The sequence below is a fragment of the Paenibacillus terreus genome, assembly GCF_042138595.1.
Taxonomy (GTDB): domain Bacteria; phylum Bacillota; class Bacilli; order Paenibacillales; family Paenibacillaceae; genus Paenibacillus; species Paenibacillus terreus.
Genome location: NZ_JBHIRX010000016.1, coordinates 1 through 55,684 on the forward strand (window position 1 = coordinate 1; position 55,684 = coordinate 55,684).

Consider the following 55,684-nt stretch of genomic DNA (forward strand, 5'->3'; position numbering starts at 1 on the left):
CACGACCGTTAAGCCCTCCAGCGCCGATGGTACTTGGACCGAAGGGTCCTGGGAGAGTAGGACGTTGCCAGGCAAACCAAAACCGTTAATTATAAGGATTACCTTATGATTAACGGTTTTTATGTTTTTAACATTTTGTCCCCTCATTATGGTTCCAGAAGGCCTTATAACCCATGGGCTTTTTGGAGCTATTTTTTTTGCCACAGTAGATTTATAAAAAACAAACATACAGGTAATATTTGGATGACAATCTAGACTTAATATCCTGTTGAGGCGAAAAATCCATTTGTGCTGCACCGGCACATTGTCGGTTCATGCCTAGAGGGACAAGGAGAGGATATGAAGATGAGGAGAGGTGCGGATCGGATGAAGGCAAAATGGATAATATGGAGTAAAAAAATTGCCGCTTGGATACCTCAAACAATTGGGAGAATCAGCCGGCTGATGTCAACCGTTTGAAGGGAATGGCCTATTACTCGATTGCCGAGACGCCAACACACTGGTTCATCATGTATGCATTCTATCATCCGAGAGATTGGACAGACTTTCCTTTCTTTGGCCTGGACGAGCATGAAAATGATTTGGAGGGCGAGCTATCGGTGGTTCGCAAGGATGGCAGCGAATACGGTAAGCTGGAAGCGATGGTGACGGTATTTCACAGTGATTTCTTTTCGTTCAAGCCGGGCGACAGCTCTTATGCGAACGGTCAGGAAACGATTGACGGTACGGTCCGTTTTCAGAACGATGATGGCGTTGAACGCCCGGTAACGTTCCAGGAAGCAAAATAGAAGGTTACACTTTCAGCACCAGAATGGACATTTGAAGAGGCGGTTTGACCCACACAAAAAGCGGCTCCTTTCCAGGAAGCCGCTCTATTTTTCTAGAATACTCTGTTGTGATAGCTTTCAGCATTTATCAGGCTTGTCCAGACATCATCAGAAGCTCCGCCAGTGTACCAATAGGCAAATCCGCTGATATGTGCGCTTAACCCCAGCTGCATCTTCATGCTCAATGATCGCCCTTCCTCAAGCCATATTTTGTGCATAACACCTTGATTGTCATAATATGCCCCTGTGTATTGCCCAAGCGTGTCGATCCAGCTAACCTGTTTGTTCAGCCGAGGGAGGAGATTCTGCTGAATCAAGTCAATATCTGTTTCAGCAGCAGTTCGGTTGTTGTCATCTACACTCCAGTCACGGGTATACAGAGGCAGTGCAAGAATGATGTGATTGGCACAGACCTCGTTAAGCAGGTTATCCAATCCTTGTTCGACCCACGGAAGCGAAGCAACGGAACCAGGATCTGCGCGGCCGGCCCAATGCTCATCGTAGCCCATCAAAATGATATAATCCGCAGCATTGCCAAGGGAGGCATAATCAAAGGCCGCTGTCCAATCCGAACCCTGATCCGGGGAAACACAGATCGAGAGCACCGCTCCGGCCTGATGCAGAGCTGCCGCCAATTCTTTGACATAGACCGTTAGCGCATTGCGGTCTGCGGGATAAACATTTTCCAGATCAAGCACAATGCCATCAAGAGAATACTTTTGGACTTCATTGGTAAGAAGCTGTATAATTTGATTTTTTCTTGCTGAATCCGTCAGCATCAGGTGTGTCGAATCAGCATCAGAGCGGTTCCCGAACATGGGCCATACCTGCTTGCCGTGCTGCTCTGCCCAGCTCAGAAGCGACGTATCAGCACTACTGTTAATTTGACTGCCCTCATCATCTAGAAAATACCAACGAGGGGACAATGTATTAATATTGGAATGGAGGACAGAGGATTCATACTGCTCAGTTGTCTGGTCATATTGCCACCCCAGTTGAATGGGTTCTGTCGCGTTCTTATTTACCTTCACCGCCTGTGTAAGACGCTGCAGCAGCACGGCAGCCTCTTCACGTGTCAGCGGTTGCCGAGGGTTAAACTGACCGTCTGAACCAATCATCAAGCCTTTCTGCCCTGCCTGACATACAGCAGCAGCCGCCCAAGAAGCGATATCACTGTCGTCAGTGTAGCGGGTACAGCCGGCGGCAGCAGGAGTGCTGGTCATCAGTCTGCTCAGCATGACAGCAGCCTCCTGGCGGGTGATGGGAGATTTGGGCATAAAGGAGGAACTGCTTGTGCCTTGAATCAGCCCTACATTTACCGCCGCTTCAACCGAACCGTAATACCAGTCGTTTGTCTTCACATCATGATAGGCTGCAACTGATGAGTACACCGGCTGAAGCCCGAATATGCGGTCTAGCACAGCAACCCACTCGCCCCTCGTCATATTTGCTTTGGGAGAGAATTGGCGGCCGTTCTTCCCGTTCAAGTATCCTTTTGCATGCATCTGTAGAATAGCCTGCTCGGCAAAGCTGCCCTTGATATCGTCAAAAGGCAGAGTGGACGCAGTTGCCGCAGAAGCAGGAACAAGACTGAAGGCCATCAATACGGCACCAGCCAAAAAAGAAGAGATGCGAACGCAGCTCATACGTAACCATTTCACGATATATACCTTCTTTACATAAAGTCTAAAAGTGTGAGTTCAAAAAGTCAGGTTTTCAGCACCGAAGCTAATGCTTTCGAAGTGCGTTTTTTCAAAACGCTGGAGTTGAATGAAGCTAGGGACTGAGGAGCGGAGCGTACTTGGGGTACGTGAGCCCCGGAAGTCCCGGCTGAATTCAAGATTCGATGTCGAGTCCGCTTCCTGACTTCCTTCGTGATCAAAAGATGACTTTTTGAACAACTGCTAAAAGGGACTCCAGCAAAAAGAGCCCATCAAAGAATGGTATCACTCCAGCTGCAGACTTGCATTGTAAAATTTATGGAAGCAAAAAAACCGCCTGTCTCAGGCGGTGCTTGATAGTCGGTCCCGGGGGAACATTAACTTTTTTTAGCATAGATAATACCAATCGTTTTTGGACCGCAGTGGCTGGAGATCACGCAGCCGGCCGTTGCCAGGGCCACTTCAGCTCCTGTTTGCTCCTGCAGCTTTTTCTGCAGCTCCAGTGCATCTTCTTCAGCCATGGCATGCACGACAATGACCAGCTCCAGGTCCATGTTATCTTTTTGATTGAGGGCGTTATTCAGCATTTGCTCCAGCGCTTTTTCCCGTTTCCCCCGTACTTTGTAGGCCGGTGTCATTTTCCCGTCGATCACCTTAATGACAGGCCGGATCTTGAGCAGGCTGCCGATCAGATTTTGCATGCCCGAACATCTGCCTCCTTTATAAAGATACTCCAAAGTATCAATGACAAACTCGGTATCGACCCGGGGTTTCATGTCTTCTAACTGCCGCACAATTTCCGGTATGGCCAAGCCGTTCCGTACCGCTTTGACGGCCTTCATGACAAGCAGCCCGATACCGCAGCTCAGGTTTCTGGAATCTACAACATGAACTCTGCCCTCCGGAAACTCTCCGCCTGCCAAAAGCGCGTTCTGATAGGTAGAGGAAAGCTCCGAGGATAAGCTGATATATAAAATGTCCATGCCCTGCTCAATATAAGGTGTGAAATGCTGAATAAAGTCGGCAGGGGAAGGGGCGGCCGTTTTCGGCAGGCTTCCTTCACGGGAGACCCGTTCGAATAAGCGATCAGTGGTGATATCTACTCCGTCTCGTAACGATTCGCTGCCAAAAACGGTGTAGAGCGGAACGATGCCAATGTCATATTGCTCAATCCATGGCCTGGGAAGATCGCTTGTACTGTCCGTAAAAATTTTAACAGGATTCATAAATGCTCCTCTCGGTAATACAGAAATCATGTTCATATTTTCCACAAAAAAATGTGAAAAATCAAGGCAGGCTGCCGAAGTTGGAAATGGAGCATCTTTCCTTGTACAATAAGTTAAACAGAATAGAAGGGGATGTACAAATGCAGCGCAGATGGGTAATGCTTGGTTCTTTCATGATGCTGCTGTCCGTAGCCATTGGGGCGTTTGGCGCACATGCGCTCGGACCGCGGATTGGTGAGGATCAGCTGGCGGTCTATGAGACAGGCGTCAGATATCATATGATACATGCGGCGGGTCTGCTGATTATAGGATTAGCGGCAGGCCAATGGGGGGCTTCATCCAAGCTCAAATGGGCTGCAAGGCTGCTGTTTGCCGGTATTATTTTATTTTCGGGAAGCCTCTATCTTCTGAGCATCACCAATATTCGCATTCTTGGAGCAATCACGCCGCTTGGCGGAGTATGCTTTATGGGCGGATGGCTGATGCTTATGCTGGCAGCTGCCGGATTGAAAAAAGATTCCTGAACAAAAACAAACCGTCTGCAGGCGCTTCCGCAAACGGTTTGTTTTTTGTATATGTACCCTCATCAGGTGGGGTAGATTTCATCAATTTCATTGATTTTGAAGGTATACACCTGCTTTTCATCCACATGATAGACGCTAAGTATTCCGCTTTCCTGATCATTGTTGATGATCCTGCACGGGATGCTGCGCTGGCCGCCGTAACGGTTTACAACCAGACGGACAAGTGAATTTTTCTTAATATAAGTATTAATCAAATCATGCATGCTGCTGGATTGACTCCCGGCTGATGGTGCAGGTGATGCGTTATTTTTGGAAGCGGCCTTACTTGCGCCAGGCTTCTGCTGTTTGTTTTTTTGACCATTTGGAAGACTTTCGAATGTATTTGCCTGTTCACTCAATGCCTTTTTCTTCATTTTCAGAGCAGTCTCAATAAGACTGCCTAGTTCAATACCCGAAACGACCCGGTAATCGGCGATTTGTTCAAAGCTGTTAAGAACTTCCATTAGGGACTGAAGCGCAGCGGCGTTGGAGCTGCCTTTTACTAAGACATCCACGTTAAATAAATAACTCGATTCCTCTCTTGGCGTTATCTTATCCATATTTCCTCCAGCCCTGATTTCAATCAAATTTTAAAGTTTTTTCAGACTCTCAATATATCATTAAAATGCAAATCAGAATAGTCCTAATGATCGATTTTATGAACTTTTTACATATAAGCTGCGACTTTATAACCACACGTGTCCACACCTGTCAAAAACTGCTGCATAAACTGGAACAAACGCCGCACAACGAGGAGGTGTTTTTAAGTTGATTCATGTGGAGCCTATTCAAGTGGGTGAGCATACCTTCATTGGAGTGGAAGTGAAGCTGCCTAAAACCACCCTGATTTCCATATCCAATGACCGCGGCTACATCATGTGTGGAGCACTGGATGTGGGTTTGCTGAATGATCGGCTTGCGGACCGCAAGATTATTGCTGCCAGAGCTGTGGGAGTACGCACGCTCAAAGAGCTGCTGGAAGCTCCAATGGAGTCCGTAACAGCCGAAGCGGAGGCACTTGGCATTCACCCGGGATTACCTGGATATGAAGCACTATTGAAAATGGTATAACCATCAGGTGCCGAATGCTGTATGAGTTACAAAAATACCGGAGCGATCGGCTCCGGTTTCATAAAATACTTTACCGCGTTAGCGGGTTGCTTTGAACAGAGCAGCGAGATTATCCGAGTAGGGTGGGCGAATCATGCCCTTTTCGGTAATAATCGCTGTTACATATTCATTTGGAGTAACGTCAAACGCCGGATTGAACACTTTCACACCTTGGGGAGCCGTTCTTTTGCCAAAGCCTTCGGTAACTTCTTCAGCAGATCTTTCTTCGATCGGAATATCAGCGCCTGTCGGTGTATTCAGGTCAATGGTTGACAAAGGGGAAGCCACATAAAAAGGGATACCGTGTGCCTTCGCCAGCACAGCGACACTATAGGTTCCGATTTTATTGGCGACGTCTCCGTTAGCCGCCACACGGTCAGTACCTACAATAACCGCCTGGACCCATCCTTTTGACATGACCATGCCTGCCATATTGTCGCAGATCAAGGTGACATCGATGCCAGCCTGCTGCAGCTCGAATGCCGTCAGGCGCGCTCCCTGCAGAACAGGGCGCGTTTCGTCCGCAAACACCTTCAAGCGAATTCCGTTCTCCTGTGCAAGATACATGGGTGCAAGAGCGGTACCATATTTGGCTGTGGCCAGTCCGCCTGCATTGCAGTGGGTCAGAACTCCCATGCCATCTTCGAACAGGGGGAGGGCATGCTCTCCAATGCTTTTGCATACTTGCTCATCCTCAGCCTGAATCGCGATGGCTTCCTGTTCAAGCCCTGCGTTCCAGTCTTCTATCGTTCCGGTTTGCACAAGCTCCTGAGCGCGTTTTTTCATGCGATCCAGGGCCCAGAACAGGTTCACGGCTGTCGGACGGGAGGTAGCCAGGTGGCCGCATACGGATTGCACATGCTCCAGCCAGCCCTCCGGTCCTGCAGCACCATAAGCCTTCGCCCCGAGGACGACACCGTAAGCTGCCGCCATGCCGATGGCAGGAGCTCCGCGTACCTTCAAGGCGTGAATCCCTTCCCACACCTCTTCCGGCGTGAGCAAATCCAGCATGACGACGGATTCGGGAAGCAGGCGCTGATCCAGCATGGCCAGCCGGTCTCCTTTCCAGATCAGAGACACGGGCGCGCCGGCTTGTTCAAATGTGTCGTTCATATCATTTCACCTCTGTTCCCGGCAGCAGTCCGGACGATATCGTCGATCTCGGCGATGGAATGGATTTTTCGGCAGTTCATGATCAGAGCTTTGCCAATGGTGAGCGCCAGGCGCTGGGCACGCTCCCTGTTAGTGTCGTCCGGGATGGTATCAATGTCCGCCACGTGGGAAAGGCCAACGATACGGCGGATCATTTTGGCCCCGGCAAAACCTGCGGTATCCTGCAGCACTTTATGAATGTACACATCCTGATATCTCGGGGTATGAGCCAGCGGATCAACAGCATGCTCGTCCCACAATTTGCGGAATTCCGCTTCAAATCTGGTCCATACATCAAGTGAGGTTTGCAGTAGCCAGCTCTGATGGCTGCGACGATCCGCTTCATCCTGCTTCCAGCCGATCTGGGCGGCAAGGTTCAGCAGCAGGTTCGCAATGACGGCACCGATATCAAAGCCCATGGGGCCGTAATAGGCGAACTCGGGATCAATGACCTTGGTGGATTCTTCTGTGATAAAAATACTGCCTGTATGCAGGTCTCCGTGCAGGAGCGCTTCCGTACGGGTCAGAAACTTCTCACGCAGCAGGGCAACTTCCAGATGGAGCGCCTTATCTGTGCGCAGGGCTTCCGCTTCATCCTCAATGGCAGCAGGGTAATTGTTATTGTCCGACAGCCTGTATGGATCGTCGAAGATCAGATCCTCCGTAATTTTGCACAGATCCGGGTTGATGAACCGTCCCATCTGCTCCTTTTTCGCACGCGGGTCCATCGCCAGATCGGAGGTGAAGAAGAGGGTTCTGGCGATAAAAGTGCCGATATGGTCCGCAAAGTGCGGAAATACCTTGCCTGCAATCAAGGCGTGCCGCATGATGGTATAGTCGCTGAGATCCTCCATGACCGTAAGTGCCATCTCATCGTCATAGCTATACACTTCGGGCACCAGGTCAGGACACAACCTGTGCTGCACCTGAAGGGCTTCGCGTTCGATACGTGCGCGGTCGAGGCTGAGCGGCCACGATTCGCCTACAACTTTCGCATAAGGCAGAGCCTGTTTGATTATAATACTCTTACCAGTTTCGGATTCTGTAATTTGGAACACCAGATTCAGATTACCGTCTCCGATTTCCCGGCAATCGAGCTCGGCGCCTTCCGGGAAAAAGCCGGGAATCGTTTTGGCGAGAATGATGGCTTCTTCATTGGATAATGGATGATAGGCTGACAAAGATGACACCTCCGTAATGTACTAAAACCTACTGGTTCACTTGGTATAGACAGTATAACGAAAATAGTCTAAGTTTAATATAGCTTTTTTTCGAAAAAGCATGAGCCCGGCCTGATGGCTTCCGAGGAACTTCTGCTTGTTTCGCCCTTTTCGCGGAAGGGTAAGAAAGAATTAGGCGTCAGGCAGGCGAAGCAAGGTGGCCAGCTGGCGTCGCCCTTTTATGGCTATTCTGTCTCTTGTTCAGACTTTAGAATATGATGACACCTCCCGACAGATAGTGCACAAGGGCCGCAGAATTACGGGCTCATGCCCGTTTTCTGAATGCCCTAAATTAATTTGAAGAAGGATGGGATGAACATGGCTAAATCAACCAAAAACACAGCAGGCACACAGGCACAATCCGTAGAAGAGCTGCTTAACCGCCAGGTAGCCAACCTGAACGTACTTTACGTGAAGCTACATAATTACCACTGGTATGTAAAAGGCTCGAACTTCTTCACGCTGCATGTCAAATTCGAAGAGTTTTATAATGAAGTCACGCTGAAAATGGACGAGGTTGCGGAGCGCCTGCTGACGCTGAAAGGTTCGCCTGCAGCAACGATGAAGGAATACCTGGATTTGAGCTCCATCAATGAAGCTTCCGGAGCGGAGGATGCCAATACGATGGTGCAGACGCTTATCGAGGATTTTGCCACCGTATGTGAGGAGTTCCAGGAAGGCATCGAGTTGGCGGAGAAGGCTGAGGATCAGCCTACGGCAGATATGCTGACAGGCTTCAAGACGGATTTTGAAAAACATATGTGGATGCTGCGCTCCTACCTCGGCTAATCATCTTTTGCGGAGATTTCAGAAAGTATAAACTTATCGATAGACGTTTTTCTTAAGAAGGCGGTTTTCCACTTCCGGTTGTGCATCATTTCCCGGCAGGCTATAATTCGGATACATTGAAATAGCAGGCCAAGGGGGAAGAAGAATGAATGAACGGGCAGTTGCCTTGAAGGAATGGGCTTCAGCGATTGGGGCTTTGGAAAACGGACGCCAGATTATCCTGATGCGCAAAGGCGGCATAGCGGAGGGGACCAGGCATTTTCAATTGCAAAGAAATGCTTTTTACTTATACCCCACATATGAACATCAGCGCAGAGAACTGGTAAAAGAACAGGACCGGCACAGAATTGATGATTCGCTTGAACATTGGCATCCTGACAACACCACCGTCCAGCTGCGGACTTACGCGGAAGCGGTTGAGGATATTGAGGTCCATGATCAGGGCACGCTGGACCTTCTGCGCGAATATCATATGTGGACAGACGATTTTGCGGCCGAGCGGCTTAAATGGAAGCGCAAGGACCCCTTGCACATCCTGCTGCTTCGAATATATAAATTGAAGCAGCCGGTGGAAATCGAGATCCGCCCCGAATATTTGGGCTGCAGATCATGGATTTCCATGGATGCACGTCCGGTGACGAGCGAAATGACGCCGGTGCTGGACGCCCGGGAGTTTGAAGCACAGGTGCGCGAAATCAAAAGTACGTTAAATGCTTGAACGCAACAGGCTTGACTGATAAATTCAGTCAAGCCTGTTTTGGTTATTGGGAAAAGGAGCAGTTGCTGCAAGCCAACTGCTCCTTTTTTGTCTGCAAACGGATTTGGGTAAAATTGTCCATTTGTAGACATAATCTGCTATCGGTTGTCAAACAGGATATCCATCATACACATCGGGGTTATACACGATTAAATAGTTTACATAAATCTGTAAAAAAACAAAGAATGAATTCGATAATCAGAAAATTAAACGATTTATATTTACAAAATCGATTATTATAATTATAATCGAATTGTATTCATAACAAGGAGGTCATTTACAGTGAACAACAATCCATTAGCCAAGTTGCCGGAAGTCAAAGTCTTTCAGGTGACGAGTAACGATATTCAGGAGGGCCATCCTCTACCGCCCCATCAATACTCGGGGATGTCAGGAGTGGAGGGCGGCAAAGATCTTTCGCCCCATTTGAAATGGTCGGGTGCGCCCGAAGGGACGAAGAGCTTCGCTGTAACCGCGTATGATCCGGACGCCCCGACCGGATCGGGCCTCTGGCATTGGGCCGTCATTAACATCCCTGCCAGCGTCACCGAACTGCCGACCGGCGCAGGCGACGAGCAAGGCAGCGGTTTGCCGCAAGGCGCCTTGCAACTGCCGAACGATTTGCGGCTCGAACGGTTTATCGGTGCGGCTCCTCCAGCGGGACACGGCCCGCATCGGTATTATTTTGTCGTTCATGCGCTGGATGTCGAGAATATCGGCGTCGACCCTAAGGCTACACCGGCTCTCTTAGGATTCACCATGCTGGGGCATACGCTGGGGAGAGCCGTTCTCGTGGCAACAGGAGAAATCAAGTAACCTAAGGCAGAAACAACTGAAAAACATCCCATTCTGCGGCAGAGTATAGTTATTGCACTAAATCTGCCATAGAGGGATGTTTTTCATGTCTAACCGATCAAGAACGGCGAACATTGAGCCAACTGTTTTATGGGTGCTGTGAGTTTCAATAGCTTTTTGAAGATTTCAGAATGGAATCGCAAGAAAAACTACTGCTAGACGGGATCTGGCTTCTTTGAGTGCACGTCGATAGAAGTTTTTCTTACAGGTTTACAGCAAGTTTGTCCAATTGGGATTTTCAGTTTGCGAAGGCTTGAGCTATTAAGAAGCTGGAAATACCGCAGATTGTTTGCAATTGCAAATACGAATGTTATAAAATGACTTGAGAATCATTGAGAATCAGTTTAGAATGATTATAAATAAGTAGAGAATGAGCTATTCATTCTGCTGAAACAAAGTAAATCGGAATCAGGCGCGAGCCTGTTCATTTTACTTGAAATTTCTTTACTGGCTTTTGCGGAATAGTGTCATTATTTTGCAGGCCGCTATTACGATAAACGGAGGGACACAACTGACATGGCTACAAATTTCGTGATTGAAGGTCTGAAAGCGACCATTGAAGGCAAGGAGATCCTCAAAGGCATCAACCTGGAAATGAAGGGCGGAGAAATTCACGCCATCATGGGACCGAACGGTACAGGTAAAAGTACGCTGGCTTCCGCATTGATGGGCCATCCGAAATACGAAGTAACCGAAGGCAAGGTTGTGCTTAACGGCGAAGACCTGCTTGAAATGGAAGTAGACGAGCGTGCTCGGGCCGGGTTGTTCCTGGCGATGCAGTATCCAAGCGAAATTGCGGGTGTAACCAACTCGGACTTCCTGCGCAGTGCTATCAATGCACGCATGGAGGAAGGCAAGGAAATTTCCCTGATCAAATTCATCCGCCAGATGGAAGGCAAGATGAAGGAACTGGAAATGAACCCTGAATTCGCGCACCGTTATCTGAACGAAGGCTTCTCCGGCGGTGAGAAGAAGCGGAACGAAATTTTGCAGATGATGATGCTGGACCCGAAAATTGTCGTTCTGGACGAAATCGACTCCGGTCTCGACATCGACGCTCTGAGAATCGTAGCGAACGGTGTAAATCAAATGCGTTCGGAAGACCGCGGCTTCCTCATCATTACCCACTATCAGCGCCTGCTGAACTACATCAAGCCTGACTTTGTCCATGTTATGATGCAAGGACGGATCGTGAAATCGGGCGGACCTGAGCTTGCAGAGCGTCTGGAAGCAGAAGGTTATGAATGGGTTAAAGAGGAACTGGGAATTGTCGATGAAACTGTAGGCCAAGAGGCGTAAGCCGGAGCGGAGGAGGATAACTGATGACAACACAAACAATGCTTCCGGTTGACTCTGAGCAGCTTCGCGCCTTGTCGGTTCAAAAAAATGAGCCTGCCTGGCTTACCGAGCAAAGACTTAAAGCGCTTGAGCTTGCGGGCAAGCTGGAGCTTCCGGTATATGAGAAAACGAAAATTGATCGCTGGAACCTCAGCGAGTATGGCAAGCATCAGGATGTGCAGAAGCTGGCTTCCCTGAAGGATGCCCCTGCTTCCATCGCCGAACTTGTCGAGACCCAGCAAAATAATGGCGGATTGGTCATTCAGCGGAATTCCGGCGTTGTCTTTACGCAGCTGAATGATGAGCTTGCTGCTAAAGGTGTTATTTTCACTGACCTGGAAACAGCGGCGCGCGAGCATGGCGATCTGGTTCAGTCTTATCTTCATACGGCTGTAAAGTCGGATGAGAACGCGGTTTCTGCTCTGCACTCGGCACTGTGGAACGGTGGCGTATTCCTGTATGTACCGAAAAATGTGGAAATTCAGGACATTCCGCTGCAGGCTGTATTTTTGACGGATGATGCTTCCGCGTCGTTTGTCCCTCACGTCTTGATCGTCGTCGAAAGCAACAGCTCTGTCACATATGTGGATAACTATGTTTCAGGAGAGTTGACTGCTCCTATTTTCCATAATGGTATTGTTGAGGTATTTGCCAAGGCAGGCGCCAAGGTGCGTTTTGCTTCCGTGCATCAGTTCGGCGAAGCTGCTACGGACATTTCCACCCGCCGTGCCGTGCTGGATAACGATGCTTCCATTGAGTGGATCGTCGGTGAAATGAACGACGGCAACACAGCCAGCAATACGATGTCCGTACTGAAAGGCAACGGATCAATCTCTGACGCGAAAGTGATTGCTGTCGGCTCCGGAAGCCAGAAGCTGAACTACACAACACAAGCGCAGCATTTCGGCAAAAGCTCTGAAAGCCAGATGATCACAAGAGCGGTTATGAGAGAAGAAGCTTCTGCGATCATTAACGGGATTACCAAAATTGAAAAGGGCGCTACAAAAGCGGACGGCCAGCAAACGGAACGGGTGCTGATGCTCAGCGGCAAAGCACGTGGGGACGCCAATCCGATTCTGCTGATTGATGAGGATGATGTAACCGCAGGCCATGCGGCTTCCGTAGGACAGGTGAATCAGGAGCAAATTTATTACCTGATGTCCCGCGGTGTGAGCCGTGCGGATGCGGAACGGCTGATCATTTACGGATTCCTTGCTCCCGTTGTTTCCGATATTCCGCTGGAAGCTTTGCAGCAGCAGCTGCAGCGTCTGGTGGAAAGGAAGCTGGGACAATGAATATCGCCGGAATACGCGAGCAATTTCCGATTCTGAATCAGGAGATTAACGGTCATCCGTTGATCTATCACGATAATGCGGCCACTTCCCAGAAGCCTGTCTCCGTAATTGAGGCGATCAAGCGTTATTACGAGTTTGATAACTCCAACGTTCATCGCGGGGTACACACGCTGGGAAGCCGGGCGACCGATGCCTATGAAGGGGCAAGGGAAAAGGTTGCGCGTTTTATTAATGCCAAGCGCAGCCAGGAAATTATTTTTACACGCGGCACGACGACGGCGCTGAACCTTGTGGCTTCCTCTTACGGAAGAGCGAACTGCAAGGAAGGCGATGAAATTGTCATCACGCCCGCAGAGCATCACAGCAATCTGATTCCTTGGCAGCAGGTGGCAAAGGCGACAGGGGCTACCCTGAAATATCTCCCGCTGCAGGAGGATGGCAGCATACGTCTGGCGGACGTTGAGCAAACTGTGACGGAACGCACCAAAATTGTGTCCATTGCTTACGTATCCAATGTGCTCGGTGTGGTACACCCGGTTAAAGAAATTGCCGAGATTGCCCATCGGAACGGCGCGGTAATGGTCGTGGACGGTGCGCAAAGCACGCCGCATATGAAGGTGGATGTGCAGGATCTTGATTGTGATTTCTATGCGCTCTCCGGCCATAAAATGTGCGGTCCGACAGGCATCGGCGCATTATACGGCAAAAAAGCGCTGCTGGACGCCATGGAACCGGTGGAATTCGGCGGCGAAATGATCGACGACGTTGGCCTTTATGACTCGACTTGGAAGGAGCTGCCGTGGAAGTTTGAGGGTGGTACGCCCATCATTGCGGGCGCCGTCGGGCTGGGAGCAGCCATCGACTTTCTTCAGGCTATTGGCATGGACGAAATCGCCGCTCATGAAAGCCGCCTCGCCGCCTATGCAGTGAACCGGTTGAGTGAAGTGGAAGGGCTCACGATTTACGGTCCGAAGGAGCGTCACGTCGGCGTGGTTACCTTCAACCTTGGCGATGTTCATCCGCATGATGTGGCGACAGTGCTTGACAGCAAAGGCATAGCGATCCGGGCAGGCCATCACTGCTGCCAGCCGCTGATGCGCTGGCTCAAGGTAAGTTCTACTGCACGTGCGAGCTTTTACCTGTATAATACAGAAGAAGAGATTGATTCATTGGTTAGCGCCCTAATTCAGACAAAGGAGTACTTTGGCGATGCAACTTGACGATCTGTACCGGCGCGTCATCATGGATCATTATAAAAATCCGCGCAACAAGGGACGGTTTGATGAGGATGCCGTTACGGTGGACCTGAACAACCCGACTTGCGGCGACAGAATTTCCTTGCAGCTGAAGCTGAGGGACGGACTTGTTGAAGATGCCAGATATACGGGCGAAGGCTGTTCCATCAGCATGTCGTCGGCTTCCATGATGACAGAGGCTGTTAAAGGCAAATCCTTGGATGAGGCGCTTCAATTGGCGGACCGCTTCTCTTCCCTTATGAAAGGGGAGCCTGCGGAGTTTGATGAATACGAAGATATCGAGGCACTGTCCGGTGTGAATAAATTCCCTGCCCGCATCAAATGCGCGACACTTGCCTGGAATGCGCTGCGCAAGGGCATCGATCTTGAGCATTAAGCTTCAAAAATTTTATGCAGCACAGCTGCAGTGGGAACAGCCGGGGATGCAAGAGGCTGCCGGTTCCCATCCAGAAGGGGTTGAACGAAATGGCGAAAAAGGCACCTGAGTTAGAGGAGTACAAGTATGGTTTTCGCGATGAACACAAAGCCATCTTCCAAACCGGCAAGGGTCTGACACCGGAAATTGTTAAAGAAATTTCCCGGATTAAAGACGAACCGGAATGGATGCTGGAATTTCGGCTTAAAGCGCTGAAGCAATTTGAAAAAATGGCCACTCCGCAGTGGGGCGGTGATTTGAACGATCTGGATTTTAACGATATTCAGTACTATGTGCGTCCTTCCGAGAAGCAGGGCAAAACCTGGGAGGAAGTTCCGGCTGAAATCAAGGAAACCTTCGACAAACTGGGTATCCCTGAAGCGGAGCAGAAGTTCCTGGCAGGCGTATCCGCACAGTACGAGTCCGAGGTTGTCTATCACAACATGCAGAAGGATCTCGAAGATCAGGGCGTTATTTTTATGGATACGGATACTGCGCTTAAAGAGCACCCTGAAATTTTCAAAGAATACTTTGCGACTGTGGTACCTCCGGCTGACAACAAATTCGCAGCACTGAACAGTGCCGTATGGTCCGGCGGAAGCTTTATCTACGTGCCTAAAGGCGTGAAATGTGAAATTCCGCTGCAGGCTTATTTCCGGATCAACTCGGAGAACATGGGACAGTTTGAGCGTACCCTGATCATTGCGGACGAAGACAGCTTCGTTCATTATGTGGAAGGCTGTACAGCTCCGATCTACAGCACCAACTCCCTGCATAGTGCTGTAGTTGAGATCATTGCGAAGAAAAATGCGCGCGTCCGTTATACAACGATTCAAAACTGGGCGCCTAACATTTATAATCTGGTGACCAAGCGGGCGGTTGCGGAAGAAAATGCAACGATGGAATGGGTTGACGGCAATATCGGCTCCAAGCTGACCATGAAATATCCGGCCGTTGTCCTGAAGGGCCGTGGCGCCAAAGGTATGGTTCTGTCCATTGCCGTAGCGGGTAAAGGCCAGCATCAGGACGCAGGCGCAAAAATGATTCACCTTGCCCCTGATACAACGTCAACGATCGTGTCCAAATCCATTAGTAAGCATGGCGGCAAGGTAACCTACCGCGGTCTGGCATCGTTCGGACGCCAAGCGGAAGGCGCGAAGTCCAATATCAAATGTGATACGCTCATTCTGGACAACGAGTCCACCTCAGATACGATTCCGTACAATGAAATCATGAATGACAACATTACGCTGGAGCATGAGGCTACAGTATCCAAAGTGTCTGAGGATCAGCTCTTCTACCTGATGAGCCGCGGTTTGTCCGAGGCGGAAGCGACACAAATGATCGTTATGGGCTTTATCGAACCGTTCACCAAAGAGCTGCCTATGGAATACGCCGTTGAAATGAACCGTTTGATCAAGTTCGAAATGGAAGGCTCCATCGGTTAAGCTGCTTTATTGCAATATAAAACTGCCTACAGCATAAAATTTGCTGTAGGCAGTTTTTTTCAGCCATATTAAATATATACTTCCTCAATAGCCAGATCCCGCTCTTTAGCCAAGTCGATAAAGCGTCCGTCATCCATTTTAATCAAGGGCCGGAAATAATCGACCGGATTATTCAAAATGATCGTGCCGGTCTGCCCGTTGGTGAGCAGTATCTTCTTCTTGATAAAGTTAGGCAGCATATGACGAATGAAGGTTTGGGTAGCAATCGGGTCCAAATGGCCGAAGCTCATGGCGTGCAGCTCCCTCAGAACGGCCAGCAGCTCCTGCTTGGATTGATAAACACGGTTGGAAGTCATAGCGCTATATACATCTGCAACAGCAGTAATTCGAGCAAAGGGATGAATCTCTTCTTTGAATAAGCCGTGAGGATAGCCCGTTCCGTTCTCGCGTTCATGGTGCTGAAGCGCGACTGCTGCCGCAATCTCATCTGATGTTGAATTCCGGATGAGATCATATCCGTATTGGGTGTGTTTCTTGACTTCACGGAACTCCTCTTCCGTCAATTTGGAAGGCTTGTTCAAAATATGAGCCGGTACCATGCATTTGCCGATGTCATGCAGATAGCCGGCTCTGCCGGCCGCATAGGCCTCTTCCGGGGAGTATCCGAGCCAAATGGCAAGATAATAAGATAAAACACCCACCTCAAGGGAATGATTGTAGGTATACTCGTCTCCTTGACCCAATAGCAACAGCATGGAAACAACGTCCTTCTGCTGGGCTAACTCGTCAACAATAGGAGCAAACAGCTCATCTACCCGATGAGAATTGAATTGGCCTGAAGCGGAAGCGGATAAGAACATGGCCTGCATACCATCGATGGCATCGTTGAACAGAGGAACAACATGCGCGAATGAATCAGGGGCAGCAGGTTCATCCGGACCAAAACCGTGCCCGTGATTAGAAGCGCTTGCTTCTATATCGATATATTCAATATTGTGCATTAACAGTTTACGAATGTCATCATGTCGAAGTGTAGTACCTTTGGTCAAGACTGGCACACCGTTGTCGTTGTATGTATCGCTCTGTAGACGGTCTCCTGGTTGGGCATCGGTGACATGGACTCTCAATCGGTTCTACCACCTTTTTTTCTTGAAGTAATAAGAATACTATATCAAGAAAAAAATCCCATGACAACGACTTTCTTACTAGGTTTGTGGCGGGAGTGTAGGGTTCCAAGGTCCTAATTGTGAACCCTTCCATTCGGAGCCGTCTTCCCAAATCTCCTTCTTCCAGATCGGGACCTTATGTTTGAGGGCTTCAATGGCATATCGGCTGGCCTCGTAGCATGTATCACGGTGCGGGGCAGATACAGCGATGATGACGCTCGCTTCCGCAATGTCTACTTTGCCTGTTCGATGCGCAATTGCACAAAGCGTGCCGGGCCATCGTTCAGCGATGTCCCTGCCGATTTCGGAGAGTTTGTTCAGCGCCATGGGAACATAAGCCTCATATTCAAGATGTACGGTTCGTTGTCCTGCGGTCATTTCCCTTGTCGTACCAACGAATACAAGAGCAGCGCCATGATTCGGGGTAATGACTTTGGCCGTAACCTTCTCCTGCGAAAGCGGGTTTTGCGTAATGACATGCCAACCGTCGCTGCTCGTATATACGGGATGGCCCCCATGCCCGTCGCCGCCGGAAACCGGCGGAATGATGGCGACCTCGTCGCCTTCATTGACAGGAGTATCCGGGGATGCAAATTCCTGATTTACGGCCACAAAAGATGATTGTATTGCGGCTGCGGCCTCCGGGTAATCGGCGGCGAGCTGTGTCTTGACATGATCGGCAGTAACGGAAGCTGATGCAATGCTGATCACTGCACGGGATGAACCGATACGTTCGGCAAGCCCGGCGAACAGCAGCACTTCTATATTCATGGATGATTCACCTCGGTTTATGATTGATGCACATTTTTAGCTCCTTCAATATATCATATTGCCTAGTAAAATGTTATTCTTAACTATTAGATATCCTATATATTTCATGGCATAAACAAGCTGCATGTAAGAATCGGATCCGGTATAGGAGGCAGGAACGGACATGGAATCCCCTTATGAGCAAACTTTGACGATTCTGCACACGAACGATATCCACAGCCGTTTCGGAAGCATGCCTTCGCTCGCAGCCATGGCTACCGAGCAGAAACGAGCCTGTGAAGGAGCGGTGCTTCTCCTTGATATCGGTGATCATATGGACAGAATGGCCCCGGAAACGGAAGGCACCTATGGCGGGGCCAATGTGGATGTAATCAATCTGACGGGTTATGATGCGGTAACGATCGGCAATAATGAGGGCCTGACATTCACTCCCGACATGTTGGAGCAGGTTTATGCAGGTATCCAATGCCCTGTCGTTTGCGGCAATATTCGAGAGATATCGACAGGATTCGCCCCCTCCTGGATGAGTGAGTCCCTGGTATTGGACAAGGATGGCATTCGTATCGGGCTGGTCGCGGCAACGGCGCCTTTTGCGGATTTTTACAGGCTGCTTGGCTGGGAAGCAAGAGATCCGGTTGAGAGCCTGAAGGAGCAGGTGTCAGCAATCCGCGGCAGCGTGGATGTCGTGATTGTAATGTCGCATTTGGGGTTACATACAGATAAGAGGCTCGCCAGTGAAATCACTGGTATCGATGTCATTCTCGGCGGGCATTCGCATCATGTGCTGGAGACACCTCTCATGATCAATGGAACGGCGCTGTGCGCCGCAGGCAAGCATGGAATGCTGATGGGCAAGGTGGTTCTGGGCCGCTCAGGCGATCAGGAGCCCTATAGGGTGATCTTCGGGGAATGTCTGCCCCTGAACACCTCCATACTGGACGAAAGCGTGGCGGCTGCCATCGCTGTCCATCGCGAACAGGCGGAGATCCGGCTGCAGGAAACTGTAGCCTTCATAGACCGCGTCTGCCCCATTGCCTATGACAGGGAATCGGAGTTTGGCAATATTATGGCCCAGGCTGTGCGCCATTTTACAGGGGCTCAGCTTGCCATAGTCAATTCGGGACAGCTTCTGGGACCACTTCCGAAAGGCAGCATTTCGAAAGGGCTCCTGCATCAACTGTGCCCTTCACCCATCAACGCCTGTACGATGAATTTGAAGGGGGCGGCAATCCGTCTTGCGCTGGAGCAATCACTTTTGCCCGAATTTGCCGATAAAAAGATTATTGGCTTCGGGTTTAGGGGCGAGGTACTGGGCAGTCTGTGCGTTGACGGGATTCAGGTCCTATACGACCTTCAGCGACAGCCGTATGACAGAGTCATTGAAGTCAGACTGGGTGGCAGCCTGATGTCGGATGATGCGAGTTATAACGTGGGTACGCTGGATATGTTTTCCTTTAAAATAGGGTATGAAAGTCTGGCTGCAGGGACGGAGCTTGAATATCGTTTGCCGGAATTTTTAAGAGATCTGATCGGAGATGAGCTTCAGCGCCCGAATGCCCTGAAGGACAGCATGGTATCCCGCTGGATTGCGGTTCATGAATAGGAGCAGGTCATAAGTTATCTTTGGTGCGGAAGAGGGTATTGCAATGCGGCTGTTAGCGGTTGGTTCATTACGTCCGGGAATGAAGCTCGGCAAAAAAATTTATAATGAGGACGGACTGATTCTGCTGTCGGAGGAGGTAGAGCTGAATGATCGGATGATCAAGCGTCTTGGCGAGGTGGGGATTGCATATGTGTATATTCAGGACCCCAAAACCGACGATATAGATATCCCGGAAATGATTCAGGAGAAGACGAGGCAGAAGGCTCTGCAGGAAATCCGAAAGCAGTTCAGGGAAATTTCCGGGCTCTCGCTGCAAAGGTCTGTGCCCCATTTGGGAAAAGCTTTTGGCGGGATCATGGAATCAATTCTGGAAGATATCGGCAGCAGGCAGGATACGATGATTATGCTCAATGACTTGGGCAGTACGGATCAAAATTTGTACCAGCACTCCTTGACGGTATGCCTGTATACCCTCGTGATGGGCAAGGCCAACGGGTATAACCGTCAGCAGCTGCTGGAGCTGGGCATCGGTTCATTGCTGCATGATATCGGCAAAACGCAGCTTCCCCCAAGTATTTTGCTGAAGCCCGGAAAGCTGACTCGGGAAGAGTATCTGGAGGTACAAAAACACGCACAGATCGGATATCAGATTCTAAAAAAGGTGCCGGATATTTCCCTGCTGTCTGCAATTTGCGCTTTGCAGCATCATGAACGGATCAACGGATCAGGGTATCCGAACAAACTGCATAACGGGGAAATTCATGATTATGCCAAATGGGTGGGGCTTGCAGACTCCTATGACGCCATGACAGCCAACCGGAGCTACAGAGCCCCTCTGCTTCCCCATCAGGCGGTAGAGGCGCTCTATTCCGGTGCGGGTACCTTGTACGAACAATATATGTTGGAAAAATTCCGCGACAGTGTAGCCATTTATCCGCTTGGCCTGCCTGTCGTATTAAGCACGGGCGAAGAGGGAGTAGTTGTGCGGATCGATCCCAGTGTTCCGCACCGGCCCGTCATCCGGGTGTTGAAGGATCGGGACGGACAGGAGCTGGCAGCTCCTTATGAAATTGATCTGTCAGCGGTTTTATCCGTGATTATCACGGAAGCGGGCGGCGTGAAAAAGGCTGAGGAGCATGCCGGGTAAGGGACAGTTCAAATCTGGAAACTGTGCAGCTGCCGCCCGCCTCGTGTTATGATTATATAACAGGAAATTTATGTTCCTATGAAATCAGCATAACAAGAAGAAATAAGGTGGAAAACTAAATGTCAGGACTATATGGCGCAAGCCATTCGCTAAAACCTTTAACCCCGGAGTACGACCCGTGGGACCCGATCGATTCTTTAAAACAATTTGGCCGGCACACGCTGACCAGTGTGGAAATGACCGTGACCCATTTATGCAATATGCGCTGTGAGCACTGTGCTGTCGGCGATTCGCTGGTGATGAAGGAGGAGCCTTTCCTGCCTTTATCGCTGATGCTGAAGCGGCTGGATGAGGTAGAGAACCTGCAGACGATCAGCATAACCGGGGGCGAGCCCGCCCTGATGGAGAAAACCGTGGACGAGGTCATCGTCCCGCTGCTGAAATATGCGAGGGAGCGCGGCGTCCGTTCGCAAATCAACTCCAATCTTACGCTGGATATCGGCAGATATGAGAAAATGCTGCCTTACCTGGACGTGATGCATATTTCGCATAATTACACGGATGCTGACAATTTTTACGAGGTGGGCTTTGCCAATACGAGCCGTCCGGCTCCACGGGCTGCAGCTTCCCGGCTGTATGAGAAAATGATGGATAACGCCGTCAAGCTGAGCAGCATGGGCATGTTCATTTCTGCGGAATCCATGATCAATTACAGAACGCATACGAAGCTTCCGGAAATCCACCGGCTCGTTCAGGAAATGGGATGCCGGCGGCATGAGGTGCATCCGATGTATGCATCCAACTTTGCGGCATCCCTGCCGGTACTGTCGCTGGAGGACATGCGGTCCGCGATCCATCATCTGCTTGATCATCGCAATCCGGAGCTGTGGATGCTGTTTGGTACGCTGCCTTTCTTTGCCTGCTCCGGCAACCCACAGGATCAGGAGCTGCTGCGGCGGCTGCGGGCTGAGCGGAACGTCACGGTACGCAACGACCCCGACGGGCGCAACAGAGTTAACGTGAATATGTTCACAGGTAATGTGTACGTAACGGATTTTGCCGATATCCCGGCCTTTGGCAACATTCATCAGCAAAAGCTGGACGACATCTTCGGCAGCTGGCTCAGCGAGCACCCGCTTTATCAGACGGTGAACTGCCACTGTGCTGCGGCGAATTGCTGCGGTCCGAACCTGCTCGTAGCGGACATGTATTATAAAGAGGTTGATTTTAAAACGAAAGAGGCAATCATCTAAGCAAATGATCCTACTACAGACATGACGGAAAGAAGGAATAAGCCTTGGGCCATACCGAATTTCATTTTGGAGAGCTATTCTTGAATCTGTTCCTGGTGCTGCTGCTCGTATTTCTTAACGGGGTATTCGTAGCCGCTGAATTCTCCCTTGTGAAAATGCGCCAATCCCGATTAGCCCAGCTGGAAAGCGAAGGGAACCGGTTGGCAGGGTATGCGATTAAGGTGAACAGCAGACTGGATGCCTATTTGTCAGCAACCCAGCTTGGCATTACATTAACCTCGCTGGGGCTCGGCTGGCTGGGTGAGCCGGCCGTATCCGAGCTGCTGGTGGAGCCGCTTATGTATCAGCTGGGCATCACCGATGGGACACTGATTACGACGATTTCTGTCGTGATCGGCTTCTGTGTGATCACGTTTCTACACATTGTGTTGGGTGAGCTTGCACCGAAGTCGCTTGCGATTCAGCGGACCGAAGGGGTGGCCCTGCTGCTGTCCGCGCCGCTGCTGTTCTTTTACAAAATATTTTTCCCGGTCATTTGGCTGCTTAACGCATCCGCCAACGGGCTGCTGCGCATGTTTGGCATTCAGCCGGCAAGTGAAGCGGAAGCGGCGCATTCGGAAGAGGAAATCCGCATATTGATGAATCAAAGCGCCATGAGCGGCGTTATAGACAGCAATGAAATCAAGCTGATGGACAATATTTTCGATTTCTCCGATCTGCTTGCCCGTGAGGTTATGAAGCCGAGAACGGATATGGACTGTCTGTATACGAACCTTTCCTTTGAGGAAAATCTGAAGATCATCAACGAAACACGGCACACACGCTATCCGGTGGCCGTGGGGGACAAGGATCAGATTATCGGGTTTGTACACATCGCGGATGTTTTCCTGCCGGATTGCGGCGATAAGCCAGACCTGGCCTCGATCGCAAGGCCGATTCTAAGCGTGCCGGAATCGATGGAAATCAGTCAGGTGCTGCGTCTGATGCAGAAAAATCATGTGCAAATGACACTTGTCATGGATGAGTACGGCGGAACAGCCGGCATTCTCACTACAGAGGAAATCCTTGAGGAAATCGTGGGTGATCTGTACGATGAATTCGAGGATGAAAGACCATCGGTAGAAATTGTCGGAGATGCGATATCCGTAGACGGGCGGCTGCTGCTGGAAGAGGTCAATGAGGTGGCAGGCACGGAGATCGAGGATGATGAAGTGGATTCGATAGGAGGCTGGCTGTACAAAGAGCTTGAAGGCAACACGCAAAAAGGGAAAAGCATCCTGCTGGACGGTTTCAAAATCGAGATCGAGGATTCGACGAAGCTGCGCATTTTAAGGGTTAAAATTCACCGTATACCAAGGCTGGGGGATGAAGCTGAAGGCGAGGTGCATTAAGTCTAAGGGAAGTGGATTATGTCGGGGAAACAACTGATTATTATTGCAGTGGGGCTCGTCCTGCTGTACGGGACTTTTACCGTCGGAGCCCCCTTTCTGCTCGCATTTATCATCGCCATCTTCCTGGAGCCCCTGGTTGGGTTTCTGATGAGCAGGCTGAAAATGAGCAGAGTAGTGGCATGTACGGTCAGCTGTTCTGCATTCCTTGTGCTGCTGTTCATAGTGGCCTACATACTGGGGCTTCAGCTGTTTACACAGCTGGTCGAATACTGGCGAAACGCTCCTGCCTACTTCCAGTCCGCCAATGACTTTTTACAGAATACGATCGTGCAGGCCGAAGGCCTGTTCAAGCAGCTTCCTGCGGAGACGGCAAACGGCATCGGGACCTTTGTGGAAAATGTAAGCAATTATGCGATGTCGCTGGTCAACACGCTTTCATCCGGTGTGCTCTCGTTTGCCAAGGAAATACCGAATATGTTCATTTTCTTTATTGTATTCTGTGTAGCGGTGTATCTGTTTTCTTTCAGTCTGGATACGATGCGGGCGTCGGTGCTGTCCTTCTTCGAGGAAAAGTCGCGTGATCAGGTCAGCGATGTGCTTGCAAGCCTCAAGAAGTCCATCTTTGGCTTCCTGCGTGCCCAGATTATTCTCTGTGTTCTGACCTATGTAGAAACGCTGATCGGTCTGCTGATCCTGGGGGTTGATTACCCTCTGGCTATTGCGCTGCTGGTCATGCTCGTGGACCTTCTGCCTATCCTGGGGGTCGGTTCCGTCCTTGTGCCATGGGCCGTGTACCTGTTCATTACCGGCGATATCTTCACAGGCATCGGGCTGATCATCCTGTTTATCGCCATTACGGTACTGCGCAGAGTCATTGAGCCGAAGGTCATCGGCGATGCGGTCGGCATCGGGGCACTGCCTGCCCTGATCAGTTTGTATATTGGTTTCAAGCTCGTTGGCGTTGTGGGCTTTTTCATCGGTCCACTTGTCATCATTATCTACTCAGCCATGAGGAAAGCCGGACTTTTTCAGATTAAAATCAAATTTTAGAGGACATTACGCTGTCATCAGAAAGGCTCTCATTAGCCGGAAGGCTAAGGGAGCCTTTTTTGTTGTTCCCTCCAAAGATTCCGGTTCAGCTTTGCCCGATGTCCGCATACGTTTGAAAAGAGAGGTCCAATAAGCGGCAAGCCATTCAGCTACTTGGTTTCAGCTTCGAGAGAAGGAAGGAGGCATATGTTGTGAAGGATGAGAATGTTATGGGTACGAATGTTATGCATACCAAGAACACTATGCAGTTTCCGCAAGAGGGTGTGTATGCTCCATTTATCGGTCCATTTGATCCCTGTCCGCCCATCAAGCTAAAAACATACAGTCTTCCGCCGAACCTGTTCATCCATTTCCAGCCCCTGGGCCTGCCTCAGTTCAGTCCCAGTGAGGCGCTGAGGCGGGGGACCCTGTGGCCTGATTTGTACAGCCCGTATGTGTCGAAAATGAATACAAAGGAGGCTGACTGAGGATGAGCGATGAAGAGCGGACCCAGCAGCCGGTGCCCTGTGACGAACAATTTTATGAGCTGCTTGAGCGGCTGCAGGAGCTTGATTTTGTCCTGGTGGAGCTCAATCTGTACCTGAACACCCATCCCAATGATCTGCAGGCGATTGAACAGTACAACCAGCTGACACGCGACCGCATGCAGGTGGCCCATCATTTTCAGCTTCTGTACGGCCCGCTGATGAATTTCGGCCATGCTTATTCCAAGTATCCGTGGGAATGGAGCAAAGCGCCTTGGCCATGGCAGGTATAGAGCGGGAATCCAAAGTGAGGAGATGGTTCCGTGTGGATTTATGAGAAAAAGCTGCAGTATCCCGTTCGTGTCAGCAAGTGTGATCCACGTATGGCCAAACTGCTGCTGGAGCAGTATGGAGGAGCCGACGGCGAGCTGGCGGCCGCGCTGCGTTATCTGAACCAGCGCTACACGATCCCGGACAAAGTGATTGGGTTGCTGAATGATATCGGAACAGAGGAATTCGCGCACCTCGAGATGATTGCCACCATGGTCTACAAGCTGACCAAGGATGCCACGGTGGAGCAGCTGCAGGAGGCTGGTCTGGACCCTCACTATGTGGCGCATGACCGGGCGTTGTTCTACGAGAATGCAAACGGGGTTCCCTGGACGGCGGCATACATTCAGGCCAAGGGCGACCCGATAGCGGATTTGTATGAGGACATTGCGGCCGAAGAGAAGGCACGGGCTACATACCAGTGGCTGATTGACATGACGGATGATGTGGATCTGCAGGATGGACTGAAATTCCTCCGTGAACGGGAGATCATCCATTCCCTCCGCTTCCGCGAGGCGGTTGAAATTCTGAAGTCGGATCGGGAAGGCAAGAAGGTATTTTGACGAAGAAAAAGACGTAACAAGCGCAATACCCACCGCTAAAAGGTTGACAGCCTCGGTGGGTTTTGCTGTTCATCGTAACAGATGCGCGCCGTGAGGCACACCTCGTTATCCTGGGGGAGGGTTGCGCCTCCCTTATTTCTATTCTCATGTTACCACATTGAAATTATTCAGGAAATGCGATTACTGAAAGTTACTTCTTCAGAACATCTAGAGCAGATCTTAATTTTCTGGCGAAAACAATTGGATTTTCAACGGTTTCAAGGTGGAGGTAGATCAGTCTTGGCTTTTCGAATAACCAGTGGTTGTGTATGGCGGTAATTTTCAGTTTGCGTCTGCGGGCGGCGTTGACAAAGCGCTGCACCTCAGATTGCAAGAGGGTAATTTCACCTGTATTCAGAGTCTTTCCGTTTTTCAGAGATTGAATGACGATTTCATGTTCGGTTTCGTAGTTTCTGCCAAGGATTTTGGCCCCCAGCTTTCTCTCAACCATAATGGAGCAGCTTTTGCCGTCAGACATTCCTGTACCGCCCAGAATTGCAGCTAACCGGTCGCAAAGCGACTTGGAAATCTTCAACATGATCATCTCCCTTCAGTTTGCTATAAAGTATGAGTGCTCAAGAAGGGAGGAAACGAGCATCGGTTTATCCGCGAGCAGGCCTGCATCCCGCTGAAGAGCAAAATCCGTGAAAGCCGAGAGGCCGGCATCATGGCCAGCCTTGTCCATAGGAACCGGAAGTGATCAAAACAAGTTGGCAATGATGCGGATAATGGTCCCCGGCATGGCAATAAACCAATCCAGGGCACTCCATAATGGCTTTTGCAAAAACTCCCTTGAAGTGATTTTTGATCTCATGGATTTTTCCATCGTAAATCCTCCATTTTTTCGAAAGTAAAGTAACTCTAATCATTAAACAGATGCTACAATATGCATAATACCCGCAAAAAGTAAAATTCCCCCAAGCATCATAGAAACGATTCCTCCAAACCTTGTTACACTTAAATAAGTTTCGCTGGGTTCGGAGTCTCCCTTTACTTTCCAGCCTTCATTGATATACCATCCGATTGAGGGTTTCAGGAAGGACAGTAAACCTAATGCAATACTGATCAGACCGAACAGGATCAAAAAGATTCCGCTAGAAATAGACATTTTGGATCCCCTCCTTTGGTAATAACTACGCAATGGATTGGGAATGAGTTCCATAGGGACTATTGAGTGCACAGGAGGCTTATGAACATGAAAAAATGGATTCTGAATGAGAAGTTTGACACCGAAAAATGGAATAGCCAGCTTGAGTGGCGGTGTGAGCCAAACAAGTGGTTCGTAGATAAAGCTCATTCAAAGCTTGTTGTAGAAACAGAAGCAGAAACGGATTTCTGGCAGCGGACCCATTACGGTTTTCGGGCAGATAATGGACATTTTCTATCTATCCAAACAAACCGAAATTTTCGGATGACCACAAAGGTCCAAGCTTCTCCCAAGTCAAAATATGATCAGGCGGGTTTGATGATTCGCTATTCGGAGGATGTGTGGGTTAAAACTTCTTTAGAATACATACCTGATGGCCCTAGCAAATTGGGGGCTGTAGTTACAAATCACGGATACTCAGACTGGTCAACACAATATGTAGATCGCACAGATGTTAATCTGTATTTCAGAATATCGAGGATTGCTCAGAACTGTTATGTGGATTTCTCGTGGAACGGGCAAGATTGGAACCAGATTCGCATAGCTCATATGGATATACCGGACAACGAGCCCGTTTTGGCTGGATTGTACGCGTGCAGTCCTCAGGGGAAAGGGCAGGTTGTTTACTTTGATTTTCTGACTATAGAAGAAATATCTGACGATACGAAAGAAGTTTATCTTTAAAAGGTGAGATAGCGGCACGTTTGGCGTTTAGGCAAACATCCGCTATCTTTTGTCCGGATTATCGGCAATCCTCAGCTTTTAATAATTCGCTTGCGCACAAACAGAAAACATATCACAAGCATCCCCAGTGCCAGAAGGGCATACACGGAATTTGAGTAAAGGTCCATGTATCCTACGATTGTTTCCCAGGAAGCGCCAACTGCCGAGCCTATATACACAAGAGCAGTATTCCAGATCAGAGATCCGATCGTGGTGAGGACCAGGAACGGGGGAAAGCTCATTCCTGCACTCCCGGCAGGAATAGAGATCAGACTGCGGATTAGTGGCACTAACCGGCCCAGGAATACAGCCCAAGCCCCATATTTGTCGAACCACGCATATGCTTTCCTGATGTCTTCCGGCTTTAAACGAAAAACTTTTCCATAACGCATGATAAGGGTTTCCAGCCTGTTAACAGATAGTATTTTTCCAGCACCGTAAAGACAGATAGCTCCGGCTACCGATCCGGCGGTAGCGGCAGCGATCACTCCGATTATACTCAGCCCCGACGTAGTGGTCATAAACCCGCCAAAGGTAAGGATCACCTCCGAAGGAATGGGAGGAAATAGGTTTTCCAAAGCAATAAGCAGAAAAATGCCCAAGTAGCCATAAGAATCCATAATTTCGGTAATCCAATGTTCCATTTCAGCACACTCCTTAGTTTCTTAAGAAAAATACTGTTTCAGTTTACGGTGAATGAGTTTGTCCGCAATTCTGTACAGCATAAATAACGCTATGAAGCAAACTCCATAAACCGCCAACACGACCTGCATAATGAACAGAAGCAATGTGCCCGGGGCAATGGCTTGGTCGAGAATGAACAGCAGAAGTGCCGAGACCAGCATAAGCAAAGCGTACCCGATCAAATAATGATGGCCATGCAATTCGAAAGGTTGGGTATGCTTGGACATTGAGAGAAACTCTTTGACTTTGAACTGATTAATTGCTTCCTTGGCGGCGTCTTCTTTTGACCTTCCTTGCTGTTCGAGATCTGCAGCAAAATCCTCCAAATAATTTTGAAGCTCCAATTTATCTTCTTTGTTGAGAGCGAGCTGGGATACGTAAGCATCGATGTTGTTTTGCTTACGGTATATGCTGTTCATTTGAATATGTCCTGCATAGTTTGCCACACTCCAAATGGTCGCCAAAATGAAGGAAGCATAATACGAAACGGCCAGCCAAATTTGGTCGTCGGGACTCAAATGCTCATCGCAAAAGAATGTAACGATACAAATGATAATAGAAAGCAGCAATACCCAGGTGTATCTGATTTCTCCCAGACTAAAAACTTTCCGTGAAAAATTCGCCATTTTTCTCACCTCCCGAGTTCAAATGAACCGATTTACAATCTCGGTTGTCTTCTTCCAGTCCGAAATGAATTTTGCAAGCAATCCTCGGCCATCTTCAGTTACGGTATAGTATTTACGCCGCCCGCCTTGGCTTTGATCCCCCCAATATGCAGAAATTGCCCCTTGCTTCTCCAGACGCTTCAGAGAAAGATACAGCGTAGCTTCCTGAATTTCGAAGGCTCCTTCCGTCTGTTCTTTAATGGCTTTGGAGATTTCGTAACCGTAGTTATCTTGCCTGACCAATACAGACAGAATGAGGAGATCGATTGTTCCTTTCAGCATTTCCGCATTCATTGACATTACCTCCAAACTAATTACTCAACATTATTGAGTACATAAAAATCATAAGTTATATTACTTAATAATGCAATATACTTTTTTGAAAAAGTAATCCGATTCATTCGCTTCAATATCTTTAGCCAAGGTATGTTTTATCGAACGGTTGGCTTGCAAACCGGTGCTCCAGTCGGTAAAGTGAAGTCAAAGGGGGCTGAGTTAAGGTGATGCAGGAGCCGATTAAAATTTATAACACAGCGGTCGAAGCATTTCTTGAGGTGATCGGCGGCAAATGGAAACCGGTCATTCTTTTTCACCTGACCTTCGGCAAAAAGCGTAACGGCGAACTCATGCGGCTTATGCCTGGCGTTACACAAAAAGTGCTGACTCAACAGCTCGGCGAGCTGGTAGAGGCTGGCATTGTCGCACGTATTTCGTACAACCAGGTCCCGCCCAAGGTCGAATACGAATTGACGGAATATGGCTGGAGCTTGAAAGAGCTTCTTCATCTCATGTGCAGATGGGGAGATATGCATGCTGAAAGGGTGTACGGGGATCAAGTAAGTATACTTTTCACACCACCACAGGTAGAGGATAAGGAAAATACCGGCCCCTGATGATAGAGGACCGGTATCTATAATTAAGGAATGATTTTGCGGCGGCGGAAATCCGTAAAGATGTCTATAAACATCCTTTCTGTATCGACGAATTCATGGAAACCGAAGCGGCGTGCTTTGGACCCGTCCGCAAAAAAGTCGTAATCCCATGAAAATACGAAATCACCGAAGCCCCAGGAAGAAACGTCCTGGTAGCTATTTTTCTCCAAGTCATACTTTTCAACCATAACATTCCACAGCATTTCCTTATCAGCCATAACCGTCTCCAGCTTCATCGGCAGCGGCGGGGCAGTCTCAAGCTCGAAAAAGGCGGCAATCTTCGGCCAAAGCTCGTTCCAGCGGAAAAGGTCACCGTTCGTGATGTTAAAGGCCTGATTCGCGCAACGCGGCTCGGTTGCCGCCCAGACTGTTGCACGTGCCAGCAGCCCGGCATCCGTCATTTCCAGCAGGCTGTGATAAGCCCCCGGCTTTCCGGGAAAACGGAGCGGCAAGCCCAGCTCTTTGGATATGGAAGCATAAACGGCAATAACCATGGCAAGGTTCATCGGATTGCCCAAAGCAAACCCGCACACGACCGACGGACGCAGTGCCGACCAGGTCCAGCTGCTTCCAGGCTGCCGTTGTTCGAGGAATTGCTGCTGGTCCACATTGAACTCAGGCGGCATGTGATAGGCATCCGTTTCCCGTGCCGGTGTTTTGAAAGGCCCGAGATGTGCTCCGTATACCTTGTAGCCCTGCATAAGGCTGATATGCTGCAGATTTGGGGCAATCGGTTCGATCGCGTTTACCACGTTCACAAGCATGGACAGGTTGGGCTCAACCAATTCGGCCCACGTCGGGCGATCTTGATAAGCCGCGAAGAAAATATGAGTCACTTCGTTCAGAATGCCCAATTTCTCCTGTGTTTCTTGTTCATTCAGTAAATCAGCCGCTATATACCGCAGCCGACCGCTATCTTTCCCGCCGCGCCGTGACACCCCGATGATATTCCAGTCAGGGAGCGTCAAGAGATAATCAATAAGATTCCGTCCAATGACACCGTTGGCCCCGACTACCAATGCAGTTTTACTGTTTTTTTCTGAGTGCTCCTGTTTCATCAATGTTTCCCTCCCAGGTTTCTTCTGCTTTGATTGTGAGACAAAAAAAGTGAACTTAAAAGTACGCACTTTAAAGTCATATAGTTACCTAAAAGTAATAATGGTCTGGGAAAGGCTTGAAAAAGAATTTTGAAAAAACACTTAAAAAAGATACACAAGCATTCCAGAAAGTGGTATACTGAAGCAGAGCAAAGAACAGGAAATATTATACGAATGCAGCAGATTAAGGGGCGGTTTATTTTGTACAATACAACCACGATTCGCATGGAGTTGGAACAATTCATGAAACAGGGGGAATTAAACATTTCCCGTTTGGCCCAAATGGCCGGGATCAACGCGGGAACCATGAGCTCACTGCTGCACGGACACAGGGTTATGGCTGTAACTCAATTGGATCGGCTCACGGCGGCTCTGGGTTTGCCTGAAGGCCATTTCTATGAGCAGTATATTGAGGAGTATCTCAATGAGGCTGTACCGAACTGGCGCAGAATCAGGCCTTTCCTGTACCGCTGCGCAGCATTGGACAAGCTGGAATGCATCCGCCAGACCGTTGGGTTGTTATTGGATAATCTGACATACTCTCCTTTGCTGTTTGAAGTCGCCGAGGACTTTTTTAAGTGTGATCAACGTGAAGCGGCAGCCGTGCTGTTCGAAAGCATAGCGATGAGTGAAAAGAGTCAGCATTCCGAGCGTCTGGCCCTGTGCCAATTTCGTTTATTTACAATCCGGTTAGGCGATAACCAGGAGCTCAACAATCAGGTGGCTATCCAGTTTGAGCCATATGTTGAACGTCTGGATGAAGTGGATCAGTTGGATGCCTTGAAAGAACTAGCGAATACATACCGATCACTGCGCAGATGGGATAAAGTTGAAGAAATGGCCCGGAAAATGGGGGAGAAAGCGAAGATACACTATTTTACCTTCCAGAGGGATAGAGAAGAAATACACGCACAAAATAAACTAAGCAGGCCGCCGTTTTTTTACGTGGCATACGCGGATTTACTAATATCCAGCGCATATGAGGCGAACAGGAATTATGAGCAGGCATTGAAGTATACAGAAGCTTATGCCGATTTAAGTTGGGTTAAGGAGACAGACGAAGAGACGATTCATTGGATGAATCTATTTAAGGACTGGGCACAGGCAAATACCTATGTAAGTAAACTATTTTGCGGGGATATGAGCATACTTTCTGAGTATGTAGAATTTATTGCACCTAGAAAAGATGAGATTATTGTTTCCCTGCTAAATATCCTTGATGCAGCGAACAAGTTTAATGTTAATATTGATGAAATTCTTGAACGCTTTGATCCGGAGATCAAGCATTACTTGCAGCATCAAGAAGCGATTAACGTTATATATTCTAAAAAGCTTGTAAATGAACAGACTGCCCGACTCTCCAGCGAGCTGGCTGACTACTATCTACGCAACGGCCAATACTCCGGAGGATTTAGTTATTTGGTTAGGGCCTTCCAAATATCCTCTATAGGGAACCTTAAATCTTGTTTAGTAAAATGCGTAGGTTTATTTGAACGTTACAAGGAAAAGGACTCCTCAGAACCATCAACGACCTATAAAAAATTATTTGAGGAGTTGTATACTAAAAACTGGGGTTATTATTTTTAAGCTGCTAGACTGGCACGAAAGCCGGTCTTTTTTCATTGCAAATACTTTATAAAACAAGTGACTTACCCAAAGGTAAGTACTTGTTAACAAATAGGTACGATATTAAAATCATTAAAAATGGAAGGAGGTAACTGCTATTATTGATCACGTGTATATTGTTCATGGTTATAGTGCATCCCCGGCAGATCACTGGTTTCAGTGGCTCCAAAACAAGCTGGCTTCGGACAACATAAGTGCGGATATTTTAAAAATGCCGAGTCCGTCGAAGCCTGAGCTTGCGGATTGGACACAAGAAATTTCGCTGAATGTCCGGGATATCCATAAAGGAACTTACATCGTTGCTCATAGCTTGGGCTGCGCTGCTGTATTAAGATTTTTGGAGAAATTGGGCCCATCCGAGCAGGCGGGAGGTATTATTCTTGTTTCCGGTTTTACTAAACCCTTGCCCAGCCTGCCCATATTGGATGAATTTACAAGAGAGCCGTTTGATTTCGACAAAATCAAAGTGGCAGTTGCCGGGACACCGATCGTTGTTGCTTCCAAAAATGATGAGATCGTCCCTGTGGAATTCAGTAAGGAGTTGGCCCGGAATATAGACGCTGACTTTCATGAGCTTGACCAAGGAGGACATTTCCTGGGCAGCGATGGTTTTACAACATTTCCGCTGGTGTATGAGCTTCTAACCCGTAAATCATGAAGCAGTTTATCTAACGTTCTGAGTGAAATTGGTCAGGTGCAGCAGGCATCGTATAGTTTCAGGCCAATTGGGAAAACCTCCCTAATGTCAAATTTTAATTGGAGCAGGGGGGTCCCGTGAACATATTAAGGTTAACAACTGCGAACGACTTGGAAGGCTTGGAAGGAAATAAAGTGTGGTTGCTTATCGGCATGGTGGTTGTATGGCTCATCATCTGCGTATTTATGAATCGAAAGCTGAACAAGCAGCGTAATAACAAAACCACCGGCGTCATTGGCGGCATCGGCCTGTTGCTGATTATAGGCTTCTGGGCAGTTCGTTTTTTGCGTTGACGAAGCATCCTGCGGGGTGCTTTTTCTTATGGGCTTCAGGATCATATTGGTCAGGTGGGTTTCTAAAATCCATCATGGAAAAAACCTCCTTCTGTATGATTCTTACATGTAACATGATTTCTTACAGTTGTTTTTTTGTGCCCGGCAAATTGATCATGAGAAAGTAGAAGCGCTCAGCCTAAGGATCGGCTGCTGTGCTCCATGACGCTTTGGATGTAAGATTGCAATACCTCAATGAACAACTTCGCTGCTTTGCCCATAAACCTGTCTGCACGATAGATGATGCAAATATCTTGACTTGGTGTGGGATTCAGCAGTGTAACGGCGGTGATCTGCTCCCGATTAAGATAGTCCACTAACAGCCGGGGGAGAATGCATGCTCCGACACCCTGCTCGACCAGGGAAAGCAGAGTTGATAGAGTAGAAGTTATAATGGGGCTGTCGAGTGTAATTCCCTTTTGCTGACAGCAGGCGTTCATAACCTTCGAAATCTGGTGCTCCGGCCCGAACATGACCATCTTCATGTGCTGTAATTGTTCAAAAGGAATGGCTTTCAATTTTGCAGCAGGGTGGTCCGACCTTACAGCTAAAACAAACTCTTCATGGAACAGCGGGATAACGGATATTCGCTCATCAGGTTTGTCAGGTGTCGTGGTAACACCGAGATCCCGAATGCCGTCAACAACCTGTTCGTATACATCCGTCGTCTCCGTGACCTTAATCGACAGCTTGGGATACGACCGATGAAAGTCGATCAGCAGAGCGTCAAATAAAAGATCTCCGTCTCCGGGCAGGATGCCGATGTCCAGTCTTCCCCCCTCGATTTGCTTCAGATCCGCTATGGCCGCTTGAATATAGTCTATACGCTCGAAAATTAGCTTGCTCTGCTCCAGAAGGATCTGCCCCGCATCCGTTAAAGCAATCCGTCTCCCCATGCGGTCAAACAACGGAACCCCCAGTTCATTTTCCAAAAACTTGATTTGCTGACTGAGATTCGACTGAGTCGTACAGAGATTTTCTGCCGCTTTGGAGAAGTGCATCTCCTTGCATATAGCAGCGAAGTACTGGAGCTGTCTAAGTTCCATTCCGCGATGCCCCTTTATCTGTTGTTTTGTTTCGCGCAAAAGCAGATCTTGCTTGCCTCCAGTATAACGAAGACTTGGATTATTTTCACTAGCTGACTATTGATCCATTAGTAATACCGATCCATTGGATCGGAATCGTGTGATTGTTGCGTGTTCAGGGGACGACTACACTGGAACTATATACAGCAACATCAAAAAGAGGAGGCGTCTCTTATGAGTCAGGCAATTATCCACACAAGTAAAGTGCTCCGTCAGGTTGTCATTGGTCAGGTTCAAGCAGTTTCTGAGGAGCAGCTGGACGTGCAGCCCAAGGGCTTTAACAACACAATCCGCTGGAATGTTGGTCACATGATCTATTGGATGGATCGTTACTCCACACTTTGCCTAGATGTCCCGTCTTCGATTCCGGAGCATTATGAGTCATTGTTTAACTCCGGAACCAAACCGTCATCCTGGTCCATAGCTCCTCCGGGCAAAGAAGAATTGATGCAAATGTTGACGATGCAGCTTTCCCGCTTCTCCGAGCTGACGCCTTCCATGCTGACCGCGGCATTGAAATCGCCATATGTTATGGGACCATTCCAATTCGATACGGCAGGCGAGCTGTTCAATTTTGCTTTGATTCACGAGGGAATTCACCTGGGTACCATTTCCGGCCTGCTTAAAGCAATGCAATAAGGTAAACTCAATCTCGAAAAAGGAGACCGATGTTATATGAAAGCTGCCCAAGTGTTACAACAGTATTTTCAAAATTTGCAGGATATGGACAAGGCACTCAATTATGTTCACAGAGATGCAGAGTTTATCGCGGCATTCGAGCAAGAGACGGACAGACATCATTTTTATGGGACGTATTATGGGGTAGAAGGCGTAAGGACGCTGTTGTCCAAGTTTCAAAGAGATCTCGATACCCAGGAATTTGAAATCCATAAGGTACTGGGCGACGAAATCACAGCTTTTGCCTGGGGACGATTTCAGCATCGGGTGCGACCGACCAATAAAATATTTGAAAGCTATTGGGCTGTCGTGTGCGAAGTGGAAGACGGCAAGATTAAGTACTTCCGGGGTTTTGAAGATACGGGTGCCCTGGAGGCTTCTTTTAGAGGGGAATCGAATTAATACATTCACTCAAGATAAACTGGAGTTAAAAAAATGGGAATCGTTCTTATGCGGAACGACTCCCATTTTTTACGGGCCTTGCTTGAGGTTGGAGCATTGTGATTTGCAGCAGGCCCCGCACAATTCTCGGATATGTATAAAATAACCTTTATACATTAACCGTTTCCGGTATAGCCCGGAGGCGGTTTTTGTTTGCCTGTTTTTCTCAAAAAAACTATTGACAAAATGACTTCGTTCAAATAACTTGTATTTAAACATAAATGTTTCCTTAAGGAAACTTATTGTACATAAGAAATATTTTTTTCATTCGTGAAAAAGTGGTGAAGGGAGTTAAATTAATGAAAAAGAGCATTTTCAGAAGCAAAAGGCAGGTAAGGCTGTGTTTGGCACTAGGACTGGCGCTTATGCTCTCGGCTTGTTCCTCAGCGGCGGGAAGCCCGCCGGAAGCCCGTGATCCTGGGCAGCCATTGCGTGTCGTAACAACCATTGCCCAAATTGCCGAACCCGTCTCCATCATCGGAGGCGACCGGGTTCAGGTGGAAAGCTTGATGGGGCCTGGAGTGGATCCGCATTTATACAAACCGACGCCGGGGGATATCAAGAAGCTTGACGGTGCTGAAATGGTCCTGTACAGCGGGCTGCATCTGGAGGCCAATATGCTCAAGGTGTTCGAGCAGCTTGGGAAGAACAAACCTGCAGTCGGGATCGGGGATACTCTTCCGGAGGAGCAGCTGCTGAAGGATACGGGAGGAGCCATTGATCCGCACGTTTGGTTTGATATTGATTTGTGGAAACAGGCGCTTGACGCGGCAGTGGAGGAACTGAAGAAGGCCTCTCCTGAAGATGCGGATGAATTTGAAGCAAACAAAAGAGCCTACTTTGCAGAGCTGGACCGCCTGAAGCAGGAAGCGTCAGATAAAATAGCGGAAATCCCGGAGGAAAAGAGAGTGCTTATTACTGCGCATGACGCCTTTGGCTATTTTGGGCGTATGCTGGATATTGAGGTGGTGGGACTGCAGGGACTAAGCACAGAGGATGAGGTCGGACTTTCGGACATTGAGCATACCGTCGATCTTCTTCTGGAGCACAACGTGCCTGCGGTATTTGTGGAAAGCAGCATCAACCCGGCTTCTGTCAACGCAGTCATCGAAGGCGCCAAACAGAAGGGGCTGCAGGTCTCTCTTGGTGGTGAGCTTTTCTCCGATGCCATGGGAGCGGCGGATACGGAAGAAGGCACCTATATCGGCATGTATCGCCACAACGTAGATACGATCCATAAAGCTTTGAGTGGAAAGGGGGATTAACATGGACAGCGTATTGAGTGTAGAGCAGCTAACCGCTTCATACCGCAAAAACAAAGTGCTGAACAATGTAAGCTTTCAGGTACAGCCGGGAACGCTGACGGCGATTGTGGGACCGAACGGTGCCGGGAAGTCCACCCTGTTGAAAGTCGTTCTGGAGCTTCATCCGCGATTGTCAGGAGCGGTGACCTGTTTTGGAGCTTCCTATGCCCAGGTCAAATCAAGAATCGGTTATGTGCCGCAGCGGGGATCGGTGGACTGGGACTTTCCTACAAACGCGCTGGATGTGGTCATGATGGGGCTGTATGGCCGAATCGGCTGGTTAAAATGGCCTAAGCGCGAGCACCGGGAGCTGGCTATGTCTGCACTGGAGGAGATGGGGCTCGGCAGCTATGCCGACCGCCAGATCAGCCAGTTATCCGGCGGGCAGCAGCAGCGGGTGTTTCTTGCTAGAGCACTTGTGCAGGATGCCGACCTGTATTTCCTGGATGAGCCGCTTGCCGGGGTGGATGCGGCCACGGAAAAGGTCATTATGGACACCCTGAACACGCTCAAAAGCAAAGGGCGTACGGTCATGGTTGTTCATCATGATTTACAGACGGTGGAGGAGTATTTCGATCATGTGCTGATGCTGAACCGGACCGTCATGGCGCACGGACCGACAGCGGAGGTATTCAATCAGGCCAATATCACGAGAACGTATGGCGGCTCATTACGCTGGATGGGGGATAAGCTGGGATGATTACACTGTCCGCTAACACGCAATGGGTGCTCCTGAGCACCATGATGCTGGGTATGGCGGCCGGTGTCATCGGCTGCTTTGCCTATTGGAAGAGACAAAGCCTGATGAGCGACGCATTATCCCATGCCGCGCTTCCGGGCGTGGTTGCGGGATTCGCTGTTCTGGGGACGAAAAGCCTGCCGGTCATGCTTGCCGGTGCGGCCTTAAGCGCCTTGCTGGGCGCGCTGTTCATTCATTGGATTCGGACGTCAAGTCGCGTCAAGGAAGATGCGGCGATGGGAATTGTGCTGTCCGTCTTTTTTGGACTTGGAATTATGCTGCTTACGCTCGTCAACAGGATGCCTGGCGGACAACAAAGCGGTCTGGACAGCTTTATTTTCGGTCAGTCGGCGTCGATGGTAAGACAGGATGTATATACGATGATTGGTATTACGCTGCTCGTATTTGTTGCCGCAATTGCAGGGTGGAAGGAATGGAAGCTGTTTCTGTTTGATCCGCAATTCGCCGGCGGACTCGGACTGTCCGGCCGTGTGATGAACATGGTATATATGGTTCTGCTGGTGCTTGTGATCGTCATCGGGATTCAGGCGGCGGGGGTCATTTTGATGGCGGCTCTACTGATTATCCCTGGTGTAAGCGCCCGCTACTGGACACATTCCTATACGGCGATGCTGGGTTTGGCGGCTTTGTTCGGCGGTGGCTCGGGCATTGCGGGCACATTAATCAGCGCCATGGGCGACGGATGGCCGACAGGGCCATTCATCGTGCTTTCAGCCACTTTCCTGTTTGTCGTTTCATTGTCGTTCGGTTCACGTAAAGGGTTACTTGTCACCTTCTTGCAGCAGCGTGCCCAAAGGCTGGAAGCGACGAAGCAGACAACTGCCCGCGAGTCCGTTGAAAGGGGAGGATGACACATGTCTTATAGCGGATGGATATTGATAACCGCTTCATTGGTAGGGCTATCCTGCGGTTTTATCGGTGTGCTGCTGATTCTGCGCAGAATGGCCATGATGGCGGATGCGATCAGCCATACGGTGCTGCTGGGCATCGTCGTCGCTTACCTCGTTACGCGTGAGTTAAGTGGAGTGCATATGCTCATCGGTGCTGTAGCAGCAGGGCTCCTTACATCACTGTTTGTTCAATGGCTTCATGCGCGGGGCGTGCAGCAGGAGGCCTCCATCGGGGTGGTGTTTACCGGCCTGTTTGCGATTGGGGTGGTTTTGATCGCCACACGGGTGGGCAATGCCCATCTGGACATCCAGCATACACTGATGGGGGAAATCACCTTTATCCCCTGGGAGCTGATGCATCTGCCCTGGATTGGGGAAGTGCCTGCAGCCGTTTTTCTGTTATCACTGGTCCTGATGATCGTGCTGGCAGTCATCCTTGCCTTCTATAAGGAGTGGAAAATCACTTCGTTTGACCCTGCGCTGGCCGCCAGTCTGGGCATCCCCGTGGTGCTGATGCATTATGTATTTATGTCTCTTGTCTCGATCACAACGGTGGCCGCATTTGACGCTGTCGGTGCCATTATGGTTGTAGCTATGCTGATTACCCCGGCCGCGGCCGCCTACTTGTGGACGGATCGTCTGCTGGTCATGATGGGGCTGAGCGGACTGTTCGGCGTGCTCTCTGCATTCATGGGATATTATATAGCGCTGTGGCTGGATACCTCGATTTCCGGCTCGATGGCATTCTCGACGGGAATTGTGTTTTTGGTGAGCTTTCTTTGTTCGCCGCGGCATGGGCTTGCGGTCAGGCTGGTCCGGCCTGTGGATGCCGAGGCGTAAGGGCATAACTGTTCCCTTGACTTTGATATCGTTTTCAGTTCATATAGAAGATACTATACGTTTTTCCAAAAGAGGCTGCTACAAACTGACGGCAGTCTCTTTTGTCCGTCAACCCACCCAGATTAAATTTTTCGGCTTATCTTCAGCAGATGTCGTCATCACGGTGGAAAAAGACTGGTATGAACGAATCAGGAATACCACGCTCTACAGGTATCGTTTTCCCAATGAATCCTTTGAGTTGTTCGATGAAATTGCAGGATATTACATAAGTTTGCGAATGCAAAAGGCGGATTTTAAAAATTTTGGCGTTGAAACGGCCTTAAAAGGAGCGGAATCATGGAGGACCAATGGAGAATTTCACCCTATCAAACGGAGTGGAAACAGTTGTTTGCGGAGACGGCAAGCAAATTAAGAGAGTCGCTGGGGGAGGTGGCTGTGCGGATCGATCATATTGGTTCTACTTCCGTGACCGGATTGGATGCCAAGCCAATCATCGATATTCAGATCTCCGTTTCCGACTATGATGACTTGCCCAGCTATAGGCACAAGATTGAAAGCGTGGGCTTCGTGTTAAGGGAGGAAAATCCGGACAAGACGAAAAGATATTTCCGCGAGGTGCCGGGAGCACGCAGGACCCATATCCATGTACGGCAGGCGGGAAGCCTGGCGGAACAGGTAACCCTGGTCTTCAGGGACTATTTGCGGACACATCCGGAGGACGGCTTAAGGTATGCCAGCGAAAAACACCGGCTCATGAAGCTGTATAAGAATGAACGCCCAAAGTATGTCAAAGGAAAAGGGCCAATAGTTTGGGATATATTACACAGGGCCTATCTCTGGTCGCAAGCGGTCGGCAGGGCGCCGGGCAGGTCCGATATGTAGGGGCTACAAAGTTGAAAGAAATAGTGCCTAAAATTTTTTTAATATCAGTGCTTTTTTCATGGTTCAAAAGGAGGGATTGGGAAAAAGATGTCGAATACAGACATCTAAGGAGACGAGGTGATAGAAATGAACTCTACATACAAGATATTACATACAGATTTGGAATTATTTGCAGCTGTCGCAGCTCAAGTGAAGGTTCATGTAGTCATGCCGATGGATCATATTTCAGATGTAGTTGTAAATAGTGGGGGACCGATCGAGAAGTTTACTCCCGAAGCTGTGAAGATTAACGGAGGATTTTACTTCAGGGACCGATTTGAATTCAGAACGGAAATATGAGACTTTACCGCCCGCCGGTAGAGTCTTTTTTTTGCAGTAAGCATCAAAAAAACAGGAAGATTTTAACCGGAAAAATGGCCTAAAGGGTTATCAAATCATCCTATTAATGTTACCCTAGTAGAATAAGCCTATCCATTTTTTCTCTGTTTGGAGGGAAAAGCTGCGTTTTTAAGTCCAATAATGAATTTTGGGCATCTGTATCTATCAAGCAGTAGGATGAGAGCAAATTTGATAGAAAAGGAGAAGACGACAGTCATGAAATCCAAGAAAAAAACCATTGCCCTGACCGCAGTAACCGTACTTACCGCTTCCGGAGTGATTTTCAGCCAGACTACATATGCGGCCCAAGCCACCAAGACCCTTAAGGCGGTGTATAACAATATCGGCATTACGTATAACGGTACTGCAGTCTCATATGATGCCGAAAGCGAGCCTTTTATGATCAATGGTACGACCTATCTTCCGCTCCGTATGGTAGGGACTGCCCTGAACAAAAATGTATCCTGGGATGGCACCAATAAACGGGTGATTATCACTGACAACGGGTCAGCCGGGGCCGTGGACAATTCCACGCTGACGGCTTTAAACAGCCAGATTAACAGCCTGAACCAGGAACTGACGACTACCAAAACTTCCATTTCAAGCAAGGATTCTCAAATTACATCTTTGAAGGCGGATATTGAGAAACTTAAAGCCGAGCAAAATAAAGGCAGCAGCCTTGATAAAATGGAAGATAAACTGAACGACCGGTATGGGGACTACAAAAAAACGGACGCCGAAATCTCTCTCAAAGGGGATGAGGACGATATTACCGTCAGAATTGATGTCAATAAGTCTAAATGGAGAGATTTGACCAGCAGCGTGAAAAAGGACTTCGTTCAGGACATTGTGGACGACCTGCTGAATGAATATAAAGACGCGGATATTTCCGGCGGCATTTATGATTCCGGCAAGCTGGAATCCTTCTCTGTCAGCAGCAGCGGCAAGGTCAGCCTGAGCGGCAGCTCGGGAATGGATCTGGACGAGATGGAGGACGAGCTCAAGGACGAATATGACAGATACAAAAAAACTTCTTCGCGGATCTCACTGAGCGGTGACGAAGACGATATTACTGTCAGAATCGATGTGAATAAAGACGGCTGGCGCGAGCTTTCGACCGCCACGCAGAGAAGATATCTGCAGGACATCGTTGATGATCTGCGGGCTGAATACGAAGATGCCAAAATAACGGGCAAAATTTACGATTCCTCCAAACTATCGTCCTTCACTGTCAGCAGCAGAGGAGAGGTAAATCTGAGCTCCGATGTGGATATCGAGGACATCGAGAGCCAATTGACCAATGATTTCGGCAGTTATTATGGAGCAACTTTCAGCTTCAAGCTGGAGGGGAAAGCAGATGATTCAATAACCGTAAAAGTGTACGTAACCAAGAAGGATTGGGACAGTCTGAGCTCTTACCGCCAATCGTCGTTCAAGTCTGACCTGCGTGACGATGCGTACAAGTTTTTCCCTGATGCGAGTGTGTACGGATATGTTTACAACAAGGATGACACAGGCAGCTACTTCGACCGTTTCTAAGGCAGCCTTCTTCTTTAGTTTACACGGCTCTCCGTTTTTGCTTATGATTACAGGGGATGCTTACACTGCTATGGATTACGGAAGGATGGATAAGTGAGGATGGAAACCGCAAAGCTCTTGAAGAAGCCGGAAGCGATGATTTTCGATATGGATGGCACCTTGTTTCAGACGGAAACCCTGCTGCTGCCGGCGTACCACAAGCTGTTCGACACGCTGCGCGCGGAAGGGCTTTTTGAAGGGGAGACCCCGCCGGAGGAGAGAATGCTGAACAGCCTCGGCATGCTGCTAAGTGATATATGGATGCGGGTGATGCCCGAAGCGAGTGACGCTGCCCGCGCGCGGGCGGATGAGCTGCTGCTGGAACTGGAAATCGAAGGCCTGAAGCACGGAAGCCATCAGCTGTATCCACAGGTCAAGAAGACACTGCAGGCGCTGCATGATCAGGGAGTTCGGCTGTTTGTTGCGAGCAACGGACTTGAGGATTATGTCAAAGGGGTGGCGGCTGCGCATGAGCTGCTGCCACTGTTTGAAGGCTTGTACAGCGCGGGGGAGTACAATACGTCTTCCAAGGTCCATCTGGTTGAACTGCTCCTGGAAAAACACCGCGTATCAAGCGCGTGGATGGTTGGAGATCGTTCCTCTGACGTGGAGGCTGGCAAAGAAAACGGACAGACGGTCATCGGCTGCGCATACGCCGGCTTCGGCAGGGAAGATGAACTGAAGGGCTCTGATGTGATCATCAATGATTTTACAGAGCTGCTTCGCCTTTACAAAGAGGCGCAATGACCTTTTTTCGGAGAAGAAAGTCCCGCTCAGGCGGGACTTTTCCTTTTCTTTTTTCTCCCGATGAAAGGCTTTGCAGGTTTCACGATTTTCGCATTCTTCACGATTTTTGAAGCTTTCCCTTTCTTGACAGCTTTCACATTCTTCACGGTCTTCACTCTTTTTACCGCTTCGCTTGTAGCCAGTCTGGTCCGATACACCCATAATGCGTATTCAAGCGGCCGAATGATGGCTTTTCTATAGGTATCCTTTTCCCCGATCCGCGCAAACACTTCCCTGGAAGGCTTGGGATTGACCTCCAGCAGATAAATATTCCCCTCTTTATTAATCGCCAGGTCTAAAGCCAGTTCACATAACCCGCCATATTCCGAGTCCAGAAATGAGGCAACTTGAATGCCCAGCTTGCCTGCATCTTCCTGAACGCGCTCCCGCAGCTCGTCGCTTTTAATCCAGTGTTCCAGCAGGGTTTTCATGGAAATGGCCCGCCCGCCCCCGTGCAGATTGGAAGTTACGCTGCGGACCGGACCGACGCGCCCCGCGCAGCCTGTTACCTCCCATTTGCCCTGACCGTTTTTCTGCACAAGCATTCTGTAATCATGTACCCGGCCGCTTTCCAGCTCATTAGGTATGCCTTCCTGGATCAAATATTGGTCCAGGTTCCAATAATGCAGCCATGCTTGCAGCCGTGTCCGGTGGATCCGTTTGCGGGGGATGATCTGCCGTTTCATATTCCGCCCTTGAATTACATAGTACTTGTCATCTGCACCTAAATGTTCAATACGCAGAATTCCCCGTCCTCCGGTACCGTTAACAGGCTTTAGATAGATCAGACGGGTCTTTTTGAGCATCTCTTCGATGTCTTTGTAGCTCCGGTAAAAGACGGTTTCCGGCAAGTGCGGCTTGAAGGCGGCTCTGGTGGAAAGTACCTCATGAATCGTCCACTTGTTGCGGAGCGGACGGTTCAAGTACACCAGGTGGCTGTACTTATTCCGGAAGCTTTTAAGCTGCTGAAATCGCACGCTCTTTTGAATGCGGCAGCGGTCCAAGACCATATGGGGGAACTCACGCCATTTCCGGGTCCATTTGCCTTGGGATGGGTCGAAAACATGCGCCAGCAGCTGCCTGCGTGTCGGATGGACATCCGCCGGTGTAAAGACGTAAACGTCCAGGCCGAGCCGGCGGCCTTCCTCGATCATTTTCTGATAAACCCGCCGATCTTCGAACTGCTTCGCCTTGTTGAGGTAGAGTGTCATAATGCCTAAGACGGGCTGCATAGCAATTCACCTGCCTTGGCGCTAAATTCTGCAGGGTGGGCTGCAGACTGCGGATCCTTAAAGCTGATAGGTGTTCTGCGCCTTCTGCTTGCCTGCCTGAGCGCAGTATGAAAAAGACGAGCCCCCAGTCCATGGCCGCGGTATACCGGTCTGACCGCCACGATGGACGCCCTGGTACCATACTCCATGATCAGACTGAAACCGGCCAGCTCCGGTCCCAGCTCGGTGCGGACATAGCCGCAGACGAGAGCGAAACCGGGCTGGCGGAGCTGCTCGGGGGTCAAAAGCAAAACTTCCTTCAGTTTAGTGCGAAACGCGTGATTGTCGCTCCAGCTGTATGCCAGGTACAGCAGTTTACGCCTGAACGCAAGCCATTCATCGGGGGGATAACTTCTGACGGAAACGATGTGTATCAAGCGTTGATCACCTCCCGGACTCATTCTTTCTGCTGTTCGGCCAAATAAGAGCTGTAATAAAAAATTCGTTCCAGCGATTTTTTCCGAATTTCAGGTTCGTCAAACTTCATCGGCTTGGCGTTGGCCTCGAAGAACCACAGGTTGCCGGAGCGGTCAATTCCAAGGTCCATCGACATTTCGCCGATCATTCCTTTTGTGCTGCTTTCAATCTGCCGCGCAATTTGCAGTGCTGATGCCTGAACGCGCTGCAGGTGGGCATCAGTCATTTCTGCGCCAAAAGTGGCGGACAGCAGTCTTTGCGGATCCTCGACGCTGCCTCCGCGCGGAACATGGGTCGTGATGCTGCGGCTGCCGGCCAGCCGCGCCCCGATCCCGGTGACACGCCATAGGCCCCTCCGGTTTTTCTGGGCCAATACCCTCAGGTCGAACGGACGGTTGCGGCTGGTGGCAAGTTCAATGCCCTGCTGAACAATGTAAGGAATACTGCCTGTTTTGCGTTGAATTCGTGACCACAGACTGTAGAAGTTGCTTGTTTTGTAAATACTGCTTTTGCGGTCAGTCTGAATTTTCAGCCGATACGTCGTTGGGGCTCTCCTGCTGCATTTCACCGTCATGATGCCTTTGCCCGCTTTTCCGCTCTCCGGCTTGAGATAAAGGGAGGGATAGGACTGCAGCATTTTCAGCAGTACCCCCGAATTCAGCAGCCTTCTCGTGGCAGGTACCAATCCGCGTGTTTTGCTGGAAGACTTTAACGACTGAAACAAATTCCACTTGTTGAAGAAGCCGGAATTATATAAAGAGATGCCCTTGGCCCGCTGCAGCTCCTCAATACGGTTGCGTACCCACGGTTTGTGCTCATCCACCCTGCCGGGAATCCGGTTGTAGACAACCTGGGGGCGGGGAAAATACCCCGACTCCCATTGTTTTGTGCTTCTGTTGTAACTGTATCCCTTCACTGAATATTTTGCCGGGTCAAGCTCTTTGACTGTAACGACATAGACGAGGTGCCCCATTCGTGTTCCGGTTTCCAAAATCTCCTGAAAATTTTCCAGATTCCCGCGGAACATTCGTTTGTTGTCATGCATGGTCAGAATGGCGACAATCGGCTTATCCTGCTTCCTGTTGTTCACGTTTCCTCCCTCCTGCGGAACTTACTGAGATAGAGACAGTGCTCAAGGATATGATCAATGGACGCCTTGCCTTCCGCGCGAAGAGAAGGATGCTGGAAGATGGACCGCCCGGGTTTGGAGTTGGCTTCAAACATCCATATTTTTTCGGATTGATCAATACCAAGGTCAAAGCCGAGCTCGCCGATCAGGTGGGGGTGCTGGCGTTCAATAGCTTCCGCTAACGTGATTGCTGCCCTTTTGGCCTTTTCAAGCACCTCTCCGGAGCGGTCTCCGAAGGAGCGGGAGAGTGCGCGTTCGGGAGTCAGAAGAGAGCCGCCGTTTTTAATATGAGTGGTAACGCTGCCCCGGCCGGATTTCTTGGCTCCAATACCGACGACGACCCATTTATTGGAGCCGTTCTTGTGCATGTGAAACCGGAAATCGATGGGGCAGCCGTCGATTTCAATCAGGCGGATTCCCTGCTGAACGACATATCCGCGCATGGATGATCCCAGTCTCCCCTGCAGCATCCTGTATAAAGAATTGAATGAGGAAAAGCGGAGCAGGGCATTGCTTTTATTTTTGCGGAAGCGAGCATAGTATCCGCGCTGGGGAAGCGTGGAAAGCCTGTAAATGCCTTTGCCCAGACTGCCGGCACTCGGTTTGTAATACACCATCTGATGCCGTTCGAGCATTTCCTGGATAAGCTCCCTTCCAGGGTTCACGTGATATTCCGGAATATAACGGGCAACCGTCGCTTCCCTCTCCAGCATGCGGTAAATGTCGGATTTGTTAAAGAAGCTCCAGTTGAAGAAAGGTATTTTCCGGCGTATAAAACGTTCCCGCAGCTGGTTGGTGGAAGGTGCGAAATCATATCTTCTGCTTGGAAGACGGTTATATACAACATCGGGAAGAGGTACGGATTTTTTGGTAAATGTTCCATTCTCATTAAGGAAGTAACCCATCACCTTCTCTGTCTGCCAGTTGATGTCCTTTGGCGTGAAAGCGAAAATATAGAATTGTTTGCTTCCTGCCTTCAGAAGCTGTTTAATGAACCCGGTTCGTGATCCGAAAGGGCTGGCGGAGGAGCCTTGACCATCGGACAGCACGCCGATCAGGGGTCCGAGGTGCACTACACCGTCTTCATTCTTCAAATAGATGGTTCCTGCTTTTGGCACCCTGATCGCATTTCGGACACCGGAAGCCAGATATAAATGACGCCCCGCTTTTTTAATCGGCTTTACGGTTGCCGGAATCCGGCCTTTCCCGAACCTGAGCTGAACCGACTTGTTTCCTGAGAGATTTAAATTTTTATACAGCGCATTGGAGATATAGACGACTCGATCAGGCTGTGCCGTGAAATGAACATTACAAGGGGTCAACCTCATATATTTATCCTCCTATCCCGGCCGGGCATGAACCCGCGGCGGTGAACGCCAGCCGGGTCAGCTTAGCTGAAAACTTGGAAAGTTGCATGTGTGCCAGTGCGGATCGCAGCCGGGGCATGCCGGTGCATTAAATGCCGCGCATACAGAAGCGGACGGGTTACAGCTGCAACGGCACCTGCTTGATCTCCAATCTCTGTGAAAACGGCCCGCCCCGGTTTGGAATTTACCTCCAGGATCCACAGCCGCCCCGAACGGTCAATGCCAAAATCTATGCCCAGCTCACCGAGCCGGCCGTACCGGGACTCCAATACTGGCGGTATATCCATAGACAGCTGATTGATTTTCTTCAGAACACTGCTTGCTTTTTGTGTGCCAAACTGGTCTTGCAAATAACCTGCAGCTTCCCGGGCTGTTCCTCCGCCGTGCAGGTTGGAAGTCAGGCTTCCCGGCTCACCTTCGCGGACGGCGGTCCCGGTCAATGTCCATTGTCCCTTTCCGTCTTTCTGTACTAGGGCACGGACATCGAAAGGACGGCCTGTGGAAGAATGTAAATCCAGAAAAGGCTGAATAATATACGGCCGCCCCCGAATAAACGCGGCAATCCAGTCATATGCTTCATCAAAACTGGAATAAGCAAGGAAAAAAGGCCGGTTGCTGCGATCACGTCCCCGGAGGGAGAACGGAGCCTCGCCGGAATTGTACTGCTTCTGTAAACAAAGCGTTCTTTTTCCCTGCATGCCGGACTGTGGTTTCAGAAACACACTCTGATGGCGGGAAAGAAGATCCCGGAGGCGATCCTTGCTGAACTGTACGGTCAGAGGCAGATACCCGGATAGCCGGGAATCATGTCTCAATGTAACGTAAACCCGCCATTTGCCAGGCAGGCTGCCCGAGAGAAAGGTGCATGGCCGCCCCAGTCCGGAAGCCATGCGCCGCAGCCGGGAACGGGCCGTTCTTCCTTCCCTGTAATTGCAGCAGCGGTTATATATAATGTCCGGCAGGGGGAAGCTGCAGGTGTGCCAAGCCCCGTCACGATGTACGAAGCCGTTGATTCGTCCGCTTTCCGGGTGAATGCCCCCTGCATTGAAGGCGGCGACATGTATGCCCAGCCGTCTGCCCATCCGGATCAGTCTGCGGCAGAAGCCTGGCTCGCCTATGGGGACTGAGCCCCTGGCCGTACTGACCAGCACGCCCAGCATCGGTTTGGAAACTGCATGTAAATCCAGCATACGGAGTACCTCCTTACTCGGACGGATGTTCCGGCAACCATGGACCGGACCGCGCGCCTAAAAACCGGTCAAATGACAGGAATACTCAAGCATTTTCAGAACGGAAGGACGAATCTTCACATCCCCGAGAGGGGTGTTGTCATTTTTGGACGGCTTGGAATTGACTTCAATCAGCCAGACTCGCCCTGAAGTATCAATAGCCAAATCAATACCCAATTCACCGAAGTGGGCGGGGATCGCATGGTCGATCCCTGCTGCGATTCGCAGGGCCGCTGTCTTCAGCTTGCTGTGGGCGTTTGCTTTTGCCGTAGCCGAAAGGGTGGTTTTGGCAACCGCATCCTTTACGGTGCTGAGTGTACCTCCTCTGGCCAGGTTGGACACAAAATGGCTGCCGCCGGCGATGCGCGCAACAATCGAGGTCACGCTCCATGCGCCGTTGCCGTTCTTTTGCACCAGAGCGCGAAAATCCACAGGGCGCGCGTTGTGATGAATCAGTGTAAGCCCCTGCTGGATCTGGTAGCTGGTGGACCGCATTTTGCCTGACAGCCCGCCAAACATTTTGGTGGCATTCGGATAGTTCTGTTTGAGCGGCGAGCCCGTGGTGGTCGTCAGCATGGTGAACGAACCGTCGGCATTTTTGTTAATGCGTATAATCCCTTTGCCAAGGCTGCCGCGCACCGGTTTGACGAATACCTGGTTGTACAAGCCGCACATCCGTTTGAAAATGGCAAAGCTGTCCAGCAAGTGGGACTCGGGCAGATACCGCCGCAGTATGCTGCTGCCTTTTAACGCATCAAAAACCTCGTGTTTATCGAGAAACTTTTCATTAAACACGTAGGCGCCGTAGCGGGATTTTACTTCTTTCATGAAATACTGTACGCTAGGTTTGTTCTCAAGCTTGCGGGAAGTCAGGCGGTTATTGACGACATCGGGTGCCGGCAGTGTAGCCTTTTTCCAGCCATTGCTGAATACCCAGCCCTCAACCCGGTCTGGATTGCCTGAAATATGATCGGGTGTGAAAAAATAGACAAACGCGCCCTGTTTGCCGCATGCACTGGATAGTTCACGGCAAAATTGAGTGATTTTACCAAAAGGCTTGTCGTTTTGCTCGGGATAATCCCGGCTGATGAGGACGCTGATCAGCGGGCCCAGCCGAAGTGTCTTGTTTCTCGGGCTATATTGCATGCGAAGCGTGCAGTCTGAGGGGATTCCCATACTGCTTGCGGTTCCGCTTCCGAGGCGTATTCCGTCATAACGCGGGACAGAGATCGTGGTCATTTCTTGACGGAATGAGCCAAATGCCAGCTGAACAGGATACCCGGCCTGAAGCTTCAGTTGCTTCAGCAGTTTGTCACCAACCATAAGGACGTCATCCTGCAAGATGCCCGATCCCATAACCTGAACCGTTATTTTTTTTTTGGACATCATGGATCTCCTTCCGGGCTGCAACTTCGATGTCTGAGGGAGGCAAGGGCTGCTTCAGTACATTGCATGTAGTTCATCATATGAGGACATATATCCCTTGGTGATTGGCCGCTATTTAAGATCTCAGAAAGTGTAAGCCTGGAAGCGCAAGCTTCCTGAGATTGCAAGAAAAACTTGGAGGAATGCAAACCATGAACATTTATGACAAAGCCCACGATCTGGCAAAAGCGCTGAAAGAGAGCTCCGAGGTAGCTGAAATCACTTCTGCCATGAAGCTGATTGATGCGGACCCGGAAGCGAAGCGGATGCTGGATAATTTTCGGGAACAGCAGATGGAAATGCAGCAGCGCATGATGAGTGGCAACATGCCTGATCAGGAAGAGATGGAGAAGCTGGAAAAGCTGTTTGAGGTGCTCAGCATGAACCTGAGTATCCGCAGGCTCTTTGATGCGGAACGCCGCCTGAGCGTCATTATTGAGGATGTCAACAAAATCATTACTGACAGCATGCAGCATTTGTACGGATCTTCCATGTAAGTACATGTTCAAAAAGTCAGGTTTTCAGCACCGAAGCCTATGCTTCCGAAGTGCGTTTTTTCAAAACGCTTGAGTTGAATGAAGCAAGGGACTGAGGAGCGGAGCGTACTTGGGGTACGTGAGCCCCGGAAGGCCCGGCTGAATTCAAGATTCGATGTCGAATCCACTTCCTGACTTCCTTCGTGATCAAAAGATGACTTTTTGAACAACCTCTATAAGTTTGTCTCATATTTGCGCTCCCTTCCTCATAGACTAGATACATAGATTCGCAATCAGGTTCAGACTGATGCGGAGTAAGGAAGGGGACCGGTATGGTATGTACAAAAAGTGGAAACATGGTGTTTATGTGCTGATTGCCCTGGCGATGGTGCTCATTGCCGTGCCGCGCATTTCGTTGACCGGAGGCTTGAACCTTGTCAACGGGTTTGGCATTGTCTGGGTGCTGTTTGCGCTGATGGTCATTGGCGCAAATCTTCATTTCCTGCTCGGCGTGGACGACGAGAAGCGCAAGGCGCTGGAAAGAGTTCGCAAAGCGAAGCTGCAGCAGTGGCAGCTGCAGCTGGACAAGGAGCGCGGAAGATGATGCGTGGGGAGTCCCGAAAGGTCCTGTTGACCTGGGGGCTCCCCTTTTGTGTGCCCATAAACGATATCGTATTCGTTAGTGTAAAGGACCTTGCCAGATGCCGCGAAGCGTAAATATGGTGTTAGGTGGAATATCTAGCCCTCTTAATATAATTCCATTGACCATAGTCTAATTAGACTATATAATATTTTTAAGTCTAATTAGACCATAATAGTGATGAAAAGGAATGAAGAGTAAATGATAAAGTCATTCTTAATGTTGGGGCAGTCGAATATGGCGGGCCGAGGATTTTTGCATGAAGTCGATCCTATCTATCATGAAAAAATAAAAATGCTGCGCAATGGACAGTGGCAGATGATGACAGAGCCGATTAATTACGACCGTCCGGTTTCCGGTGTAAGCCTGGCGGCGTCTTTTGCCGATGCCTGGTCGAAAGCCAATCCCGATGAAGAAATTGGTTTGATTCCTTGTGCGGAAGGTGGCAGTTCCTTGAATGACTGGCATCCGGAAGGCATCCTTTTTCAGCATGCTTTGTCCGAAGCCCGCTTCGCCCTGCGGTCCAGCCAAATCCAAGGAATCCTTTGGCACCAGGGTGAGAGCGATAGTTATGGTTCACTACATGAAACTTATTACGAGAAATTAACCCTTATCATCGAGACCCTAAGGAACGAATTGAATCTTGATGAGGTGCCGTTGATCATTGGCGAACTTGGTGATTTCCTTGGGAAGACCGGCTTTGGACAGCACGCGACAGAGTATCGACAGGTCAATGAACAATTGCAGCACTTCGCTAACGAACAGCAAAATTGTTATTTTGTAACAGCGGCAGATTTGACCGCGAATCCTGATGGCATTCATTTTGACGCTGTTTCGCAACGCAAATTCGGCTACCGCTATTTCGAGGCTTTTTCGAAAAAGTATCATGTCATGGAACCCATCCCTGGGGAGGAGCAGTCGCTGAAAGTGAAGCGAAACTATTCGAAAACAGAACAGATTTACCTTCATAGCATGGATTTGGCTTCGGATAAAATCACGTACGCAGAATTCGAGGCGCTGATGGCGAAGGTGATGCAGCCTTGATTCCCTTACTCATCCTTGGCTTGCTCATCCAAAACCCCGGCGCTCACGGCTATGAACTACTGGCCTTAATGGAAAAACGTCATTACAAATACATTGTAAATTTCACAAAAGGCTCGTTTTATTACAATCTGCAGCAACTTGAAGAAAAAGGTTGGATTGAACAGATTCAGCAGAATTCTTCAACCAGTGGGCGCGAAATTCGGAACTTTAAAATCACCGGATCGGGAATGGATGAATTCGAAAAATTAATGGTCAAATACGGCACCAAATCGGAATATGTGAACCTGCAATTTTATGGGGCGCTGCTCTTTGCCGATGAATACGACAAAAACAAATTACTGAAACTGATCCAATCGCAAATAGACCAGACTAAAACCCGAATCGCCCTCCTTGATGAATACCTGTCCAACACACAAGAACTTCCCGACACAATCGATTACTACCGCCGTATGAACGAAAATTCCCGTTCCCATCACTTGGTTAACTTAGAGTGGTTTGAACAATTGAAAGCAGAAATAGAGGACATGCTGCATAATAAAAAAAGAAGCTAAATCACTTTATCGTTGGGCAGTGGAAAGCGGTTGTTTGCTGATGGTACGATCCCGGCGGTATTCAGCGTCATTCCCCTCGCGGGCTGAATGTCCGACCGGTTCGGAGCCAAGGTCGTCATGTTCACTGCCATTGCCGGTGCCGCACTTGGCATCATGATCAGCAAGCAGAAAGCGGACAACAAAACAGTTCCTGAAGTCAAGGTGATTGTAGAGTCTTGAGCGACACAGCCAGGAGCAATAATGTAGCAGGCGCGTTGGCGACCTGCTCTTGCTCGTTGAAACAGATGAATCATGAGATAAGCTCTTTATTGCATTCGTCAATTATTTCATTGTAAAAAATTTTACAAAAGCTATCGACCCCTACATTACAGTAAAGATACCGGTGAATCGCTCGCGAGTCTTGTTTAGCAGAGTTAAGCTAACGGGTGCGATAGCTCAATAAGCCGCCTCTTCAACGAGGCGGTTTTCTTATCGTAAAAATCAACATCAGGATTTAACATAGCCAAAAAGAAAAGGAGAACGGATTTTACAAAAGTAGAAAGTATGTTGGGCAATCATAGACTTCAGCCAGCCCATAACTTCGTTTTACTCTGCCCTGACGTATTGCTATAATAGATACAGATTAATACAGATCGAAGTGTGGGGGTGAAACAGTTGTGGAGGGCTATGATGAAACGGTAACGAAGCATGAGCAGCTTTTGCGGCATATTGAGGAGCTGAAGATCGGGTCCAAAATATCCGTGCGGAAGCTGGCCAAAGAGACCGGGGTCAGTGAAGGCACGGCTTATCGTGCCGTCAAGGAAGCGGAGAATCTGGGGATAGTCATCACGAAGGAACGGATCGGCACGGTGCGTGTGGAGAAAAGGCCGCGCGGGATGTCCGAGCAGTTGACCTTTGCCGATGTGGTCAAAATTGTCGAAGGTCATGTGCTGGGCGGAAGCGAGGGACTGGATCAACCCTTGCATAAATATGTGATCGGAGCCATGCGGGAGGAAGCGATGGCCCGTTATATCGACCCGGGCAGCCTGCTTATTGTAGGCAACCGGGATAACGCGCACTCTCTGGCCCTTGAGCAGGGAGCTGGCGTATTGATCACCGGTGGCTTCGGAACGACACGTGACGTCAAGCTGCTCGCGGATAGGCTGAATCTGCCGATCATTTCTTCACGCCACGATACATTTACAGTGGCCTCCATGATCAACAGGGCCATTTTTGACCGGCTGATCAAGAAGAAAATTATGCTCATCGAAGATATTACGGCCCACAAACCCAAGCTGCACACCTTGAAGGGAGGCAGCACGGCGGGAGAATTCGAACGGCTGGCCCATACTACCGGAGAGCATCGGTTTGCGGTCGTGGACGAATGGAACCGTCTTGTTGGTATTGTCAGCCGTGCCGATGTGGAGGGACTTCCGCCGGAGCAGACGATCGATAAGGTTGTGATCCGTAATCCTGTAACGGTATCCCAGCAGACCTCGCTGGCTTCAGCTGCACAGATTATGACGTGGGAGGGCATTCACTACCTTCCTGTCGTGGACCGCAGCCGCAAGCTGGTGGGGGCCGTTACAAGACGTGAAGTATTGGAGGCGCTCCGCAGCGCGCAAAAACAGCCGCAGCTTGGAGAGACGTTCGACCATCTGATCTGGAACGGTTTTGTCGAGGAAAAGGGAGCAGACGGGGAGCTGATGTTCCGCGGTTTCATTATCCCGCAGATGGCCACGAACCTTGGAACGATCTCCGAGGGCGTGCTGATCGACATTATGACCCAGGCGGCCTATCGCACAGCCAAGGATGTAACAGGGAATGATCATGTGCTTGACAATATAACCACTTATTTTATCAGACCTGTGCAGATTGAGGACTCGGTGGTGATTCGTCCGGCTATTCTGGAGACAAGCCGCCGTTTATGCAGACTTGAAATCGAAATTTTGCGGGAGAGCAGCCTGGTGTGTAAAGGGGTCATGACGATGCACTCCATAGATTCGGGCTGACGGCGGTTCTGCTCCATTAAAGTGACAGGCGGGTCAGCTCCGGATATAGGGCCTGACTTCAATCCAGATTTGCAGCACATGCTCCATGACGAGCATCGTTTTGATCTGTATGATGTACTCCTTTTCCCGGACTGTATAGATTTTGCGGTTCAGCAGGGTGCGCACCAGGCGGCTGTCGCTGTCAATTTCGAAAATGTCCCTGCCGCGGAGCACTTCCATATCCTTATACAGCTGCTGGGTGATTTCCTTGATGTCGACAGGATCGATTTTCTCTGCAGATGCCTGCTCGGCGGTGATTTTAATTTTTTTAATGACCGTTTGTCTGCCGCTGAGCTGCTGCAGGGTCTTGTTATCCTCTTGCGCCTGCTGCAGCTGCAGCCGCAGGTCCTGATTCATGGTCCAGAGCTCATTGAAGCGGTTGTGCCACACCGTATTGTAAATAACTGCTCCGAACACCATACCAAGCACGATAAGGGCGGACGACCGGATAGCCTGTATCCATTTATTCATAGGTCGACCCGTTCAGCTGCGACCGCTGCATACCCATTTGACGAGTTCGGTGCCCATGTGCGCGCCGAGAAAGGCAAAGATCAGATACAGAATTTGCTTGATGGCCGGAGACAGATTTCCGTCCAGCACATTGCTCTCAATAACCCGCATGGGATCGATGGTGCCGCCCACGGCGGCGGCCAGCGCCCATATTTTGATCCGTCCGGCAACATCCAGCATGGTTTGTGTAGGGGGCTGAAGCGAGACGACCGCACCCATTCCTCCCAGCAAGGCCCCTCCCAGTACAATCCCAAACGCAATGAAGAAATCCAGAATGGCTTTGGAGATAAATGTGCTCATTCGGCCCGTGCTCCTTTCGACTTGGCAAAGCCAGATAGATTCAGTCCCGGGATGCACACTTGTCCGCTCAGGGCTGTACTT

The 55,684-nt window shown here is 49.6% G+C and carries 63 protein-coding genes and 1 rRNA gene; 41 read left to right on the top strand and 23 right to left on the bottom strand.

What is annotated here, in order from left to right; genetic code table 11:
- Together rrf and ACE5KN_RS23175 are read left to right on the top strand one after the other, a co-directional pair.
- Positions 1-73: ribosomal RNA gene (gene rrf, locus ACE5KN_RS31125) — 5S ribosomal RNA — on the top strand; the annotation flags it as partial.
- A 391-nt stretch (positions 74-464) separates the two neighbouring features.
- On the top strand, positions 465-788 hold the full coding sequence (locus tag ACE5KN_RS23175; RefSeq protein WP_375533165.1) for a hypothetical protein: 324 nt from the start codon (positions 465-467) through the stop codon (positions 786-788).
- A 92-nt stretch (positions 789-880) separates the two neighbouring features.
- On the opposite strand, the gene ACE5KN_RS23180 is transcribed toward ACE5KN_RS23175, so the two are convergent.
- Together ACE5KN_RS23180 and ACE5KN_RS23185 are read right to left on the bottom strand one after the other, a co-directional pair.
- The gene (locus ACE5KN_RS23180) at positions 881-2,488 is read right to left on the bottom strand and encodes an S-layer homology domain-containing protein (RefSeq protein WP_375527596.1); all 1,608 of its coding nucleotides are present in this window, start codon (positions 2,486-2,488) and stop codon (positions 881-883) included.
- 377 nt (positions 2,489-2,865) lie between these two features.
- Entirely contained in the window at positions 2,866-3,714 is an 849-nt protein-coding gene (locus tag ACE5KN_RS23185; RefSeq protein ID WP_375527595.1) for a DegV family protein, read from the bottom strand.
- Positions 3,715-3,854: 140 nt separating this feature from the next.
- On the opposite strand from ACE5KN_RS23185, the gene ACE5KN_RS23190 reads away from it, so the two are divergent.
- Positions 3,855-4,238 carry a DUF423 domain-containing protein gene (locus tag ACE5KN_RS23190; protein ID WP_375527594.1) on the top strand — a complete coding sequence of 128 codons (384 nt, stop codon included), beginning with the start codon at positions 3,855-3,857 and terminating at the stop codon, positions 4,236-4,238.
- A gap of 62 nt (positions 4,239-4,300) precedes the next feature.
- Here the strand turns inward: ACE5KN_RS23190 and ACE5KN_RS23195 are convergent, their stop codons facing one another.
- On the bottom strand, positions 4,301-4,864 hold the full coding sequence (locus ACE5KN_RS23195) for a hypothetical protein (protein ID WP_375527593.1): 564 nt from the start codon (positions 4,862-4,864) through the stop codon (positions 4,301-4,303).
- Positions 4,865-5,045: 181 nt separating this feature from the next.
- On the opposite strand from ACE5KN_RS23195, the gene ACE5KN_RS23200 reads away from it, so the two are divergent.
- Positions 5,046-5,348 carry a YunC family protein gene (locus tag ACE5KN_RS23200; protein ID WP_355317987.1) on the top strand — a complete coding sequence of 101 codons (303 nt, stop codon included), beginning with the start codon at positions 5,046-5,048 and terminating at the stop codon, positions 5,346-5,348.
- 78 nt (positions 5,349-5,426) lie between these two features.
- On the opposite strand, the gene mtnA is transcribed toward ACE5KN_RS23200, so the two are convergent.
- Positions 5,427-6,500: an S-methyl-5-thioribose-1-phosphate isomerase gene (gene mtnA / locus ACE5KN_RS23205; RefSeq protein WP_375527592.1), complete on the bottom strand. Its 1,074-nt coding sequence runs from the start codon at positions 6,498-6,500 to the stop codon at positions 5,427-5,429.
- Positions 6,497-7,720, bottom strand: a complete 1,224-nt coding sequence (gene mtnK, locus ACE5KN_RS23210; protein WP_375527591.1) for an S-methyl-5-thioribose kinase — start codon at positions 7,718-7,720, stop codon at positions 6,497-6,499. The genes mtnA and mtnK overlap by 4 nt, the downstream gene beginning before the upstream one ends.
- Before the next feature lie 357 nt (positions 7,721-8,077).
- On the opposite strand from mtnK, the gene ACE5KN_RS23215 reads away from it, so the two are divergent.
- The 8 genes from ACE5KN_RS23215 (at position 8,078) to sufB (ending at position 15,912) form a co-directional block, all read left to right on the top strand.
- Entirely contained in the window at positions 8,078-8,548 is a 471-nt protein-coding gene (locus ACE5KN_RS23215) for a Dps family protein (protein ID WP_375527590.1), read from the top strand.
- A gap of 145 nt (positions 8,549-8,693) precedes the next feature.
- On the top strand, positions 8,694-9,266 hold the full coding sequence (locus ACE5KN_RS23220; protein ID WP_375527589.1) for a DUF1802 family protein: 573 nt from the start codon (positions 8,694-8,696) through the stop codon (positions 9,264-9,266).
- Between the two features lie 369 nt (positions 9,267-9,635).
- Entirely contained in the window at positions 9,636-10,121 is a 486-nt protein-coding gene (locus ACE5KN_RS23225; RefSeq protein ID WP_511215708.1) for a YbhB/YbcL family Raf kinase inhibitor-like protein, read from the top strand.
- A 555-nt stretch (positions 10,122-10,676) separates the two neighbouring features.
- A complete protein-coding gene (sufC, locus tag ACE5KN_RS23230) occupies positions 10,677-11,459 on the top strand; it encodes a Fe-S cluster assembly ATPase SufC (RefSeq protein ID WP_375527587.1) in 783 nt (260 codons plus the stop codon).
- A 23-nt stretch (positions 11,460-11,482) separates the two neighbouring features.
- Positions 11,483-12,793 (top strand): Fe-S cluster assembly protein SufD, encoded by a 1,311-nt coding sequence (gene sufD / locus ACE5KN_RS23235; protein WP_375527586.1) that lies wholly within the window; start codon positions 11,483-11,485, stop codon positions 12,791-12,793.
- A complete protein-coding gene (locus ACE5KN_RS23240; RefSeq protein WP_375527585.1) occupies positions 12,790-14,013 on the top strand; it encodes a cysteine desulfurase in 1,224 nt (407 codons plus the stop codon). The genes sufD and ACE5KN_RS23240 overlap by 4 nt, the downstream gene beginning before the upstream one ends.
- On the top strand, positions 14,003-14,425 hold the full coding sequence (gene sufU, locus ACE5KN_RS23245; protein WP_375527584.1) for a Fe-S cluster assembly sulfur transfer protein SufU: 423 nt from the start codon (positions 14,003-14,005) through the stop codon (positions 14,423-14,425). The genes ACE5KN_RS23240 and sufU overlap by 11 nt, the downstream gene beginning before the upstream one ends.
- 89 nt (positions 14,426-14,514) lie before the next feature.
- Positions 14,515-15,912, top strand: a complete 1,398-nt coding sequence (gene sufB, locus ACE5KN_RS23250) for a Fe-S cluster assembly protein SufB (RefSeq protein ID WP_375527583.1) — start codon at positions 14,515-14,517, stop codon at positions 15,910-15,912.
- Between the two features lie 68 nt (positions 15,913-15,980).
- On the opposite strand, the gene ACE5KN_RS23255 is transcribed toward sufB, so the two are convergent.
- Both ACE5KN_RS23255 and moaD read right to left on the bottom strand, forming a co-directional pair.
- Positions 15,981-17,039, bottom strand: coding sequence for an HD-GYP domain-containing protein (locus ACE5KN_RS23255; protein WP_375527582.1), 1,059 nt, complete (start codon positions 17,037-17,039; stop codon positions 15,981-15,983).
- 78 nt (positions 17,040-17,117) lie between these two features.
- The gene (gene moaD / locus ACE5KN_RS23260; protein ID WP_375527581.1) at positions 17,118-17,849 is read right to left on the bottom strand and encodes a molybdopterin converting factor subunit 1; all 732 of its coding nucleotides are present in this window, start codon (positions 17,847-17,849) and stop codon (positions 17,118-17,120) included.
- Positions 17,850-18,012: 163 nt separating this feature from the next.
- Between moaD and ACE5KN_RS23265 the strand changes: the two genes are divergently transcribed.
- The 8 genes from ACE5KN_RS23265 (at position 18,013) to ACE5KN_RS23300 (ending at position 25,650) form a co-directional block, all read left to right on the top strand.
- The gene (locus tag ACE5KN_RS23265) at positions 18,013-19,452 is read left to right on the top strand and encodes a bifunctional metallophosphatase/5'-nucleotidase (protein ID WP_375527580.1); all 1,440 of its coding nucleotides are present in this window, start codon (positions 18,013-18,015) and stop codon (positions 19,450-19,452) included.
- Positions 19,453-19,495: 43 nt separating this feature from the next.
- Positions 19,496-20,599, top strand: coding sequence for an HD-GYP domain-containing protein (locus ACE5KN_RS23270; protein WP_375527579.1), 1,104 nt, complete (start codon positions 19,496-19,498; stop codon positions 20,597-20,599).
- A 119-nt stretch (positions 20,600-20,718) separates the two neighbouring features.
- Positions 20,719-21,852: a radical SAM/CxCxxxxC motif protein YfkAB gene (gene yfkAB / locus ACE5KN_RS23275; RefSeq protein WP_375527578.1), complete on the top strand. Its 1,134-nt coding sequence runs from the start codon at positions 20,719-20,721 to the stop codon at positions 21,850-21,852.
- A 44-nt stretch (positions 21,853-21,896) separates the two neighbouring features.
- Complete coding sequence (locus tag ACE5KN_RS23280; RefSeq protein ID WP_375527577.1) at positions 21,897-23,243, top strand: hemolysin family protein; 1,347 nt, start codon at positions 21,897-21,899, stop codon at positions 23,241-23,243.
- 18 nt (positions 23,244-23,261) lie between these two features.
- Positions 23,262-24,293: a sporulation integral membrane protein YtvI gene (gene ytvI, locus ACE5KN_RS23285; protein ID WP_375527576.1), complete on the top strand. Its 1,032-nt coding sequence runs from the start codon at positions 23,262-23,264 to the stop codon at positions 24,291-24,293.
- Positions 24,294-24,535: 242 nt separating this feature from the next.
- Positions 24,536-24,760, top strand: coding sequence for a spore coat associated protein CotJA (locus tag ACE5KN_RS23290; RefSeq protein ID WP_375527600.1), 225 nt, complete (start codon positions 24,536-24,538; stop codon positions 24,758-24,760).
- 2 nt (positions 24,761-24,762) lie between these two features.
- Complete coding sequence (locus ACE5KN_RS23295) at positions 24,763-25,050, top strand: spore coat protein CotJB (protein ID WP_375527575.1); 288 nt, start codon at positions 24,763-24,765, stop codon at positions 25,048-25,050.
- 30 nt (positions 25,051-25,080) lie between these two features.
- The gene (locus ACE5KN_RS23300) at positions 25,081-25,650 is read left to right on the top strand and encodes a manganese catalase family protein (RefSeq protein ID WP_375527574.1); all 570 of its coding nucleotides are present in this window, start codon (positions 25,081-25,083) and stop codon (positions 25,648-25,650) included.
- Positions 25,651-25,840: 190 nt separating this feature from the next.
- Here ACE5KN_RS23300 and ACE5KN_RS23305 read toward each other — a convergent pair whose 3' ends face one another.
- From ACE5KN_RS23305 to ACE5KN_RS23315, 3 genes are all read right to left on the bottom strand, one after another.
- Positions 25,841-26,227 (bottom strand): DUF1259 domain-containing protein, encoded by a 387-nt coding sequence (locus tag ACE5KN_RS23305; RefSeq protein WP_375527573.1) that lies wholly within the window; start codon positions 26,225-26,227, stop codon positions 25,841-25,843.
- A 162-nt stretch (positions 26,228-26,389) separates the two neighbouring features.
- Entirely contained in the window at positions 26,390-26,515 is a 126-nt protein-coding gene (locus ACE5KN_RS23310) for a hypothetical protein (protein WP_375527572.1), read from the bottom strand.
- A 42-nt stretch (positions 26,516-26,557) separates the two neighbouring features.
- Positions 26,558-26,797 (bottom strand): DUF6199 family natural product biosynthesis protein, encoded by a 240-nt coding sequence (locus tag ACE5KN_RS23315; RefSeq protein ID WP_375527571.1) that lies wholly within the window; start codon positions 26,795-26,797, stop codon positions 26,558-26,560.
- A gap of 87 nt (positions 26,798-26,884) precedes the next feature.
- Here ACE5KN_RS23315 and ACE5KN_RS23320 point away from each other — a divergent pair, with 87 nt between their 5' ends.
- Positions 26,885-27,520, top strand: a complete 636-nt coding sequence (locus ACE5KN_RS23320; RefSeq protein WP_375527570.1) for a DUF1349 domain-containing protein — start codon at positions 26,885-26,887, stop codon at positions 27,518-27,520.
- A 71-nt stretch (positions 27,521-27,591) separates the two neighbouring features.
- On the opposite strand, the gene ACE5KN_RS23325 is transcribed toward ACE5KN_RS23320, so the two are convergent.
- Genes ACE5KN_RS23325 through ACE5KN_RS23335 form a run of 3 tightly spaced genes read right to left on the bottom strand, consistent with a single transcriptional unit; the run spans position 27,592 to position 29,202 of the window.
- Positions 27,592-28,203, bottom strand: coding sequence for a DedA family protein (locus ACE5KN_RS23325; protein WP_355318038.1), 612 nt, complete (start codon positions 28,201-28,203; stop codon positions 27,592-27,594).
- A gap of 21 nt (positions 28,204-28,224) precedes the next feature.
- The gene (locus tag ACE5KN_RS23330) at positions 28,225-28,869 is read right to left on the bottom strand and encodes a hypothetical protein (protein WP_355318040.1); all 645 of its coding nucleotides are present in this window, start codon (positions 28,867-28,869) and stop codon (positions 28,225-28,227) included.
- Between the two features lie 18 nt (positions 28,870-28,887).
- Positions 28,888-29,202, bottom strand: coding sequence for a PadR family transcriptional regulator (locus ACE5KN_RS23335; RefSeq protein WP_355318042.1), 315 nt, complete (start codon positions 29,200-29,202; stop codon positions 28,888-28,890).
- 209 nt (positions 29,203-29,411) lie between these two features.
- Between ACE5KN_RS23335 and ACE5KN_RS23340 the strand changes: the two genes are divergently transcribed.
- Complete coding sequence (locus ACE5KN_RS23340) at positions 29,412-29,801, top strand: winged helix-turn-helix transcriptional regulator (protein WP_375527599.1); 390 nt, start codon at positions 29,412-29,414, stop codon at positions 29,799-29,801.
- Between the two features lie 23 nt (positions 29,802-29,824).
- On the opposite strand, the gene ACE5KN_RS23345 is transcribed toward ACE5KN_RS23340, so the two are convergent.
- Positions 29,825-30,898 (bottom strand): SDR family oxidoreductase, encoded by a 1,074-nt coding sequence (locus tag ACE5KN_RS23345; RefSeq protein ID WP_375527569.1) that lies wholly within the window; start codon positions 30,896-30,898, stop codon positions 29,825-29,827.
- Positions 30,899-31,111: 213 nt separating this feature from the next.
- Here ACE5KN_RS23345 and ACE5KN_RS23350 point away from each other — a divergent pair, with 213 nt between their 5' ends.
- From ACE5KN_RS23350 to ACE5KN_RS23360, 3 genes are all read left to right on the top strand, one after another.
- Entirely contained in the window at positions 31,112-32,524 is a 1,413-nt protein-coding gene (locus ACE5KN_RS23350; RefSeq protein WP_375527568.1) for a helix-turn-helix domain-containing protein, read from the top strand.
- A gap of 136 nt (positions 32,525-32,660) precedes the next feature.
- Entirely contained in the window at positions 32,661-33,221 is a 561-nt protein-coding gene (locus tag ACE5KN_RS23355) for an RBBP9/YdeN family alpha/beta hydrolase (RefSeq protein ID WP_375527598.1), read from the top strand.
- Positions 33,222-33,337: 116 nt separating this feature from the next.
- On the top strand, positions 33,338-33,553 hold the full coding sequence (locus tag ACE5KN_RS23360; RefSeq protein ID WP_375355328.1) for a hypothetical protein: 216 nt from the start codon (positions 33,338-33,340) through the stop codon (positions 33,551-33,553).
- A gap of 173 nt (positions 33,554-33,726) precedes the next feature.
- Here the strand turns inward: ACE5KN_RS23360 and ACE5KN_RS23365 are convergent, their stop codons facing one another.
- Complete coding sequence (locus ACE5KN_RS23365) at positions 33,727-34,638, bottom strand: LysR family transcriptional regulator (protein WP_375527567.1); 912 nt, start codon at positions 34,636-34,638, stop codon at positions 33,727-33,729.
- A gap of 213 nt (positions 34,639-34,851) precedes the next feature.
- Between ACE5KN_RS23365 and ACE5KN_RS23370 the strand changes: the two genes are divergently transcribed.
- From ACE5KN_RS23370 to ACE5KN_RS23415, 10 genes are all read left to right on the top strand, one after another.
- A complete protein-coding gene (locus ACE5KN_RS23370; protein ID WP_375527566.1) occupies positions 34,852-35,316 on the top strand; it encodes a DinB family protein in 465 nt (154 codons plus the stop codon).
- 36 nt (positions 35,317-35,352) lie between these two features.
- The gene (locus tag ACE5KN_RS23375) at positions 35,353-35,757 is read left to right on the top strand and encodes a nuclear transport factor 2 family protein (protein WP_375527565.1); all 405 of its coding nucleotides are present in this window, start codon (positions 35,353-35,355) and stop codon (positions 35,755-35,757) included.
- 338 nt (positions 35,758-36,095) lie between these two features.
- A complete protein-coding gene (locus tag ACE5KN_RS23380; protein WP_375527564.1) occupies positions 36,096-37,061 on the top strand; it encodes a metal ABC transporter solute-binding protein, Zn/Mn family in 966 nt (321 codons plus the stop codon).
- A gap of 1 nt (position 37,062) precedes the next feature.
- On the top strand, positions 37,063-37,800 hold the full coding sequence (locus ACE5KN_RS23385) for a metal ABC transporter ATP-binding protein (RefSeq protein WP_375527563.1): 738 nt from the start codon (positions 37,063-37,065) through the stop codon (positions 37,798-37,800).
- Positions 37,797-38,711, top strand: a complete 915-nt coding sequence (locus ACE5KN_RS23390; RefSeq protein WP_375527562.1) for a metal ABC transporter permease — start codon at positions 37,797-37,799, stop codon at positions 38,709-38,711. Before ACE5KN_RS23385 ends, ACE5KN_RS23390 begins: the two co-directional genes overlap by 4 nt.
- Before the next feature lie 3 nt (positions 38,712-38,714).
- Positions 38,715-39,590, top strand: a complete 876-nt coding sequence (locus ACE5KN_RS23395; RefSeq protein WP_375527561.1) for a metal ABC transporter permease — start codon at positions 38,715-38,717, stop codon at positions 39,588-39,590.
- Positions 39,577-40,002: a DUF6886 family protein gene (locus ACE5KN_RS23400; RefSeq protein WP_375533166.1), complete on the top strand. Its 426-nt coding sequence runs from the start codon at positions 39,577-39,579 to the stop codon at positions 40,000-40,002. Before ACE5KN_RS23395 ends, ACE5KN_RS23400 begins: the two co-directional genes overlap by 14 nt.
- Positions 39,927-40,472 carry a GrpB family protein gene (locus ACE5KN_RS23405; RefSeq protein ID WP_375527559.1) on the top strand — a complete coding sequence of 182 codons (546 nt, stop codon included), beginning with the start codon at positions 39,927-39,929 and terminating at the stop codon, positions 40,470-40,472. The genes ACE5KN_RS23400 and ACE5KN_RS23405 overlap by 76 nt, the downstream gene beginning before the upstream one ends.
- 594 nt (positions 40,473-41,066) lie before the next feature.
- Positions 41,067-42,389, top strand: a complete 1,323-nt coding sequence (locus ACE5KN_RS23410; protein WP_375527557.1) for a stalk domain-containing protein — start codon at positions 41,067-41,069, stop codon at positions 42,387-42,389.
- Positions 42,390-42,488: 99 nt separating this feature from the next.
- On the top strand, positions 42,489-43,175 hold the full coding sequence (locus ACE5KN_RS23415; RefSeq protein WP_375527556.1) for an HAD family hydrolase: 687 nt from the start codon (positions 42,489-42,491) through the stop codon (positions 43,173-43,175).
- Positions 43,176-43,201: 26 nt separating this feature from the next.
- On the opposite strand, the gene ACE5KN_RS23420 is transcribed toward ACE5KN_RS23415, so the two are convergent.
- The 6 genes from ACE5KN_RS23420 to ACE5KN_RS23445 all read right to left on the bottom strand — a co-directional run bounded on the left by ACE5KN_RS23420 (position 43,202) and on the right by ACE5KN_RS23445 (position 50,013).
- Positions 43,202-44,446, bottom strand: coding sequence for a YheC/YheD family endospore coat-associated protein (locus tag ACE5KN_RS23420; RefSeq protein WP_375527555.1), 1,245 nt, complete (start codon positions 44,444-44,446; stop codon positions 43,202-43,204).
- Positions 44,431-44,862 carry a GNAT family N-acetyltransferase gene (locus ACE5KN_RS23425; RefSeq protein ID WP_375527554.1) on the bottom strand — a complete coding sequence of 144 codons (432 nt, stop codon included), beginning with the start codon at positions 44,860-44,862 and terminating at the stop codon, positions 44,431-44,433. The genes ACE5KN_RS23420 and ACE5KN_RS23425 overlap by 16 nt, the downstream gene beginning before the upstream one ends.
- A 20-nt stretch (positions 44,863-44,882) precedes the next feature.
- On the bottom strand, positions 44,883-45,992 hold the full coding sequence (locus tag ACE5KN_RS23430; RefSeq protein WP_375527553.1) for a YheC/YheD family endospore coat-associated protein: 1,110 nt from the start codon (positions 45,990-45,992) through the stop codon (positions 44,883-44,885).
- A complete protein-coding gene (locus tag ACE5KN_RS23435) occupies positions 45,989-47,359 on the bottom strand; it encodes a YheC/YheD family endospore coat-associated protein (RefSeq protein WP_375527552.1) in 1,371 nt (456 codons plus the stop codon). Before ACE5KN_RS23435 ends, ACE5KN_RS23430 begins: the two co-directional genes overlap by 4 nt.
- Positions 47,360-47,421: 62 nt before the next feature.
- Complete coding sequence (locus ACE5KN_RS23440; protein WP_375527551.1) at positions 47,422-48,588, bottom strand: YheC/YheD family endospore coat-associated protein; 1,167 nt, start codon at positions 48,586-48,588, stop codon at positions 47,422-47,424.
- A gap of 57 nt (positions 48,589-48,645) precedes the next feature.
- Positions 48,646-50,013: a YheC/YheD family endospore coat-associated protein gene (locus ACE5KN_RS23445; protein ID WP_375527550.1), complete on the bottom strand. Its 1,368-nt coding sequence runs from the start codon at positions 50,011-50,013 to the stop codon at positions 48,646-48,648.
- A gap of 191 nt (positions 50,014-50,204) precedes the next feature.
- Between ACE5KN_RS23445 and ACE5KN_RS23450 the strand changes: the two genes are divergently transcribed.
- The 6 genes from ACE5KN_RS23450 to ACE5KN_RS23475 all read left to right on the top strand — a co-directional run bounded on the left by ACE5KN_RS23450 (position 50,205) and on the right by ACE5KN_RS23475 (position 54,754).
- A complete protein-coding gene (locus tag ACE5KN_RS23450; RefSeq protein ID WP_375527549.1) occupies positions 50,205-50,549 on the top strand; it encodes a YlbF family regulator in 345 nt (114 codons plus the stop codon).
- 316 nt (positions 50,550-50,865) lie between these two features.
- A complete protein-coding gene (locus ACE5KN_RS23455; RefSeq protein WP_375527548.1) occupies positions 50,866-51,132 on the top strand; it encodes a hypothetical protein in 267 nt (88 codons plus the stop codon).
- Positions 51,133-51,369: 237 nt separating this feature from the next.
- The gene (locus tag ACE5KN_RS23460) at positions 51,370-52,212 is read left to right on the top strand and encodes a sialate O-acetylesterase (RefSeq protein WP_375527547.1); all 843 of its coding nucleotides are present in this window, start codon (positions 51,370-51,372) and stop codon (positions 52,210-52,212) included.
- Complete coding sequence (locus ACE5KN_RS23465) at positions 52,209-52,763, top strand: PadR family transcriptional regulator (protein WP_375527546.1); 555 nt, start codon at positions 52,209-52,211, stop codon at positions 52,761-52,763. The genes ACE5KN_RS23460 and ACE5KN_RS23465 overlap by 4 nt, the downstream gene beginning before the upstream one ends.
- Positions 52,764-52,850: 87 nt before the next feature.
- The gene (locus ACE5KN_RS23470) at positions 52,851-52,982 is read left to right on the top strand and encodes a hypothetical protein (RefSeq protein ID WP_375527545.1); all 132 of its coding nucleotides are present in this window, start codon (positions 52,851-52,853) and stop codon (positions 52,980-52,982) included.
- Between the two features lie 437 nt (positions 52,983-53,419).
- On the top strand, positions 53,420-54,754 hold the full coding sequence (locus ACE5KN_RS23475; protein WP_375527544.1) for a DRTGG domain-containing protein: 1,335 nt from the start codon (positions 53,420-53,422) through the stop codon (positions 54,752-54,754).
- A 33-nt stretch (positions 54,755-54,787) separates the two neighbouring features.
- Here ACE5KN_RS23475 and ACE5KN_RS23480 read toward each other — a convergent pair whose 3' ends face one another.
- Complete coding sequence (locus ACE5KN_RS23480) at positions 54,788-55,264, bottom strand: sporulation membrane protein YtrI (RefSeq protein ID WP_375527543.1); 477 nt, start codon at positions 55,262-55,264, stop codon at positions 54,788-54,790.
- Between the two features lie 12 nt (positions 55,265-55,276).
- Complete coding sequence (locus tag ACE5KN_RS23485; RefSeq protein WP_355318094.1) at positions 55,277-55,603, bottom strand: YtrH family sporulation protein; 327 nt, start codon at positions 55,601-55,603, stop codon at positions 55,277-55,279.
- Positions 55,604-55,684: the final 81 nt, after the last annotated feature.

Coding starts and splice junctions, on each gene's coding strand:
- ACE5KN_RS23305 (WP_375527573.1), bottom strand. CDS start 26,227: ATGTTGAAGATTTCCAAGTCGCTTTGCGACCGGTTAGCTGCAATTCTG.
- sufC (WP_375527587.1), top strand. CDS start 10,677: ATGGCTACAAATTTCGTGATTGAAGGTCTGAAAGCGACCATTGAAGGC.
- ACE5KN_RS23185 (WP_375527595.1), bottom strand. CDS start 3,714: ATGAATCCTGTTAAAATTTTTACGGACAGTACAAGCGATCTTCCCAGG.
- ACE5KN_RS23485 (WP_355318094.1), bottom strand. CDS start 55,603: ATGAGCACATTTATCTCCAAAGCCATTCTGGATTTCTTCATTGCGTTT.
- ACE5KN_RS23190 (WP_375527594.1), top strand. CDS start 3,855: ATGCAGCGCAGATGGGTAATGCTTGGTTCTTTCATGATGCTGCTGTCC.
- ytvI (WP_375527576.1), top strand. CDS start 23,262: ATGTCGGGGAAACAACTGATTATTATTGCAGTGGGGCTCGTCCTGCTG.
- ACE5KN_RS23345 (WP_375527569.1), bottom strand. CDS start 30,898: ATGAAACAGGAGCACTCAGAAAAAAACAGTAAAACTGCATTGGTAGTC.
- ACE5KN_RS23290 (WP_375527600.1), top strand. CDS start 24,536: ATGCAGTTTCCGCAAGAGGGTGTGTATGCTCCATTTATCGGTCCATTT.
- ACE5KN_RS23455 (WP_375527548.1), top strand. CDS start 50,866: ATGTACAAAAAGTGGAAACATGGTGTTTATGTGCTGATTGCCCTGGCG.
- sufB (WP_375527583.1), top strand. CDS start 14,515: ATGGCGAAAAAGGCACCTGAGTTAGAGGAGTACAAGTATGGTTTTCGC.
- ACE5KN_RS23440 (WP_375527551.1), bottom strand. CDS start 48,588: ATGCTGGATTTACATGCAGTTTCCAAACCGATGCTGGGCGTGCTGGTC.
- ACE5KN_RS23395 (WP_375527561.1), top strand. CDS start 38,715: ATGTCTTATAGCGGATGGATATTGATAACCGCTTCATTGGTAGGGCTA.
- ACE5KN_RS23330 (WP_355318040.1), bottom strand. CDS start 28,869: ATGGCGAATTTTTCACGGAAAGTTTTTAGTCTGGGAGAAATCAGATAC.
- ACE5KN_RS23470 (WP_375527545.1), top strand. CDS start 52,851: ATGTCCGACCGGTTCGGAGCCAAGGTCGTCATGTTCACTGCCATTGCC.
- sufD (WP_375527586.1), top strand. CDS start 11,483: ATGACAACACAAACAATGCTTCCGGTTGACTCTGAGCAGCTTCGCGCC.
- ACE5KN_RS23315 (WP_375527571.1), bottom strand. CDS start 26,797: ATGTCTATTTCTAGCGGAATCTTTTTGATCCTGTTCGGTCTGATCAGT.
- ACE5KN_RS23400 (WP_375533166.1), top strand. CDS start 39,577: ATGCCGAGGCGTAAGGGCATAACTGTTCCCTTGACTTTGATATCGTTT.
- ACE5KN_RS23320 (WP_375527570.1), top strand. CDS start 26,885: ATGAAAAAATGGATTCTGAATGAGAAGTTTGACACCGAAAAATGGAAT.
- ACE5KN_RS23415 (WP_375527556.1), top strand. CDS start 42,489: ATGGAAACCGCAAAGCTCTTGAAGAAGCCGGAAGCGATGATTTTCGAT.
- sufU (WP_375527584.1), top strand. CDS start 14,003: ATGCAACTTGACGATCTGTACCGGCGCGTCATCATGGATCATTATAAA.
- ACE5KN_RS23385 (WP_375527563.1), top strand. CDS start 37,063: ATGGACAGCGTATTGAGTGTAGAGCAGCTAACCGCTTCATACCGCAAA.
- ACE5KN_RS23340 (WP_375527599.1), top strand. CDS start 29,412: ATGCAGGAGCCGATTAAAATTTATAACACAGCGGTCGAAGCATTTCTT.
- ACE5KN_RS23365 (WP_375527567.1), bottom strand. CDS start 34,638: ATGGAACTTAGACAGCTCCAGTACTTCGCTGCTATATGCAAGGAGATG.
- moaD (WP_375527581.1), bottom strand. CDS start 17,849: ATGAATATAGAAGTGCTGCTGTTCGCCGGGCTTGCCGAACGTATCGGT.
- ACE5KN_RS23460 (WP_375527547.1), top strand. CDS start 51,370: ATGATAAAGTCATTCTTAATGTTGGGGCAGTCGAATATGGCGGGCCGA.
- ACE5KN_RS23435 (WP_375527552.1), bottom strand. CDS start 47,359: ATGAGGTTGACCCCTTGTAATGTTCATTTCACGGCACAGCCTGATCGA.
- ACE5KN_RS23175 (WP_375533165.1), top strand. CDS start 465: ATGGCCTATTACTCGATTGCCGAGACGCCAACACACTGGTTCATCATG.
- ACE5KN_RS23370 (WP_375527566.1), top strand. CDS start 34,852: ATGAGTCAGGCAATTATCCACACAAGTAAAGTGCTCCGTCAGGTTGTC.
- ACE5KN_RS23265 (WP_375527580.1), top strand. CDS start 18,013: ATGGAATCCCCTTATGAGCAAACTTTGACGATTCTGCACACGAACGAT.
- ACE5KN_RS23445 (WP_375527550.1), bottom strand. CDS start 50,013: ATGTCCAAAAAAAAAATAACGGTTCAGGTTATGGGATCGGGCATCTTG.
- ACE5KN_RS23270 (WP_375527579.1), top strand. CDS start 19,496: ATGCGGCTGTTAGCGGTTGGTTCATTACGTCCGGGAATGAAGCTCGGC.
- ACE5KN_RS23390 (WP_375527562.1), top strand. CDS start 37,797: ATGATTACACTGTCCGCTAACACGCAATGGGTGCTCCTGAGCACCATG.
- mtnA (WP_375527592.1), bottom strand. CDS start 6,500: ATGAACGACACATTTGAACAAGCCGGCGCGCCCGTGTCTCTGATCTGG.
- ACE5KN_RS23410 (WP_375527557.1), top strand. CDS start 41,067: ATGAAATCCAAGAAAAAAACCATTGCCCTGACCGCAGTAACCGTACTT.
- ACE5KN_RS23295 (WP_375527575.1), top strand. CDS start 24,763: ATGAGCGATGAAGAGCGGACCCAGCAGCCGGTGCCCTGTGACGAACAA.
- ACE5KN_RS23380 (WP_375527564.1), top strand. CDS start 36,096: ATGAAAAAGAGCATTTTCAGAAGCAAAAGGCAGGTAAGGCTGTGTTTG.
- yfkAB (WP_375527578.1), top strand. CDS start 20,719: ATGTCAGGACTATATGGCGCAAGCCATTCGCTAAAACCTTTAACCCCG.
- ACE5KN_RS23420 (WP_375527555.1), bottom strand. CDS start 44,446: ATGCAGCCCGTCTTAGGCATTATGACACTCTACCTCAACAAGGCGAAG.
- ACE5KN_RS23240 (WP_375527585.1), top strand. CDS start 12,790: ATGAATATCGCCGGAATACGCGAGCAATTTCCGATTCTGAATCAGGAG.
- ACE5KN_RS23375 (WP_375527565.1), top strand. CDS start 35,353: ATGAAAGCTGCCCAAGTGTTACAACAGTATTTTCAAAATTTGCAGGAT.
- ACE5KN_RS23480 (WP_375527543.1), bottom strand. CDS start 55,264: ATGAATAAATGGATACAGGCTATCCGGTCGTCCGCCCTTATCGTGCTT.
- ACE5KN_RS23405 (WP_375527559.1), top strand. CDS start 39,927: ATGGAGGACCAATGGAGAATTTCACCCTATCAAACGGAGTGGAAACAG.
- ACE5KN_RS23325 (WP_355318038.1), bottom strand. CDS start 28,203: ATGGAACATTGGATTACCGAAATTATGGATTCTTATGGCTACTTGGGC.
- ACE5KN_RS23450 (WP_375527549.1), top strand. CDS start 50,205: ATGAACATTTATGACAAAGCCCACGATCTGGCAAAAGCGCTGAAAGAG.
- ACE5KN_RS23215 (WP_375527590.1), top strand. CDS start 8,078: ATGGCTAAATCAACCAAAAACACAGCAGGCACACAGGCACAATCCGTA.
- ACE5KN_RS23310 (WP_375527572.1), bottom strand. CDS start 26,515: ATGGAAAAATCCATGAGATCAAAAATCACTTCAAGGGAGTTTTTGCAA.
- ACE5KN_RS23350 (WP_375527568.1), top strand. CDS start 31,112: ATGCAGCAGATTAAGGGGCGGTTTATTTTGTACAATACAACCACGATT.
- ACE5KN_RS23335 (WP_355318042.1), bottom strand. CDS start 29,202: ATGAATGCGGAAATGCTGAAAGGAACAATCGATCTCCTCATTCTGTCT.
- ACE5KN_RS23220 (WP_375527589.1), top strand. CDS start 8,694: ATGAATGAACGGGCAGTTGCCTTGAAGGAATGGGCTTCAGCGATTGGG.